We start from the raw sequence: 56,486 nt of genomic DNA, 5'->3' as shown, positions 1-56,486 counted from the left end.
CACCTGAAGACGAATGACTCGGACGTTTATTGAAAGGAAGAAGCATCATGGTTCAAACCCAGCAACTTGACTTTACAGAAGGCAGCATCATGAAAAAAATGCTTCTTTTCTCTTGGCCCATTTTTTTGGGAAATTTGCTGCAAAGCTCTTATCAGATTATAGACAGTTTGTGGGTTGGAAATTTGCTTGGTGCAAATGCTCTTGGAGCAGTCTCCCTCTCAGCAACAATCGTTTTTACGGTTCTTAGTTTTATTATTGGTATTAATGGAGCTACTTTAACAGTACTTTCCCAGCATAAAGGAGCAAATGATGAGGAAGGGTTAAAAAAGGCTCTGAATGCCTTCGTATTTGTACTAGGCACGCTTGCTATCGGGCTAGGGGTAATTGGCTATTTTTTGGCGCCGTATATTCTCAGATGGATGGGAGCGCCGGAGTCGATTATGCCGCTTGCAGAAACATACTTACAAATTAATCTGCTTGGTATTATTCTTTTATTTGGGTATAACTTTGTCGGTACGGTTCTGCGCGCAATGGGGGATAGCAAGACCCCACTTCGCTTTATTATGTTAGCTGTAGTTTTAAATGCAATATTGACTCCATTATTTATACACGTATTCGGATTCGGCATTCAAGGAGCAGCGATTGCCACGGTGATGTCGCAGGGAATTGCCTTTATAGTAGGCCTCTACATCTCTATTAAGAAACGAGGCATTCCTTACTCTATTCCGTCTCTTCCTCCTTTTCAGGAGTTTAAGCGCTTATTTCGGCTTGGCTTGCCTTCAGGTTTGTCAATGGTGGCCATTTCAGGCGGGGTACTTGCGATAATGATTGTGGTCACCTCGTTTGGGGAAACCGTAGTAGCCGGTTACGGGGCGGCTCAGCGGATAGATAGCTTAATTATGCTTCCAGGTCTTACATTAGGTTCAGCTTTACAAAGTATGGCAGGACAAAATATTGGAGCCAGACATTGGGACCGCGTCGGAGAAATTGCGAAAAGCGGCATACTACTCATCTTAATTGTATCTACGACGATCAGCTTGCTCGTCTTTCTGATGTCAGATTGGATTATGGCAGCCTTCGTTGATGATGTGGAGACGATTGCATTTGGCAGTTCCTATTTGCAATGGGTCGCCTTCTTTTATCCATTCTTAGGAATTAATTTTGTCTTAAATGGGATTGTTCGGGCAGCCGGAGCAATGGTTCAAGTGTTGGTATTAAACATCCTCTCCTTTTGGGTGCTGCGTTTTCCGCTCACCTGGTTGTTCTCTGAGGTTTATGGTGAACTTGGGATCGCTCTCGGAATTGGGATTAGTTTTATCATCAGTGCCGGCTTTGCTGCTCTTTATTACCGTTATGGTAAATGGCGGGAAATTGAACTTTTTCATCAGGAAGAAAAAGATGAAGCAGCTGCTACCACAACAAATAAGGATTAACCTTCTCCAGATATGTATCTGGAGTTTTTTTATGAGATTTTCTGCAAAGGGGCTCGGTAGTTAATGTGCCAGCCATTTATTCTTAACCTCAAGATGGGTTAGTAACGTTGAAACAACAAGCAACTGGAATTGTCTTGGCGATTTACGAAAGAGGATGAGTAGAAAATGGAAGTCTAACACAAACTAGAAAAAAATCCAGAGGAGGCTTTTACCCCATGAAGTACACCTTTCGTTGCAAACTACTGGCATTATTATTTTTGGGGCTAATTGTTTGCATGCTTGATGGGACCATGAACGTAAGCTTGGCTGAAGAAGCCGAAGAAACGATAGAAGTCCCAGATTATGTGTATGATGTGTCAAATGAGAATACGGTCCGCAATGGAGGAGAAAACCCATCTTATGAAGAACCGTCAGAATTCACTCGCGAGCTTCTTGAAGACAGTGAGCAAGTTATCCAAAATCCAGAATTGGTGCGTGTGTTGAACCGTTCTAGTGTATCGCCATGGCCGGTTTCCTTTGGACAACGAGCTTCGATTTATTTAGGCTCCTGGCCGGTTGCTTATGAATCGAATCAACGCTCGGTCAATTGGGAATATGAACAAATAAATCAAAATCCGCTTGATAACCGGGGCGGACAGGCAGCCAAAGAATTAACATATAAACAACAAGAAACAAAAACGGTAAACGGAGGATTAACAACAGCACATGAAAACAAACATGTTGTTGAATATATGATGAGAAAGCAAGCCAAAAAAGATACGAAACTCCCTCTTGTCAGTGAAGCATCAATTGGGGAAGGGACTGCAAAAAATCACCCCTATGCTGTTGGAGCTAAGCAACTAGGCAATTTAACCGGCTACATGCCAGCACTGCACGAGTCGGGCGAATTAATCCATGGTGATGTATACATGAATATTTCCGGAAAAGAAGCCAATTTAGAGATTCGTAATATTACAAAACAAGAAACTGAAGCATGGTTTTTATTAAAAGACCAGGTTGCTTTAAAATTTAATACCCACGAATAAAAACACTTTGCTGTTTTTTTGCCATACTAAAAGGCTGCCCGAAAGCAGCCTTTTTTCAGTAGACAAAGCAATGGTTTTCTCTTCTAAATCTCTTCATCGCTGTTAAACGTTACCGTGGTTCATAGCAGGATAAACCAATACTTGGTTTTGTTCTTTTAGCGGAGTCGTCCACTACTTTCAGAACTGAAATCACGCTACCCACTAGATGTTTGTTCGTTACGACAAGTGATCGCCGTTCGCGCATTTTTACTCGGAGCATGCGTCCACGCTGTTTTTATGAATGGTGAAAGGTTAGTTTGCTTTCTCTTTTGCTGAAATCAGCCTCATTGTAATAAGCATTCTTGACTAGCAGGTTGGGGCCCAAACATTGCACGTTCGGGCAGTGGCAGCTAAGAGACTTGCCAAGGCTAGAAGATTGCCAGGTTGAAAAAGCATCGGTAAGTTTAGTGTCTTTAATATTTCCTAAAGTCGGTTCATCCCCAAAATCCGTAACAATAATATCACCATCAAAAATGTTTATATTAAGCCGGCACCGGCCATCAGGGTCATTTCTCACCGTAACATTTGGCGTTTCATTTAATCGTTCAAGTAAAGCAAGATCTCGTGCGTCCGAATTGCAAGCATAAAAAGGTAAGGTGCCAAATAGCATCCAGACGTCTTCGTTTCGATGGTCAAGCAGACGATGAATACCGGCACGCATGTCATCAAGCGAAAGAGTTGTAAGTGAACTGGCAAAATCGCTCGGATACATAGGGTGGACTTCATGGCGTTGACATCCCATTTCAACGATTTGCTCATGAATGGCTTCTAGGTTAGGAAGCGTTCTTTTATTTAACATTGTTTCTGCTGAAACGAGCACACCTGCTCCGGTTAACTCTTTTGCATTGGCAACCATCCGCTGAAAGTAAGCTTCGCGTTGGGCGCGAGTCGGTTTTTTCTCCATCCGTTCGAAACCAATCGTGGTGAAATCATCAACGCTGCCGTAGTTGTGTGAAATGTGGAGCACATCTAAGTAAGGCGTGATGAGATCATATCGTTTGGAATCCAAAGTTAAATTGGAGTTAATCTGGGTGCGAGCACCGCGTTCATGTGCGTATTTTAAAAGTGGAACGACATATTCCCGTACCGACTTCATCGAAAGCATAGGCTCGCCGCCTGTAATGCTAAACGCTCTTAAGTAGGGTACTTCTTCGAGACGCTGAATGATCAAATCTAGTGGGAGAGCTTCCGGGTCTTTAGTATCGAGCATATAGCCGACAGCGCAATGTTCACAGCGCATATTGCATAAGTTTGTAGTGGTAACCTCTACATTGGTTAGCTTTGATTCTCCAAAAGCTTCTATGTCTTGATACGCTTCCCATGGGTCATGAGAAGGGTTGATCGGTTGTAGTTGGGTTTTCACATTACGTGCTCCTTTTTCAAAAGTGATGCCTATAGTTTGGAAACCAGTCAGTCACTAGTTTATCTTAACTTAAACAAAGCAAAAGAAAAAGTGGGTGAATCTGAACGGAAGGAGAAGATATTCGCAAATAGGTGGTTCTATGAGACAATACTATTAATATCTAACACAATCATTATCATAGTACATATGGAGGGAATATGCATGGGGGCTCCGGTTAGAGATAAAGAACGCCAGCTCGATTACTTGCGGAAACGAGCAGCGATGCTGAAAGGTATGTTGGATCATATGGATGCTGAAGCCGCTTCAGCGAAAGAATTAGAATATGTCCAAAAGCAAGTTGGGCAAATCGAAACAAAGATTGGGCAATTCATAAAAGATTGGAAGCGAGAGGAGACACAATGAACCTATACTTAATTAGACACGGCGAATCTGAGGGAAATCGACAAGAAAGACTTCAAGGTTGTAAAGAATATGAACTAACAGAAAAAGGGTATCATCAGGCCGCTAAACTTGCGAGTTATTTAAAAGAAGTTTCTTTTGACCACATTTATTCAAGTGATTTAAGTCGGGCGTTTGAAACAGCAAATGCAGTGGCGGAACAGCAAAAAACAGAGCCAATTCCTCTTGAATGGTGTCGTGAAATTAACTTAGGACCGCTTGAAGGGAAAAATCGGACAGAGATTAGCGAAGCTTTCCCTGAGCTGCAGAGTAAAGATTTACTACTTTCGGGATTGGATGGAGCAGAGACCATTGAAGAGATTACGAAACGCTGCCAGCTGCTCCTCGATATGCTGACAAGTAAACATGAAGGTGAAATAGTGGCAGTTGTAGCCCATGGCGGTTTTCTTTCGATGTTGCTTATGTACATGCTGCACGGCGAAGAGTGGCACGCCTACCCACGCCCTTTCCGTTTCACGAATACTGGGGTCACGCATGTAGAACTTCGAAATGAAAGCTACATTTTTAATTATGTCAACCGTGATACTCATTTAAATGTTTAGTGACACAAAAAAGGTTCTCCCTCTTATTTAGAAGGAGAACCTTTCTCTTATTATGCTGATTGTTCATGCATGGGTTAGGGAATTATCCCTCATAATAAATAGGGGAACCAGGCCCAAGGTCAATGCCAAGAAGCATCCAAACGATAAGCATAATTGTCCAAATGATGGTAAAGGCAATCGAGTACGGGAACATAACTGAAATCATCGTTCCAATACCCATTTTCTTATCATACTTTTGTGCGAAGGCGATAATAATCGCAAAGTACGTCATCAATGGTGTAATAATATTGGTCGTTGAATCAGCAATCCGGTACGCCATTTGCGTCAATTCTGGTGAAAAGCCAAAATACATCATGATTGGAACAAATACAGGCGCCATCATAGCCCATTTAGCCGAAGCACTTCCAATGAATAGGTTAATAATACCAGCGACAATGATAAATGCAATCACAAGTGGTATACCTTCTAGTTGAATCGCTTCAAGGAATTCAGCACCGTAGACACCAATGATTAAACCGAGGTTTGTTTCATCAAAGTATGCAACAAACTGACCGGCCGTAAAGGCTAGAACGATGAACATACCCATGGAAGCCATTGTGTCTGAGAGCTGGTTTGCAACATCTTTATCATTTTTGATCGTTTTCGTTACAATTCCATAGACAAGACCAGGAATAAAGAAAAGAAGCATAATAACCGGCACAAGTGACTCCATAAATGGAGATTGAATAACCGCCCCGTCTTCTCCGCGCATTGGGGCGTTTGGAGGAGCAATGAGTAAGGCTACAAGTCCTGAAGAAATCAATAGAGAAACAACTGCCCACAAAATGCCTTTCTTCTCCGCATTCTCTAATCCAGTTAGTTCTTCACGGTATTCTCCAGTATATTCACCTAAACGAGGTTCAACGATTCGTTCAGTTACCCAGGCACCAATTAAGGTAAGGATAAATACAGAAACGATAATGAACCAGTAGTTCATCGCAATGTTCATACCAGCTGCATAGTCAGGGTCAACGATAGCTGCAGCATCCCGAGTTAACTCGGCAAGCATCGGATCAGTTGCAGACAAAAATAAGTTTGCACTAAATCCGGCTGAGACACCGGCAAAGGCTGCGGCCAATCCGGCTAATGGATGTCTCCCAAGTGCAGCAAATATCACAGCACCTAATGGGGGGAGCACAACATAGCCAGCATCAGAGGCAACACTAGACATAATACCTGCAAATACAAGACCTGCTGTAATAAGTACTTTCGGAACTGAAAGAACAAATCCTCTAAGGACAGCACTGATTAATCCTGTTCGCTCTGCTATTCCAATTCCAAGCATAGTGGCTAACACAACACCAAGTGGAGCAAAGCCGATGAAATTATCAACCATACTAGTGAATAAATACTGGATTCCTTCAGCATTCATCAAGTTTGTCACTTCAACCATTTCGCCTTCTTCACCAGGATGTTCCACAGTAACCCCTGCCCCGGCAACAATCCCGGAGGCAATGATGACGAGCAAGGCAAGAATGGCAAATAACGTAATTGGATGAGGGAGTTTATTTCCTACAAACTCAATCCCATCTAAAAAACGCTGAAAAAACCCTTTACGTTTCTTAGCCATAATGAGACTCCTTTCAAAAAGTATATGATAGAAAAATTTCTGAAATCTTTCTTAAAACAACCTTGGCTATTATACCCTTTAAAGGTAACTGATTTGAATCCATTTTACTATAGTGAGAATAGTTTAAACCAAAATAATTTTCAACAAATTTCATTAATGCAAAATTTTTACACTTTAAACCGGTAAAGAATTTATAAAAAATGAAGTTGAATTGTCGTCATAACAAGTGTATAAAAGGCCGAATGTTAAGGGATGCTATGGGAAAACGCAAGGAGATGCGGATATGCTCTGGAAAGCCTTTATAATGATTGGAATCTCACTCTTTTTAGTCATGTTTCTTACTTACGATGTTGCAGCAGATCCCGTCTATAACTGGAATTTTAAACCAGCTGAAAATAACGAACCGCCAACGACTGAACCACATTACGAAAAATTGCTTGAAAAATATGGAGGGTTTTATAAAGGGCCTGCCAATGAGAAAAATATATATTTAACATTTGATAATGGATATGAGAACGGGTACACAGAGGACGTATTAGATGTCTTGAAGGAGAAAAATGTGCCGGCAGCTTTTTTTGTGACAGGACACTATATTTCGGAAGAAGGGGAATTAATTCAACGAATGGTGGACGAAGGCCACACTGTCGGAAACCATTCTTGGCACCATCCAAGCTTACCAGAAGTAAGTGATGAGCGTTTGAAACGAGAACTGGGTGAAATCGATGAATACTACCAGGATTTAACCGGAGACAAAGAAGGTGTGAAATATGTGCGGCCGCCTCGTGGGACGTTCAACGAGAGAACACTTAGGATGATCGAAGAGCTCGGCTATACAACTATTTTTTGGTCATTCGCCTATGTAGATTGGAATATCGACCGTCAAAAAGGGGCGGACTATGCTTATCATCAAATTATGCGCAGAGTTCATCCTGGGGCAGTCATGCTGCTTCATTCCGTTTCAAGTGATAATGCAGAAGCACTTGAGCGTGTGATCACAGATTTAGAGAATGATGGCTATACCTTCCGTTCACTAGATGAATTAGCAGCAAAAGAAGATTTGGTTCCTTTTCCCTTTAATTGGAAGTTTGGTATCGGGGGAAATCTATTTGTAGCTGCTCCGACGACGTAGGAGCAGCTACAAATAGTAAGGCGATAAGTACTTAGGCAAGCAACATCTAATGTGTAAAAAACCAGCCGTAAGTAACACGGCTGGTTTTACTTATAATGGACAGTCTCTATCCCTCGGCTCGTTATGTTTCTCTATTTAGACCGGAAGTTTTTGGGCGAGGGTTTGTAGTGTAGTTATGTCCTCTTTTTCAAGGCTATCTGTTTCAGCAGTGTGGATGACGAGTGACCCTTTTTCTACCTCTTCTTCGTTAATAAGCGGGAAAGTGTATGTTGTTTTTGACTCGTCGAAAGCCGGACTTTCTTCATCAGAAGATGCTTGCAAGTTGGCTTCTTGTCCACTTGAAAGGTAAATGCCGGCCCATTCAATAGAGTATGAATCGTTTACAAGTTTTTGGACGGCAAGCTGATAGCCATCTTGTTGCCCCCCGGCTTTTAATGCTTCGCCAAGAACACGTAATGATAATAGATCTGTTGCTACTGACATGAAAAAATCGACCCCTTTGTTATGTAATAAAATTGGTACTTCTTCCATTTTAGCAAAGCTTCTGCCTCCTACGAGGTAGTAAGTTTAGGAAATTATGAAGGCATGTTACAATGTCCAAAAGTTTCTCCTCTTTTTTATCAATGTCTGGAAGGAAGATAGAAGGGGGGCACTATTCGTAAAGGAAGTTGGTTATTTATATGTGGAGAGAAACTGTATGCTCAAAAAGTACATACCATATTGATTATTTGTTGAAGCGCTTAGCCATGGACCCCGTTCATTCAGTAGATATTGCTAATCGGAAAGTGCACGTCCCTATGCAAATTGACGGCAGAAAAGCACCAGTTACACTTTCGTTACATGAAAATAAACACCATACAGAAATTACTATAGAGTCGGATCTGACAAATAAAGATAAGACAATTAGCGAGTTGCGCCGTATTTTTTTATGGGATCGTTCTCTTGAAGAGATCACAGATCACTTTACGGGCACAGAATTAGAAAAATTGTTTGACCGCTATTACGGTACTCCGTTGGTATGTGATTTTGATCTTTATGGCTCTTTGATGAGGACAATCATTCATCAGCAATTAAATATGGCATTTGCGTATACGTTATCCTCTCGATTTTGTAAATTATTCGGGGAAGAAATTAACCAAGTCTGGTTTTATCCTTCACCTGAAAGAATAGCTGCCTGTAATGTCGAAGAATTAAAAGCTCTTCAGTTTAGTCAACGTAAAGCAGAGTATGTGATTGATGTTTCAAGAGCGATTGCTGCAGGTGAATTAAACTTAGAAATGTTAAGAGAAGCGTCTGATGAGGAAGTCTTTCGAACGTTAACGTCATATCGAGGATTAGGACCATGGACGGCGGAGTGTTTCTTGTTATTTGGTCTTGGGCGCATGAATGTGCTGCCTGTAAAAGATATTGGCATACAAAATGGGCTGAAGAAATGGCTTGAGCTGGAACGGAAACCTTCACCAGCAGAACTTTACAATAAAGCAGCCCAGTGGAGTCCTTACAACAGCTATGCTTCACTGTACATTTGGCTATATACGGAAAATGATTAAGGGAGTAATAAGAATTGAGCAGCAGGAAGGATGACGAGTAATATGTCAAAAAAACAACAAGTGTGGCTGCTAGCAAGTTGTTTCATGGTGTTAACTGCTTGTACAAATGATGATACAAAAGAAGATGTTTCTCTTACTGTCTTTGATAGTGATGTGGCTGAACTGTTTGGCGAAGTTCAAATAGAAATGACAATCGGAGATGAAAAAGAGGGATACGAAGAAGGAAGTAAAGAAGAGGCAGAATTTACGATGCCAGCGGGAATGACGCATGCAGATGAGCATGGTGTTTTAATTGCTGACACAGGCAACAATGCAGTTCGCTCGCTTGATGAGGAAGGAGTAGTGACGACTTTTGCAGGGGGAGAGGCAGAGAATGCTGAGGGAACATTTGTAAACCCACATGATGTGACATATGAACCAGAAACCGAGACCGTATATATAGCAGATACAGGAAATGGGGCTATAAAAACAGTCGAAAATGGCGAAGTGAATACAGTGCTTGAAGGTCTTGAACGTCCGTCAGGCATAACTACTGGCCCGAATAGTGAAGTATACATTTCTGAAACTGGCAATCATCGCATTATTAAACTAGAAGATAATAATGAGTTTACCGTTGTAGCTGGTGATTATGAAGAAGAGGACTATTTGCGAAGCGGTGGATTAGAAGATGGAATAGGGGAAGAAGCACGGTTTCGCGAGCCATATGGTTTAACAGTAGACGATGAAGGCACCATTTATGTGGCTGACAGCGGCAATCAACGAATACGAACCATTTCGCCAGCTGGAGAAGTCGATACACTGGCAGGGGCTGGGGAAGAATTGATGGAGGACAGCGATTATATTGAACCGGGCGCAGAAGATGGAGAAGCAGATGAAGCAGCCTTTAATTTTCCCCGTGATGTCCAATTAATGGCTGATGAGCTTCTTTTTGTGGCTGATACTTATAACCATGCCGTAAGGGTTGTTGATTTAAACAACGGTTATGTGGAAGCGTGGTTAGGGTTTGAGGCTCATACTGAAAGTAAAGTAGAAGAAAACGCACAAATTGAAGGGCCTTATGGGCTGGTATTTGATGAAGAAGACTTATTAATCAGTGATTTTTGGAATAATAATATTCGCCGGGTTACGAGCAAAAATGAATAGGGCAAATAGCTCAACATAGTATGCTTTCATTGTTATTGCCTTCCTTATAGATGGCTAGCCAGAGGAAACAGGGTCATCTAGTTAACAAGGTAATAAAGGTGAAAGCATTTTTGTTAGGGGGGGAATTCCTTGAATTTTCTAATAAAATAATGTACATTCAAAAGGTGAATGAGTGTTCATTCTCTATTGGAATTTGATAATACAGTTTATGATCTCTCATATGGTGGCAGGGACTATGTAGTTTGTTTATCTACAATCAAGCAGCCTATACGAAATTTTTAACACACCCCAATCTTAATGACACTCATGATCTTCAGTACCGGAGTTGTTCAATTAACCGACTAAAAAGGAGGCATTTAGTAATGCATCACACTCAGATTCGCCCTAGATTTTGTGATACAGATGCGTTAGGACATTTAAATAATACGAGCTATTTTGCTTACATGGAAGAAGCTCGAATACAGCTGTTCAACGATTTGGAATTAATTAATGCTGACCAGCCGCTTCATGATTGGCCTTATGTGTTAGTCTCAACCAACTGTGAATATAAAAAACAAGGTTATTTTGGCATTGAAATCACCCTTGAATCAAAAGTTAAACATATTGGCACGTCCAGTTTTACTTTGTCTCATACCATAATAAATGGAAATACAGCTATTGCTACAGGGGAAGCGGTAGTTGTCCAATTAGATACTGAAAAGGGAAAGGCAACACCATTGAGCGAAGAGGTGAAGTCTAGATTAGCCCGTTATGTAGTATAGTAGCAGTTCTATTTAAGAAGCTCTGTTAACAGAAAAAGAGACTGTAGTGTAAGATAAAGCGCCCTTACAAGCAGTCTCTTTTATATGTTTAATGATTTGAATTGTTTTGTAGCTCGTTTCATTAAGTACATATTGTCATCAGCTTCTCTAAATACAGTCAGAATATCATCAGCGGTTTGCGAGAATGCTTTACCGATTGCGACGTTACTGCCATGCTGACTAAATTCGGTGTCAGTTGTCGCTTTGATTAACTCCTCTGCAATGTAGTCCACTGTACTTTCATTGGTAGAAGGAAGCCAGATGAGAAATTCATCCCCTCCGATACGACAAACAGTTGCATTTTTAGGTACAGTAGCTTGAATTAGAGCAGATAACTGGATTAAGGCCCGGTCTCCTGATAAATGGCCATAATTATCATTCACTTCTTTCATATTATTCATATCACAAAGGATAAGCCCAATGCTTTCTTCTGGATTTGCTTCAGCTAGTAAATGAGCTTCAAAATAGTTACGGTTGTAAGTGTTCGTTAATTGGTCATGATAACTAAGCCAGGCTAACCTTTCTTCTAACTGTTTCTTTTCTGTGACATTCCGTGATATGCCAGTAATTCCTTTCAATTTGCCAGTCCAAGCATAATAAGGGTAGATGTATTGTTCTGTCCAAATTAAGGAACCAGAAGCTGTATAGAAGCGAAAATAATAAGGGCGTTTAGGATCAACGTGACCTTTAAATAGCTTCATTATTTCCTCTTTGTCTTCAGGATGGACAAAGTATAAAAGGTGATAAGGATTTTTAAATAAAGCATTTCTAGGAATGCCGTATAATAATTCAAATGAATTGCCAACATAGCGCCAGCGAGGAACAGGCACTAAGTCAATACGAAAAATGATGTCTTCAGAGGTGCGTTGAATGGTGTGAAAATAACGATAGGAGTGGGCCAATTTTATAGTTAATATACATAAGAGGACGAGCAAAAAGCCTATAATTCCTAGGAGGTACATGTCCATAAGTTAAAAGCGTCCTTTCCATATAACATTGAAAGAGTGGAAGGCAAAATCAAAAGCTTTGAATAAGAACGTAATACCAAAAAGTGAAAAATTTAATTAATCAAGGTTCTACTTACAAATATAGTATATCATGGATTGTACCTAGTAAAAATAGCCTACTTTTTTTCTTTTAATTGTTACTTATAGGTTGTAATTCCGTTAACATGTGATGAGAGATATAACCATAGAAAAATAGACCGGAGGCCCCTGAGAGTTAGGTTTGGTCAGACCTGATGGTCGGTCTGTGGAAAGGGAGCTGTAGAACAACCGAAACAACAAGCGAAGTTTCAAAGGATCATGCAGTTACTTACTCAACCCAGGGTTTGAGCTACTTATAAGAAGGGAATACAGGAAGTAATTTACATACTGAACAAGGAGTGAAAAAAGTGATAGAAGCTAAAGTCGGCGATCTGACCCAATGCGAAAGCGTTGATTATATTTGTAACGCAGCTAATGCTCAAGGGCCGATGGGCGGTGGAGTTGCAAAAGCAATAAGGGAGGCAGGTGGGAATTCAATTGAAAAAGAGGCGAAGCAACAATGCAATGAACTGAAGCCAATACCCGGCGACATTTACATTACAAAAGCAGGGGCTCTGCCGGTAAAGGGAATTATCCATTTGGTGACTATGGAGCAGCCGGCTGAAGCATCTAACTATGACTCGGTAAGACGCTGTTTGGCTACATTACTGGATTTTTGTGAAGAAGAAGGGGTTAACAGTGTGGCGCTCCCTGCATTAGGAACTGGAGTTGGGGGCTTGGACGTAGAAGAAGTGGCCGGGATAGTTCAGGAAGAACTGGCCGGAAGTTCGGTCACTTTTCAAGTGATTGACGTTGATGAATCGTTTATTAAACAATTCAATCGTGAAGTTTAACATAATTAGAGGTGCTTAGTACTGTTATAAATAGACGCTACCCCATAAGTCCGTTCTCGGAATAAGCAACTGGAATATACGTCCTTTCATCACAGACAGAAGCGCGACAGTGCCTTGCGCCGTTCTTCTTTGCCGTGGAGAGCGTTTTAGCCTTCGTTAGAGCTGCAATCGCTCGTTGCAGGGTTTTAGCTACTGTTTTCGAGACTGCTGAAAAACTGCTTATCGTTTAAGAACCGATTCACCTTTATACAATAACCTGGAGGAAGAGGTTGATGGTGCTTAAGCAAGTTTACTTTCCATGGGGAAGTCGAGGGCAAGTTGCTTCAAGCGTTGCTCTGCAAGGTGTCGCCCTGACTTCTCTTTCCAGGGACTCACTTGCCCCGGTCTCATCAACTATTTCACCTTAGTGTAAGAAATAGTTGATGATGACTGTAAATAGCAATAAATCGACTTTTTCAGCAGCTCTGCCCGCTTTCCCGCTAAAGGCTCGTAAATCCAAAGTGTATGTTTGTATTCATATTCTAATCGAATTTTTTGAGACAGTCTCTTTTCCTTACAGGTGGCGACTAAGTGTCTCAACAAAGCGAGTGAGGTGCTCTTCTTCCTCCGCGCTGAAGCGATTTTTGACAGGGCTGTCTATATCAAGCACCCCTGCTATTTCTCCATTTATAAAAACAGGGAGAACGATTTCTGAGTTAGAGGCTGCGTCACAGGCAATGTGCCCTGGAAACTTGTGCACATCAGCTACTCTAACTACTTGTTGTTCGTTAAGGGCAGTGCCGCAAACCCCTTTTCCATTCGGAATGCGTACACAGGCGGGTAAGCCTTGAAAAGGGCCGAGGACAAGTTCTCCATTTATATATTCATAGAAACCTACCCAGTTTACATTATCTAAAAATTGATTTAGTAGTGCTGAGGCATTTGCCAGGTTGGCGGTCCGGTTTGTTTCCCCTTCTAGTAATGAATCAAGTTGTTTAATCAGCATGTCATATTGTGAAGCAATTGAGCCGCTGTATGTGATGTGTTCAAACATTTTTTCACTCTCCCCAAAGTCTTTAGATTTGCAGGTTTCTACAATTTATCCTTGGATGTTGGAATAATGAAAGTATATCATAGCTTAAGGTGTAGAATCATCTCTAAGACCGTCGCTAAATCTTCGAAGGGATTTCTTGGGAAAAACAGAAGTTCTATATATTCAAACTGTGAGGGTTATAAGGAAGGGGCTTGCATTATGAGGCGAAACGGGGAAGAAACAAAGCGAAGGATACGAACAACAGCTGCTTCCCTTTTTATGGTTCGTGGCTTTCACGGTACATCTATTCGAATGATTGCTGCTGAAGCAGATGTGAACATTGCCCATGTCTCCTATCATTTTGGTGGTAAACAAGGTCTGTTAGAAAACATCGTAACGGATTTTCTTGAAGGGTATCTTGCAGTGCTTGAATCGAATCCAATAGAGGAAGAGGAGGAATTACGCCTTATTCATGTTGTTCATTCTCTATTGAATTACCAACAAGACCATCATCAAGAAGCACGCTTTGTTTTGCGGGAGATGACGATAGATTCTACTTTAATGAGAGAAGTCATGACCACATATTTACAGAAAGAGCGCTATATCTTACATGAACTTTTAGACGAAAGTTCAGGGCAGAGGGTAAATAACAAAGAGCCAGACGAATGGGATGTTTTGCAGCTCCGCAGCATGTTGACGATGCCGTTTCTTCACCCTGAGTATATTAGAGAAGTGTTTCACCTCGAACCCCGCTCTCAATTATTTTTGAAACAATATACGGCCTATATCAGGCGTTATTTAGAAGAAAGTGGCCTTCTGCAAAAGAGGTCGAGTTATAAGGTTTAACTATTGGCGTTAGGAGAGTTTATACGTACATTTGCTAACCGATCTATGCCCCCGAACAAACCATTGGGATGATGGGCGTCCGAGCCATAGACTAACTCAATCCCAAGTTGCTCAGCTTTCTTTGCCCAGTTTGCAGGAGGATATGTTTCTTTACAGTCAGGTTTTAAGATACCGGCTCCGTTATAATCTAACTGTAATTTTTCCTCAGCCATACGTTTAAAAATGTCTGTTAAAAATGGAGTTTCAATTTCTTCTGGGACGGGTATTTGATGTTGGAATTTACGAATTAAAGTAAGGTGGCCAATTCTTCTAGGTTTGAAGCTGCCCATTTCAGCAGTAATAGATTGAAGAACTGTTCCGTAATATTTTTTTGTCGCCTCTTCCATTGATCCTGTAATTGTGACTAGTTCGTTTAAAGCATCTGGACTGTAGTCTAAACATGTCCACCCTTGTTTATGTTTAATAAAATGAACAGATAGAATACTGTCATCCAACTCTGGACCAACTTGATTTAGAAAATGCTTCGTTTCATGTTCAAACCCTTCTAGATAATCTACTTCTAAACCTAAATAAATTGTAATATCAGTAGCATATTGTTTTTTAACAGTTTGTACTGCCCTCATATAATCCTCGAGCTGCTCTGGTGGCAAGGCACTGTCTTTTGTTGGGACAGGGTCCTGAAAACTTTGGGGAAGAGGAGCATGTTCAGCGAAAGTCATACTCTTCACCCCATGCGTGATGGCTGTTTCTATATATGCATGTAGTGCGCTGTCACTGCCGTGTGGACAATAAGGGGTATGTACATGACCATCGTGTGTTATTTTCATTACGAATTCCTCCAAAAAATCTTATCTCATTACTCTTTTACAGCATAATCCATGTTAGGATAGAAGCATGCATCTTTCTGTGCAATTTACCATGTTTCTTCAGTAAAGCATGGATTTATTTATTCGTAAAGATTGTCGGAAAAACAAGTTTACGCACGGAAATTATAAAATTCCGGAAAATTTAAAGGGTTTATGCTGTAAATCCCGAAATATAATTCTTAAACCTATAGGTAGACTTTGCTTGCTCAAGGAAAGTATTTGACCGTTATGAAATAGGAAGCAACATACATATTTTAGGCTCAGACAAACTGGAGTGAAACTCAATGGAATATATAATCATTTTAGCATTGCTTTTAGGCGCGTTTATCGGTTATGGCGCGTTTGCACGAAGAAAAGTATACCGGTTGGTCGATGAATTAGAAGCGAAAAAGATGGATATAAGCCAGCGAGCGGTGGCGGAGGAAATAGGCAAAGTTAAAGGCCTTAAAGTCTCTGGCGAAACAGAAGAGAAATTCGAACAATGGCGTCGAATGTGGGACCATATTGTGGAAGATGAGTTGCCTGAATTTGAGGAAGACTTATATGACATTGAAGAATGGGCGAATAAATACCGTTTTAAAAAAGCAAGAAAACATGCGGAAGAGACAAAGGTGAAACTAGAACGCATTGAGAACAATATCGATCAGATCTTCACAGAAGTGAATGAACTGGTAAATAGTGAAGAAAAAAACCGCTTGGAAATTGAAGAGATAAGGGCTAAATATGAGCATTTAAATCGAGAAGTGAGTATGAATTGGCGTTCATTAGGTAGAGCAACGAGCCTTATCGAGGAAGAACTAAAGAACGTAAAAGTTTTATTACAAACGTTTGATGATGAAATGTCAGAGGGCAATTACATAAGGGCGCGGGAAATATTAAAAGAGATGGAAGAGCAGCTGGAAAAGCAAGCGAACTATGTATCTTTGATTCCTGCGCAGTTGGTTGAAATCGAAGTTGAGCTGCCGAAACAACTGAAAGAATTACGAGCAGGGATGGCTGAAATGGAAGAGCAGGATTACCCCCTTGAGCATTTAGAATTGCCTACGAGATTCAATAGAGTCGAACATTCGCTTAAAGAAGTGGGGACGATCATTGAAGAACTGAAGGTGGAGGAAGCTGCTGAGTTGATTGAAACGGTCCAAGCGGATGTTGAAAAAACGTATCAAGAATTAGAACAAGAAGTTGAGGCAAGAGAATATGTTGAAAATAAAGCTCAGTATTTAAATGAGCGCCTGGAAACGTTGCAAGAAGCTCTGAAACAATTACAGCAAGAAAGAGCAAAAGTAGAACAGAGTTACCGTTTAGAAGCAACGGAACAATCCCGTCAGGATGAAGTCGGCAAGGAACTGGATGAAGCCACAAAAGAATGGCGAGTGGCTTTGGACAAGTTAGAACACAATAAGCAGGCATATTCCTTTTTAGAAAATCATGTTCAGGATTTAGAGGAACGTCTCGACCAGAGTGAAGAAAAAATAGAAGCATCAAGAGAGCAAATGAAGACCTTGCGAAAAGATGAATTAATTGCCATTGATACGATGAAGTCGTTGCGTCAACAGTTGAGAGAAAGCGAGCAGAAGCTGAAAAAAAGCCGGCTGCCCAAAGTGCCATCTCATTTGATTGAATCATTTCAAGAAGCAGCAGAAAAACTTAATCAATCAAGCAGTCAGTTAAAAGAGGTGCCACTGGAAATGAGCTCTGTAAATGCAACATTGGAACAGGCCAATCAGCAAGTTAAACGAGCAACGCAACATCTTGAAGTTACGTTGACGCAGGCGGAAAGAGCCGAACGTTTAATTCAGTACGGAAATCGCTATCGCTCACGCGACAATGAACTCAATCAAGTCTTGCACGAAGCTGAAGAACAATTTAGAAACGGATCCTATGATGAGGCCATTCAAATCGCACGCTCTCCGTTGGAGAAACGAGTCCCTCACGTTATATCGGAAATAGAGAAAAGCTTAGAAGAGAAGGCTGAATAAGGCCTTCTTTTTTATGTCCAACGATATAACGTCAGATGCTGTATAGTATAGGAAAATAGTTTTGCTTACTGTTCAAAATCTACGTCATTTGTGGTAGTATAGCCTTAACTAAAACAAAGGAAGTGAAGATCCGCCATGAAAGTAGGCTTTCTTAGTGTATCTATAGTAATGTTTATGGTCGTATGGGGCGGAGTCTTCCTGCTTGCTTCTCCTCTAGAGAATTCTCAGCCAAATGAAGAGTTAACTGAAGACGAGCGAAAAGCTTTAGCCGATGAATTGGATGATCATTATAATATAGCAGCTGATGATAGAGAAGATGAGCCGTCTGAAGGCGAGGAAGAACCAAGGGAAACAGCCTTTGCGGATGAAAAAGAAGATGAGGACGAGAAGGAAACATCCGATGAGACCAAGGATCAATCAGAAGATCGAACCATAACTAGTGATGAGGTTGAAGCTATATCTTCCGATGGTTCCCTGACAATTGATGAAGCACTTGAACTGCTTGAAGAATAATAAACGGTGATGTACTTGCCTCCCCTATGAGGGGGAGCGGGAAGGCCGGTTATATTTATTTATCCTTTTTTCTTGCGTAAACACGGAGTGTAGTATCTTCATGTTTACTAGAAGAAAGGATTTTTTATTATACGTATTGAAAAACCTAAGCTTCTCGTTGATAGTCCTCCGTACCGCCATTTCCACGGGAGAGCCTCCGCAGGTTAGCGCTCTGCGGGGTCTGCTAGCTTCCTGTCCCCCGGATATTCGCTGTGTTATCTTTGTCGCTGACGTCGTCAGGAAGCCACTGCACAAACAAATCTGGATTTTTTCTTTTCCTAGTGCTTCTGCTTGTAGGTACATTTGCACCTCTAGTGTTTTTTTACGATTGGTAAAGTAAGGTACAGAGGATCCTGTTAAGCTTCCTGGAGGTGTATGATTCTTTAGAGAGCAATGATAATATGATAAGATAAGTTGTTGCACATGATTAGTTATTTGCAAAATGAGCTCAATTGAGCAGGAAAAAGGAGTACGTTTTAAATGGTCTATTTAGACAATAGTGCTACCACGAAACCGTACCAACAAGTGGTAGAGACTTTTCAAGAGGCCGTAAATCAATATTATGCCAATCCATCCTCTTTACATCATTTAGGCAAAGAAGCAGAAGCATTGTTACACAAAGCTAGAACTGCAATTGGGGACTGGGTTGGGGCAGAAGCGAGTGAAATTATATTCACTTCTGGAGGAACAGAGGGCAATAATTTAGCGATTAAAGGAATTGCCATGCAATATGCCCAACGCGGTAAGCACCTTATCACTACCAAAGTGGAACACCCGTCGGTTAAAGAGCCGTTTGTCTTTCTTGAACAATTAGGGTTTGACGTAACATATTTACCTGTAGATGAAGAAGGGCGAGTTTCTTTGCAGGCAGTAAAGGAAGCTGTTCGTAAAGATACTATTTTAGTTTCCATTATGTCTGTCAATAATGAACTGGGTACACTACAGCCGATTGAGGAAATTGGAAACTATCTGAAATCAAGAACAACCACTCATTTTCATGTCGACCATGTTCAAGGGGTGGGTAAACGTAAAATTCCTACGAAAATAGATGGAGTGGACCTGTGTACAATTTCTGCTCATAAATTTCACGGGTTAAAAGGTACTGGATTATTGTATGTAAGAAAAGGTCTTGATCTAGCTCCCCTTCTACATGGTGGAGCACATGAACAGGGGTGGCGTTCGGGAACAGAAAACGTGGCAGGGGCAGTAGCGATGGCTAAGGCATTGCGTTTAACGCTCACGCAGGCAAAAGAGGATCCGTTGTATTTAGAACATTTAAAGCAACGATTACTAACTGAATTGCAGCTCATAGACGGTGTAGTTGTAAACACACCTGCAACAAACAGTGCCCCTCACATAGTAAACATCTCTATACCTGGGTTAAAACCCGAAGTACTCGTGCAATCATTAACGGACAATGGCATTCACGTTTCAACGAAGTCTGCTTGTTCTACAAAATTATTTGAGCCGAGTCCAGTACTAATGGCCGCAGGTTTAGGTGAAGAACTAGCCTCAAGTGCTATTCGAATTAGTTTATCATTTTTAAACAGGCCTGAAGAAATAGAGACTTTTATAGATACGTTGAAACAAAGCTTACGTGAATTACGCCAAGTGATGGGAGAGACAACGACATGAAACTAGACCACATTCTCGTACGTTATGGAGAGTTGGCATTAAAAGGAAAAAATCGCTCAGCTTTTGAAAATAAGCTGAAAGAAAATATTATTCATGCACTAAAAGGACATCCAACAGCTCGAACGAAGAAAACGTATGGAAGAATTTTAGTGGAAATTAACGAAGAAGACCCTGATGAACTCATAGCTAAATTGAAACATGTATTCGGTATCTCTTCGTTAAGTTTTGCGCTTAAAGTGCCAAATGATGTGGAAGAAATGAAAGCAGGGGCACTGCAGGCATTTCATGAAGCAGGCGGCAATCCGAAAACATTAAAAATTAAGGCCAGAAGAGCTTATAAACATTTCCCTATCGGTTCGGAGCAATTAGCTCCAGAAATTGGAGCTCACGTCTTACGTAATACTGAAGGGGTAGGCGTTGACCTTAAAAATCCTGATGTTTTAATTCAAGTAGAAGTTCGAGAACAAGGCACTTATATCAGTTATGGCAAAATTGAAGCTGTAGGAGGCCTGCCGTTAGGGACAAGCGGGAAAGTTCTTCTTATGCTTTCAGGAGGCATCGATAGTCCTGTAGCTGGCTATAAATTAATGCGGCGAGGCACAAAAGTGGAAGCGATCCACTTCCACACTCCGCCTTATACAAATGAGAGAGCGAGACAGAAAGTGGAAGACCTGACCCAAATTCTTGCAACCTATGGGGGTACCATCCGCCTTCATGTTGTTCCTTTCACTGAGATGCAAATAGCGATGAAAGAGCATATACCTTCCCAATACATGATGACTGTGATGCGAAGAATGATGATGCGGATCGCTGAACGAATTGCCGAGAGAGAGGACATTTTAGCGATTGGAAATGGAGAGAATCTAGGGCAAGTCGCTTCACAAACGTTAGAAAGCATGAATGCAATCAATGAAGTGACAACCTTGCCAATTTTAAGGCCGCTGCTCTCCGATGATAAACAAGAAGTAATTGATGTAGCGCACTCCATTGGCACGTATGAAACTTCCATCCTACCGCATGAGGATTGTTGTACGGTGTTTGCGCCTACTGATGCCAAAACTAAACCAAAACGTGAAAAAGTAAGCGCAATAGAGTCCTCTTTTCAGTTCTCTGATTTAGTGGAGGATGCTGTTACACGAACAGAGACTTTAGCGATTACAAGAGAGAATAAACGCGATCAAAAAATGGATGAATTACTGTAGTCGTCTTACTTTACAATTTAGCCAAAATCTTGATTGAATGAAGAAAAGAAGAACCGATGACGGGGGGAAGCAAGGATGGGTACTCTCTGGTATAACGGCAGAGTGAGGACGCTTCGGTCTGAGACAGATATGACTGAAGCTGTATTCACTCAGGATGGAGTGGTTCGATATGTTGGCAGTAAAGAAGAAATCTTAGACAAATATTATACTGAAATCAACCAAGAGATTAATTTAGAAAATAACGTGATGTACCCAGGATTTATTGACAGTCATTTACATATGATTGGTGTAGGAGAAGCAATGCTGCGGCTTGATTTATCGATGTTATTCTCTTCAGAACAAATCATAGCAAGCATAAAAAAGCAACATGATGAATTGTTACCAGAAGAATGGTTAATTGGTGAAGGATGGAATGAAAACCAATTGCCGGACCGAAAGATCTTTCATCGAAACGAATTGGATGAATTAGCTCCAGGACGCCCTGTCATGCTTACGCGTATCTGCCGCCATGCTGTTGTAGTTAATTCTCATGCTTTAGAATTAGCAGGGATTGATGAAAACACTCCGGACCCTCCAGGTGGGGTGATCGTAAGAGACGAAAACGGCATCGCCACGGGATATTTATTAGACACAGCCCAAGACTTGGTGAAGAAAGTAGTTCCAGAAGTTAGTGACCAGCTGCTGGATGAGGCGTTGAAAACTGCAGTTGATCATATGTTCGAAAAAGGATTAACGGGCGGCCATACGGAAGATCTGAGTTATTACGGGAGTTTTGAGCGTACATTTCAAACCTTTCAGCGCGTCATTGATGGAGAGTCCAGAAAATTCCGAGCTCATCTGTTGGTCCACCATGAAGTCCAGTCCGACTTCGAGGTTCAAGGCTGGACAAGCGGTGCTGTAGATTCATTTTTATCGTTTGGAGCGCTTAAGATTTTTGCTGACGGAGCGTTAGGGGGAAGAACAGCTCTCCTATCTGCTCCTTATAATGACTCTCCAGAGAATTCAGGCGTGGCGATTCATACTGAAACTCAGTTACAGGCACTTGTACAATCTGCCCGTGAAATGAATATGCCTGTAGCGATTCATGTAATTGGCGATCTTGCGCTTGAATATGCTCTGGATGCAATTGAAGCACACCCTCCCGCATCTGGTTTAAAGGACCGCTTAATTCATGTGGAGGTGCTGCGAGAAGATTTAATCCAAAGGTTACAACAGCTGCCAGTTGTCTGTGATATCCAGCCCCGTTTTTTAGCTTCTGATTTTCCGTGGGTTGAGGAAAGACTAGGGGGAACGCGGCTGCCTTTTGCTTTAGCATGGAAAACCTTGTTGAAAGAAGGGATTAGCTGCGCAGGCGGATCAGATGCCCCAATTGAACCGGTAGATCCCTTGCTCGGTCTTCATGCCGCTATTACTCGAAAAAAACCTGAGGAAGAGCACGAAGGCTATCAGCCGCAAGAGAAATTAACGCCATATGAAGCAGTTAAACTTTTCACGCAGGGTAGCGCTGAGGCAATGGGTGAAGAAAACACATACGGAAAAATAGCTCCAGGTTATGCCGCGGACTTTACCGTGTTAAACGTTGACTTGTTGACAGAGCCAGCTGATAACCTTTTAACAGCAAATGTTACACATACAATCGTAGATGAAACGATTATGTACGAAAAAGCGTAAGTAAATAGGATGCATTTTGTATTAAATTCAGATAATGAAGGAGGAGTTTTTGTGAATCGAAAACGTTGGCTGGCTTTGCTGCTTGCAGGCCTACTAATATTTGTGTCACTTGGTTTTCAAACGTTCGCATCGATCACTGCCGGTGCCCTTGGAGATGGATTTCAAACGGGAGATGACGAGATAAGTGAAAATCAAATTGGAGATGAGTCCGGGCCAGGAAAGATAGCAGTTTTAGAAATAAATGGTATGATCCAAGATACAGGGGAACTAGGTATGTTTTCTGGAGCGGGATACAATCATCGTGAGTTTTTGCGTTCCTTTGATCAAGCAATGGCTGATGACTCAGTTGATGGTATTGTGATCCGTGTTAATTCCCAGGGCGGTGGTGTAGTAGAAAGTGCAGAAATACATGATCGTGTGATTGAGTCACAGGAAGAACATGGAATTCCGGTACATGTATCCATGGGCAGCATGGCAGCATCTGGAGGTTACTACTTGGCAGCAGGGGCTGAGCAGATCACTGCACACGAAGGCACAATTACAGGCTCGATCGGCGTCATTATGCAGCACATTGATGCTTCAGGATTGGCTGAAGATCTGGGGATTGAGTTAGATTCGATTACGTCAGGGCCTTATAAGGACATAACAAATCCCACGGCTGATTTAGAAGATGACGAGCGTGATATTCTTCAATCCATGGTTGATGATTTGTACCAGGACTTTTTAGAGGTGGTTATGGAAGGGCGCGATTTTAGTGAAAATGAAGTTGGCGATGTAGCTGATGGCCGTATTTTTAGTGGAAATCAAGCGTTAGAAAATGGTTTGGTTGATAATCTAGGGACTTTAGAAGACACCTTAGATAATATGAGAGAAGAGCTAGACATTCCAAATGCCCGGGCGGTTGAATACGAACAGCATATTGGTTTTAATACATTGTTTCAGTTAGGGGCCCAGCAGTTAATCGGTGACGATTTGACAGTACTAGCTGTCCAAGAATTATTAGGGGACCATGGTGCTAACAGACCGATGTATTTATATCAGGAAGGTTCTTAAGGAAGGGGGAATAAGGGAATGGATATGACTATAGATGAACGCCACACTTCCTCTGCCGCTTCTAGTGAGGAGCAAACGCCCCCGCCCCGAGATGGAGAAGTAGTATGGCAGCGCAGTGCAGGGTTTTGGATGCGATTTTGGGCTTACTTGTTAGATCTTGCCATTGTAGCCAGTATAAATGGATTGTTAATCTCTCCTATTTTCTTGTTTACTGAGATCAACCTTTCTTTATTTGGTATCTTAAGTTTGCAAGGGATCTTAACGTCATTAACAGCTTATATATATTTTGTTCTCATGACAAAGTTTACTACCCAGACTCTTGGGAAAATGGTATTTGGGCTCCGAGTTGCTACATTAACGGGTGAGCCATTAACATGGTCGGATATTATGTTTCGCGAAGTTGTTGGTCGCTTTATTCACCGCTCACTTATTATTACCAATGTGCTTTACATTGTGGTAGCTTTTCATCCCAAGAAACAAGGAATCCATGATTTGTTTGCGGACACGCAAGTTGTACACGTAGAGTAAATAAATCTGTTTCAAACGCTTCGTCTCTTTTAGTAAAGAGGCGAAGTTTTTTTGTTGTTACTCCCATTAAAAGAATTAATGCTGGTAAATGATGTATAAGTATACGTGAAGGTGGGAAAGTTAGAAAAAAAGCGGAGCGTTGTGAGTTATGATATGGATTTTTATAGGAATAACATTACTATTAATGGTGGTTGCTTTAGGTATATTACTTACCACGGTATACTTTCATGTAAATTATGAACATCAGTCAGATGACGATCAATTAACGATACGTGTTTGGCTATGGAAAGGGCGCATTGAAAAAAAATGGGAAGTGCCTTTAATTGCGATCAATGAAGAGGGCGCTTTAATTTTCAAAAATCGTGAATTATCAAAACAAGGCATGGATGAATCATATGAAGAAGAGACTATTTCGGATCTTATTCAGCAATTAAAAATGGCAAATATCATTGTTCAAGAAGTGCCAAAGCTGCAAAAGAACATAAGAAGAATGTTAAAAACTATCCAGGTTACTTCTTTTAAATGGATCAGTGAAGTAGGCACGCCAGATGCTCCGCTTTCTGCTAAAATAGTTGGTTCTCTCTGGGCGGTTAAGGGATCGAGTATTGGTTTAATGTCGTGGCTTTCGACGTTAACGTGCCATCCTCACCTTCATATTTCTCCCATTTACGACAGGTGGCATACTCAATCGACATTGGCATGTATGGGAAATGTGAAGGTTGGAAAAACTGTATGGGTAGCAATCCCTTTGGTCCGACATTTGCGAGCTGTTGTTAAAGCTCTTCAGCAAATAAGAGAAATGCAAAAAAGGAGGACAAACAATGAGTGATCATCCGATTCAAGGTCTAATGAAAACAGCTATGGAAAATGTGAAAGAAATGGTTGATGTAAACACGATCATTGGCGACCCTGTAGAAACGCCGGATGGAAGTGTAATTATTCCTGTTTCAAAGGTAGGATTTGGATTTGCAGCTGGTGGTAGTGAATTTGTCGTAGCAAGGACTAGAGAAGGGCAAGACCACCCATTTGGCGGAGGAAGCGGTGGAGGAGTTTCCATTACTCCAATTGCATTTTTAATCGTAAACAGCAAAGGCGTAAGAACTGTCCACCTTGATAATACGACTCATCTTTATGAAAAGTTGGTAGAGTTTACTCCCCAAGTTGTTGAAAAAATACAGAACATGATTGAGCGAAAAGGTAAAAGTCACCCAACCCCCCCAAGTCCGCCAGCTTCTAACGGGCCGCAGGGACCACTGGGAGAACCGCCAGTTTGATGTTTGAAACCTGGCTAAACAGGGTACTACACATTAATGTGTATGTATCCTTTTTTGTTTTTTTGCGTAATGGTTGCAATTTGCTTTCATATTCCGCAAGATAGTATATGTACATATACCTTTTAGGAGGGATTAGAGTGGCTAATGTAACATTTAAAGGCAAGCCTATGACTTTAATTGGAGATGAAGTGAAAGCAGGGGATAAAGCTCCTGATTTCAACGTATTAAACACTGGTCTAGAGGAAAAGACCCTACAAGATTATAAAGGCAAGACAGTATTAATCAGTGTTGTCCCATCCATTGACACAGGCGTATGTGATGCCCAGACGAAACGTTTCAATGAAGAAGCTGCAGCGCTTGATAATGTAGAAGTACTGACCATTAGCGCAGATCTGCCATTTGCGCAAAAGCGCTGGTGCGCTGCCGAAGGCATTGACAATGTCACTACACTTTCAGACCATAAAGACCTTTCATTTGGCACAGCTTATGGAGTAGTAATGGAAGAATTGCGCCTTCTTGCTCGTTCAGTCTTTGTGGTTAACAGTAATGGTGAAGTCACTTATACAGAGTATGTGCCTGAAGCAACGGAGCATCCTGATTATGAGGCAGCGATTAAAGCTGCAAAAGAAGCAGAATAACGAAGCTTTTCCGCCCTGTCTTCAACCCCTGAGGGCTCTCCCCGGGGTAAAGGCAGGGCTTTTTGCTTTTGGCTTGTCAGTAGCAATTATCTTTTTATTAAATTTCTAACTATCTGGTGAACGTTTTGTATGGTACGTGCAAATCCAGGAAATGATGCGTATAATAGCCTTTGTAAAAATGTAAGCTTATGCTGGACATATAGAAAATATGCAGGAGGTCTTGTACATGAAAAAAGGAACAATAACATTGGAAAATGGTTCAGAAATACAGATTGAATTCTTTCCAGAGGATGCTCCGGTAACTGTAAAGAATTTTGAGAAGCTAGCGAATGAAGGCTTCTATAATGGCTTAACTTTCCATCGTGTTATTCCTGGTTTTGTCGCACAAGGAGGCTGCCCGCTTGGAAATGGTACAGGTGGAAGTGGAGAAACGATCCCTTGTGAAACAGATCAGAATCCGCACAAACATGAAGCGGGCTCACTTTCCATGGCCCATGCTGGCCGTGATACCGGTTCTAGTCAATTTTTTATAGCTCATGAAGCTCAGCCTCATCTCGATGGCGTCCATACAGTGTTTGGAAAAGTAACTACCGGTCTTGAAGACGTGTTAGCTATCAAGCCGGGCGACAAAATGGAAAAAGTAACTTTGTGGGACGAATAAGGTAGATTAGTCACACCGTTAATGACATGGAGAAAGGTAGGTCATTAACGGTGGCTCAGATAGAAAGGAGATGCCCTGATGGCAGTGCTGGCATTCGCTGCATTTGTCATAGCCGGTGTCTTTGCTGTATTTAGCATATTTTACACACTGGTGACTTGGCCAAGGCGAAAAGAATTAGAAAACCGTCCTGTCAAATTAGCTAGTATTGCCTTTGCTGCTTCCCTTGGTTTTCTATTGCTTTTTCTAATTATGGCAGACCCAATGGAAGGACCTGAACAGCTTGTGTCTGAAGACATGCCAGACCATATTGAAGAGCCAACAGAGGAAATAGAGTGGCTGGTGCAAGAAGAGCTGGGAGTTACTACTTCAGAAGGTCATGAGGTGCTGCAAGACTTAGAGGTAAGAACCGATGACTACGGTGAACAACATGTACATCTTTTGTTAACAGCAAGTGACAATGTTACTACTGATTTGATTAAGTCGAGTACAATGACAACAAGCGCACGCTTATTAGCTCAATTTCAATCACTCAATGAATTTGATGCGTATACGTTGGAGTGGGAGTTTTTTGTAGAACCGGATCAAGGGGAAACCTATTATGACGAACTATTCACTTTAACCATGACAGAGGAAACACTAGCTTCCATTGATTGGGACGTGGTGGAACCAGAACGACTGGCTGATAAAGCTGATGCTTATACTCAACATGAGGAACTAGAAGCAAACAATGAGTGAGGGCGAAAGAGTTCATCTCTTTTCCGCGCTCATTTTTTTTGGCCAATAGTGCGGAAAAGAGGACCTGCATAGTAACAACTACTCTTATTTATTTCGGATTAAGAGGTAAATAATAAGTCCAAGAATGGGAAAGAACAAGGTGCCAAGCAGGATCAGCAATGCATATTCTTTACTGTTTCCTCGCCTAATCGAGTCTTTATATGCCCATATGCTGGTAATAATATTTAAAATAAAAAGAAGCAAGAATATCAAAAGCGGCATTAAAAAAAGAGTGGCCATCCCAAATTCCAACATCGTAACAAATCCTTTCCTTACTTAGGGAGTCAAGTAGCTCGAGTAAGTAAACAATTAAGTTTTTATTCTTTTAGCATATAAAAAGCTTCTCGTAAGTTCAATATAAAATAAAGTGCATTTTTCGTTATAGGTAAAAGATCCGCCAAGTTAACAATCATGCAAAAAGAGACCCTTTTCACCTTTGTGAGAAGGGTCTCTTAATAAGTGACTCCGATTTATTTAGTCGACATCTACAGGATAAACACCGTTTTCATCGTGAACTTCCCGACCGCTGATCGGTGGGTTAAAGACACAAACCATGCGCATGTCTGTTTTAGCGCGCAGTAAATGTTCGTCATGTTGGTCCAGTGAATACAGCATATCTGCTTTAATAGGGTGAACTTTGTTATCAGCGAGTGTTTCAACTTCGCCTTCTCCTTCAATGCAGTATACGGCTTCTAGATGGTTCTGGTACCAAATATGAGTTTCAGTACCTGCTCGAATGATGGTATCGTGTACAGAATAGCCCATGCCGTCTTTTTTAAGAAGTAAGCGACGGCTCACCCAATTGCCATTATCCACTTCTTGATCTGTGCCAACAATATCGTTAAGATCTACGACTTTCATAGTTAAGCCTCCAGTAGTTGTTAGATGGATTTACATTATTTAGACTGAATTAAGAAGTTACAAGGTTGCTGTTATGAACAGTATCTTTAATAGCCTCATGCAATCGGTCTAGGCCGTCTTGCAGGCCAGCATCATCAATAGTAATTGGTGGGAAGAGTTTGAAGACTTCATCTTCTGCACCGGCCGTTTCCATGATGAGCCCATGCTTAAAGGCATTCTCTGCTACGTTCTCAGCCAGTCCTTCAACATCACAGAAAATACCTTGCATGAAACCACGTCCACGTAATGAACCTTTAAGTTCAGGATATTTTTCAATCATTTCCTGTAAAAAGTTCGTGATTTTTGTTGATTTTTCTTGTACACTTTTCTCGAGAGTGTTATCCTTCCAATGCTCTAAAGCAGCTGTTGCTGTTACAAACGCCGGGTTATTTCCCCGGAATGTACCATTATGCTCCCCAGGTGCAAAAATATCATACTTAGGAGCAATAAGAGTAAGAGCAAGCGGCAAGCCATATCCGCCAATAGATTTGGATAAGCAGATAATGTCTGGTTGGATACCGGCCGGCTCAAAACTGAAGAATGTACCTGTGCGGCCTACGCCTGCTTGAACATCGTCAATAATGAGCAGGATATCGCGCTCACGACAAATCTTTTCAATGCCTTGTAACCATTCGTTACTAGCAGCATTTAATCCGCCTTCACCCTGCACGGTTTCTAAAATGACCGCTGCCGGGAGATCAACGCCACTGCCATTGTCATCGAGGAATTGCTCAACATATTCTAGTTGTTGCCCAGTGTCACCGAAGTACTTATCATATGGCATGGTTACAGTGTGATTTAATGGAATGCCGGCCCCTTTTCGCTTGAAGGCATTACCGGTTACTGAAAGAGCACCGATTGTCATCCCGTGGAAGCCATTCGTGAAACTGATGACGTTTTGGCGTCCGGTTGCCTTGCGGGCAAGCTTTAACGCACTTTCTACTGTGTTAGTCCCCGTAGGTCCTGGGAACATGATTTTATAATCCATGTCACGAGGTTCTAAAATGACATCTTGAAAAGTCTCGAGGAATTCTCCTTTTGCTTTGGAAGCCATATCTAAGGAATGAGTAATTCCATCTTGTGTAATGTATTCCACAAGCTTTTCCTGCATTTTTGAATCATTGTGTCCATAATTCAGGGCGCCGGCTCCAGAAAAGAAGTCTACATACTCTTTATTATCCATATCCCAGAGTTTGTGCCCTTTTGCTTTATCAAATACAGTAGGAAAGCCACGGCAATAGCTGCGAACTTCAGATTCACGCGTTTCAAAAATGCTCATGTCATTACGATTCATATCGTTTATTGACTCCTTTAATTATTAGTAATGGTTTTAAACGTTACTTCAACAACTTATCTACGGAGAGGTCCAATCCGGAAGTTTAACTCTTCTTCATGGCCTTCACCAGGGAAAAGCTCTTCCCCAAAGCATTCCGACACCCGGCATTTGGTGCGGTGCTTTTTTGCCACCCCTCTAAACAAATTCTGAGAAGGATCATTTGACGGTGTTACGGTTGCTTCTAAGAATTTCACATCTTCACACGCTTCTCTGTTAAGTAAAACATCCAAGATGCGAGAAGCAAGCCCTTTTCCTCGTTGGGAACTGTCTACACCAATTTGCCAAACAAATACTGTGTCTGGTTTCTCTGGTGGGATAAATGCTGTCACAAATCCGACCACTTTGCCCTCTTCTTTTGCCACCACACAAGTTTCGGCGAAATATTCGCACATCATAATGTACTTGTAGGAAGAATTAAGATCGAGCCCTCCAGATTTTACGAGCTCCCACATTTGAGCTCCATCTTCAACGGTCGGCTTTTCGAACGTCAACGTCTCAACTTTTACCTCAGGAGTTAACGTTGCCGTATTTGCATTCATGTTTTTACCACCTTTGTTTTAATTAATTGCCACTAATTTAGGTACCACGTGCAAAGTAACTCAAAACCCCAAAATTAGCGGGTTAAATGCAATCACATTTTTATCATACGGTTGTCACTAGAAAAGTTCAAATGGCTTTGTTTGCGATTAATTCCGGTTAATTTCTATGAAGTGGCATTGAGTGTGGCTGAGCATACACGCTGTGCTTAATGCTTGCATATCTTACAGATTCCATCAGATTTGAAACATTTGCCGCTCTTTTTCGAATTGTCAGAAATCCTATCATCCCTATTGTGACAGGGGATGATAGGAGGAGATGCATAGAGAAATAAAGAGATTTTAAAAGGGTATTGCAAATGTACTAAATCTAAGCACTGTTTATTTAACTGGTCGTTTCCGCTCTATACACCTTTTACATTTCGTGGCATTATGAAGGTTGCGTCTGCCTTTGACGTCAAAGGGGGTTACTTTATGGAGATATTTTTAGAGGTCATGGTCCCTGTTCTGCTTGTGTTTGTAACAGGATACATATTACAAAAACGCAAAATGCTTGATATTAAACCGGTGTCGACAGTAGCGCTCTATGTAATGACACCTGCGCTTGTATTTGATACGTTTTATGACACTACAATTGATATTCAGTATATGTATATGCTTATTTTTTCTGCCATTTTATTAGCTGTGCTCATTGTGATTAATAAGGTGTACGCAATGATACGCAAATTTTCTCAAGATACAGAAAGCGGACTGATTTTATCAACTGCATTTATGAATGCAGGTAATTTCGGCGCGCCCTTGATTTTATTTGCCTATGGGGAAGAAGGGTTTGCATATGCCGTTTCATTTATGGTTATTCAATCAGTAATAATGAATGTGTTTGGCGTTTATTATGCCGCAAGAGGGGGCAGCGGTATCCGTCAAGCATTAAAAACAGTGCTTATGATGCCTGTTACCTGGGCAGTTGTCGCGGCAATGCTTGTCATTGGTTTTAATATTACCGTGCCTGCACCTCTTTTGCTTACTACTGGCATTATTGGAGAAGCAGCTATTCCAACAGTTATGATTATTTTGGGTATGCAGTTAGCCTTAATCCCATGGCGGAGCTTTGAATGGGAATTAGTTACTTTTAGTACATTGGTACGTCTGTTTATTTCCCCGCTTCTTGCGTTCGGAATTACTTTATTGATGCCTATGGACCCCATGCTGGCAAATGTGTTGATTGTTTCTGCAGCTATGCCGTCGGCAGCGACAATCGTTATGTATTCTGTTCAATTTGAGGCGCGGCCAGAGCTTGTCTCTAGTGTTACTTTGATTACTACGGTAATAAGTGTGGTCACGATAACGATGCTATTATTTTTACTAGGTAGTTAAATTGGATGATTGAAGGAGCCACGAACAGGGTAATTCATCTAGGGGAACGAAAGAAGGATGAAATAAGGAGGTCTTCATATGGATAAAGGGAGGACACAGGAGCTGATCCAGGAAGTAATAGACAGTCTGCTCACTGATAACTCTTTTTTAAACATGAAAGATCAACCAAAACGAGAAGAAATTGTTCAATCGGCCGGAGAAATATTAAAGACTACTGATAAAATTATAAAGAGCTACATACGCGTTTCCAGGGAAAATGGAGGCATTGAAAGAATTCCGGCCTTCAGAGTACAACACAATAACATTAGCGGGTTCTATAAAGGCGGGATCCGCTTTAGCGAGAACGTTTCCGAAGAAGAAGTGGAAAACATGGCGATCTTAATGACCTTGAAGAATGCTTTGCATGGTTTGCCATTCGGAGGGGCTAAAGGCGGAGTTTTTGTCAGCCCCAGAAAGTACTCAGAAAGAGAATTAAATTTAATTAGTAAAAAATATGTGCAGCGATTCACGCCAGAGATTGGTCCTACTTACGATATTCCAGCTCCTGACATGGGCACGGATGAACGAATAATGGATTGGATGGTAGGCGAATATAAAACAATCCATCCAGGTCAGTCTTATAGCGGGGCCTTTACTGGAAAAAGTGAGGAAATGGGTGGAGCCAAAGGCCGAAGGGAATCTACGGGCATTGGCACGTTTTTAAGTTATACGTATTTGTTAACTGAATGGCTTAAAGCTTATACAAATGGTGAACGCGATTTAAATAGCAAACGAAGCAGCCAATTGGAGACAATCCAACGTTTACGAGATAAACATGCTAGTTCTGAAGCGATCAAAGTTAACGTGCAAGGGTTCGGGAATGTAGGAAGCGTAGCTGCGCTTGAAGCGTACTGGGATGAAAATGTTAAACACGAAGTTCTTGCTGTTTCAGATCAATTCGTTACGTTGTATCATCCAGAAGGCTTGAACATTGAAAAGCTTAACCAGTATGCCCGAGAATCGCATGAATTGCCAAAGACCGAAGCAGAATTGGCTGTAGCTGACGTGGAGGCGGAAATATTAGATGCTAAAGCGGTATTAACAATGGAGACTGATGTTCTTGTTTTAGCAGCAATTGAAGATCAGATCACTGAAGAAAACATGAAAGCTGTAAAAGCCGATGTATTAGTGGAAGGAGCTAATGCCCCTATAAATGTTGCAGCTGACCGTTATATGCAAAAAGAGGGCAAGATGATTATTCCGGATATATTGGCTAACGCTGGCGGCGTTCACGTTTCGTACCTAGAGTGGAAGCAGAGCAGGGTGACAGAGGTTTATGATAAGGATAAAGTGTTAGAGGAAATGGCTGCACAGATGCGTTCTGCCTTTCAAAAAGTGTATGATGAATATTTTTATGGGTTAGGAGGTCACACTGTCCGCTTCATTTGTTATAAACAAGCAATTGAACGATTGGTCACCCTCATGTACCGGCACGGAAAGCTGTATTAAAGACAGCTGAAGGAGGAAGTGTATTTATAGATTTTAAATGAAAAAGCTTCTATGAAAAGTATTAAAGAAGCTCATGGATATCTAATCCGTTATTTCCTCTTATACATTTAACACTTCCAAGGAGCATAACAGACACTTATTCCACTAAATAAGCCGTGCATTAGGTTTTTCAGTTTGAGGCTAAATAGCGGACCTTATGGCCGGAACAGGCAACAAAATTCGATTTGTATAGAATGTACATCATGTCCGTTAAGGGAAATTAAACCAGCCCCGTTTCTTGTGGCTGGTTTTTATTGACTGGGTAGATGAGAATTTTAATGATTGCTTAGCTCTGTTTTGGCAACCAGTGACAAGTCCTAAATCAACAAATCTTGAAGCGCTGGGCGAAGTTCAGGGTACTGGAAGGTGAACCCCCAAGCTTCGGCACGAGTAGGAAGAACTTTCTGGCCTTCTAACACGAGCACGCTCATTTCGCCTAATGCGGTTTTTACCACAAAAGCTGGAGCCGGCAAAAAATGAGGACGGTTCATGACCTCTGCCAGAGTTTTTCCAAATTCATTCATACGCGTAGGTTCTGGTGCTGTTACGTTCATGGCACCATCTGCTTTTTCGTGCTGAATGGAATAAATTAGCATTTCCACTGCGTCATCCAAGTGGACCCATGAATACCACTGTCTTCCGTCACCAAGAGGTCCTCCTGCGAAAAAACGATATGGCGTAATCATTTGCGGTAAAGCGCCTCCATCTCTTCCTAGAATAAGACCGAAACGCGCTAATACTACTCGAACATTATCGAGCTCGCGAGCTGCCTCTGCTTCTTCTTCCCATCTTTTACATACATACTGCAAGAAATTTTCATGGACTGGAGGGCTGTCTTCTGTAAAAATAGCAGTTTTGGAAATGCCATAATAGCCCATGGCTGAAGCATTAATGAGAACCTCAGGTGCAGGCTGAAGAACCTTCATTAAACGTACAATCTCACGGGTAGCTTCTATGCGACTTTGTAAAATGGCTTCCTTGTGCTTCGCGGTCCATCGTTCATTAATTGAGGCCCCGGCCAGGTTGATAACTGCATCGACATTATGCAAAGCTTCCTCTGGCTTTGTGTTTGCCCCTAACCATTCAACGTGTTGTACATGGGTAGTGTCTGTCTTCGTTGAGGTGTCTCTTGTGAGTATTGAAATAAAATGGCCGTGAGCGGCTAAGGTTTCTACAAGCCTTGAGCCCAAAAAACCAGTGCCCCCAGATATGACAACATGCATGCCGTTCTCTCCTTTCAAGCTCTATGTGTTTTTGTGCACGTTATAATGATGATAAGTAGGCTATCAACCATACTTATACCTCATCTTCAATTGCTATGTTTCTTTAAAGGCCCGATGTAAAATAAATGTTACTTTTCTTTAACGGAAAAATCTACTTAGCAGTCTCCTCAGCGGTTAAGAGGAGTGCTGCGCAGCTATTAAACGCCTTCACTTTTCTTTTACCCGGTGAGGGCTGGGGTTAATCTGAAAGCGTATGAGTGATTTGGTTTTTTGTTGCATGAAAGGCATTCTAGCCTTAAAGTGACACTATATAAGGTGAGTATAAAACGGAGGCCCGGGATTTTATGATAATTACTCGTATTACTACCCAAAAAAATAATGCTGATAGGTATAATATTTATATTAATGACGGAAACGGTGAGCGCTTTGGCTTTGGATTAGATGAGGATGTTTTAGTCAAACACCAGATCCGAAAAGGCATGGAGATTACTGCCTTTGAGGTAGAGAATCTGCAGCAAGACGATTATAAAAGACGAGCTCTAAATGATGCCTTGCAAACAATAAGTTATAAAATGCGTTCAGCCTATGAAGTGAAGCAAAAATTAGCAGCGAAAGAATATCCTGAAGAAGTGATAGAGGAAGCTGTCAACAAAGTAAAAGAATATGGCTATATTAACGATGTAGAGTTTGCCAAAGCCTACGTGCGGACAAAAAAAAGAACGACTGATCACGGCCCGGTAAGAATTCAAGATGATTTACTCCAAAAAGGAGTTTCACAAGCAATAATCGATGAGGCTTTGGTTCAATTTTCGATTGAAGAGCAGTATGAAACAATCAATAAGATCGTGCAAAAACGAAACGGCAAACGTCAAAAAGATTCGTTTAAAGTGTGGAAAAAAAAGACCATTGATGCGTTAACCCGTAAAGGTTTTCCACTTTCATTATCAAATGAAGTACTGCATGAAATTGAGGAAGTAGAAGCGGATCACGTAAAAGAACAAGAACTTGAGGCTCTAAAGCTAGAAGCTGAGAAACGGTTACCCAAGTTAGAACGAAAATACACCACAAATGAAGTCGAGCTTAAATTGAAAGAGCAATTATACCGGAAAGGTTACCCTCTTGGTGCGATTGAGCAAATCTTACGACGTTTAAAGGAATAAGCTCATGTTCAAGTTTTTCTGCTAGCAAGAAGAGAGACGAGAGCCCTCTTGTCCCCTCTTATTTACAGGCAGCAGCTTGGGCTTCACTTCGTTTGACCTTACCGTGTCTTCTTGATCGGCCAACACTTGTACCCTCTAGGGAAACCCACCCTGCTGGATCTTTAGCTGCTGGCGTCGTAGCACTTGCTTTTGTTAGGTTTTGTTTTACCAACCCCGGTTGCTAAAACAGCCTTTTTTTTAACGATAGTATAGGGATAAGTTATAATAAAGAAAATAATACATTTTGGGGGAAGTACTGTGGAAAAAAGATACAGCCAAATGAACGAGCAAGAATTACAAACTGAGATTGCAGAGCTCAATGAAAAAGCAAAAAAAGCGGAAGCGATGGGAATGATTAATGAATTCTCCGTATATGAACGTAAAAAAACGATGGCACAAGCTTACCTATTAAATCCAGCAGACTTTAAACCGGGAACGACTTACAATGTGATAGGGGAAGGCTCCACTTTTCTCATTTCTTATTTGAATGGCACATTTGCTTGGGGCTACCGTGATTCCGCTGAAGAGTTGGAAGCTCTCCCTATCTCATTGCTCGCAGAAAAGTGATAGGATTCTAGCAAGGCTTTACTAAGAAAGATGGTTTTAACGCTTTACGGTGATGTTGGTAGAAGATTCACCATCTCTGTCCACATGAAAAAAGTATGTATTAAGCATCCAGGAGGTGTTTTCATGCAAGAACGAATAGCTACTTTAACAGAAGTGCTGTTAAGTAGAAATGATCAGCTTTCAGCTAGTCAGGCAAGGACTTGGGTAGAGTGTATGTGGGAAGATGTAGAAAGTGTGCGAGCCCGGGCAGGAAGGTCTTATCAAGGACCGGAAATGGCAGAGCGCTATGTCCGTCTATGGGTAGAACAATATGGGCCTTATCTTCATAAATACGAAGCGACAAACCAAAAGTTTTCACTCTTACATCAAGGTTCGTCGCTTCGTGATTAATATTAGCTATGCTTTTTTTTAGATTGTACTAAACGTTTCTCGAGAGTTTCATCGCTGTAAATCCAACCCGTATAGGAAGACTGAATTTCCAACTCGTCAGATAATCGTACCACTGCTATAAATGGATAGTATCCTTTGCTTCGATATCTTAAGTCGGTAAACCGTACTTCCACTCCTGAGTCTAACTCTCGTTTGCTCCAGCGATAGGTTGGAGAGAAAGATAAAAAAGCGGCTAGATTGTCGTCTTCTTTAGCCTTTTTGACGGCAGGATCATCAGGGATAGGCTCAAAAGGATAACTTTCAAAATATTTGATTGCTCCGTTCCTTGATTCGGCAACGTGCAGTCTTTCTCGTGTACGAATCACAAGATGCCAAAGTGACCATCTAAATGTAGGAGAAATAAAAACATGCGTTGCATTGGGATGGAGCCTTTTGGCGTGACGTACTACGCGGTTTCGGGCCCGGTATCTAAAGATATAATAAATGATCAGGAGCAAATATAGAATTAAAAAGGTCCAACCGGGGTCCGCCCCATAACGCCAAAAGATAAAACCAGCGATATGACTTAAAAAAATAAGCGGGTCAAAGATATTAATAACCCCAAGAGCAACCCAGCGCTTGTTAAACGGTGAGATGGCTTGAGTGCCGTAAGCGTTAAAAATGTCTACAAATACATGAAGGAAGACAGCTAGAAATGTCCACATCCATAAATGCAGCAAATTAGCTTCTGGTACAATTGTATAGAGAGCGAGGCTGAGTATAATCGGCCAAGCAAGCACTGCAGGTATGGAGTGGGTAGGGCCCCGATGGTAGCGAATATAAATCGCATTGTTTTTTAATTTAAGTATGGTATCAAAATCTGGAGCTTGGGAGCCTATGATGGTTGCTATCATAACAGTTTGCAACATAACAGGATCCTGGCCGACTACGGGATCGAGGGTTGCAAGCCCGCCAAGGCCTACGCCCATTACAGCGTGAGTTGCTGAATCCATCGATAGCTCCCTCCTTTTTAGAATTGATTGTAGATATGAGAGCGAATTGGGGACGCATTCAATTAGCTGCTGCGTGCTAGGAAATCAGCAAATAGTCATAGATAAGTGGAGTTTCTCTTTCTTTGGATTGTCACTTACATGCCATTAGCTTCTCCCTAGAGGCCGTACTCCATTAATTAAATTCATTTCTGAATTGTGGGGGCAACCAAAGCTTATTGTTGGATGTACGGGGAATAGAATTGATCCAGCCTTTCACTTAAAACAAGAAATATGTATGGAGCTTGAGCGTGGACTTAATTTAATTTATACCCGATAATCATTATTTTCAAAAGGGGATCGAGAAAGAATGCCACAAAGAGTACATATTTTTATGGAGTATAAAATTAAAAAAAACAAAAAGCAAGTATATGAAGCAATCATGTCAGAGGCTCTGCAGGAATTAAATACTTATAGCATTGAAGATTATCAATGGTTTGAAGCTATGGACCAAGAAGGCTTATATGTAGAGATGTTCAGCGTAGAAACCATGGCAATGTATGAGGAAATTAAAAACGCACGAACCACGTTGGACCATCCTTTTTTTTCACAGTGGGAGGACCTGGTGGAAGGTGGGCTTAGAAAGGTCCATTGCTGGGCTTTTCTAAAGAAAGATAGTAAGGATTCAGGAGGATGAGAATGACAGCGGAGAATGAACTGGAGCATTTAAACATTGAAGCCTTTCAACACGACCTCGTTGACTGGTATCAAAACAATCAACGCGAATTGCCTTGGCGTAAGACAAAAAATCCTTATTACATTTGGGTCTCAGAAATTATGTTGCAGCAAACGCGCGTAGATACTGTGATTCCTTATTTTAACTATTTTATTGAGCAATTTCCTACACCAGAGGATTTAGCGTTAGCAGATGAGGAAGAGGTGTTGAAAGCATGGGAGGGACTTGGCTATTATTCACGCGTTCGCAATTTGCAGACCGCGGTTAAAGAGGTGGTCGAATCTTATGGGGGCGAGGTGCCAAAAGACCGTGCTGAGTTTAGGGCTTTAAAAGGAGTAGGCCCTTATACGTCAGGAGCAGTAATGAGTATTGCTTTTGATCAACCTGAACCAGCAGTTGATGGCAATGTAATGAGAGTATTTTCCCGTCTCTTACATATTGAAGATGATATTATGCAGGCAAAAACAAAGACAAAGTTTGAAAAGGTCATTGCACAAGTGATTGAGGGAGCTCCACCTTCAGACTTTAATCAAGCCATCATGGAACTAGGTGCTTTAATATGCACACCTAAATCACCAGGTTGTTTGCTTTGTCCTGTTCAAGCTTATTGCCAGGCCCGCGAACTCGGAGTGCAGGAAGAATTGCCTGTAAAGAAAAAGAAAAAGGAGCCGACCCGTAAACGGATTGCAGTTCTGGCTGTGCAGGACAAAGAGCAGCGTTGGTTTGTGAGAAAAAGGCCAGCTTCTGGTTTGTTGGCGGGGTTGTGGGAGTTTCCGCAAGTAGAGCTTGAACGAGAAGAAGAAGCTGATAAAGCCTTAGCTAAGATGCTAAATGACCAACACGCCATCCAGGCTGAAGTGGAAGCTTATCTGGGTGAAGTGGAACACGTCTTTAGCCATTTAATTTGGGAAATGGAGGTGTATACGGGAAGGGTTGATGAGAAGCTTTCTTCTACTGAAATGGGAAAATGGGTGACAGACCAAGAGGCAAAAGAACTGGCTTATCCAGTTTCTCACCAAAAAATACTAAAGAGATTGGAGGAATAATAGTGGATTTGGGTCTTGATGGGAAGTACATCTTAGTTACTGGAGGATCTAAAGGTATTGGAGCAGGGATCGCTCAAGCTTTCATAAACGAAGGGGCACACGTAGGAATTGTAGCTCGCTCAGCGGAAGGATTGGAAGAAGCGAAAAAACATATGCCTGAGGTAGAACGTTTTATGGGAGATTTAACTGATCAAAAAGAACGTGAGCGTATATTTCAAAGTTTTATTGAGACGTTTGGCCAAATTGATGTGTTAGTTAACAATGTTGGCGGCAGCCAGGGGGGCACTATTGGTGAGACAGATGTCTCTAGCTTTGAAGAAGCAATGCATTTAAATTACTTATCGGCTGTTGATTTAAGCAAACGTGCTTATGAAGATATGGCTGGTCGTTCTAGTGGAAGCATTATAAATATTTCATCTATCTTTGGACGAGAATCGGGGGGAAAAGCGACCTACAATAGTGCGAAAGCTGCTTTAATTAGTTTCACTAAAGCATTTGCAGATGAAGCAATAGCGGACGGGGTCCGAGTTAATTCGGTGGCACCAGGGTCGATTTTACATCCGACTGGAAACTGGAAGAAAAAGCTGGACGAAGATCCTGATCGGATAAATGCATTTGTAAAAAGAGAAATTCCGGCCGGGCGGTTTGGGACGGTTGAAGAAGTTGCTAATGTGGTTACATTTTTAGCTTCAGATCGTGCTTCCTGGGTTGTAGGAGCAAGTCTCAATGTAGACGGCGGCCAATCTAGAATGAATATGTAGTACTTACTTATTATTGAGGAGGAATTACATGCTTACTTATCATCCGAACCATTATCCTTACCCGTCTCAACGAACGACGACCTATGCAAAACATGGGGTCGTAGCAACCTCTCAGCCGCTAGCTGCACAAGCCGGAAGAGATATTTTAAAGCAGGGAGGAAACGCTGTTGATGCAGCGATTGCGACAGCGGCCTGCTTAACCGTCGTTGAACCGACTTCAAATGGAATCGGCGGTGATGCGTTCGCGCTCGTATGGGCGGAAGACAAACTTCATGGCCTTAACGCAAGTGGGCCTTCTCCTGACTCCATTTCGATTGAAGCGATGAAAGAACGCGGCTACGAAAAAATGCCGACCTTTGGCCTTGAGCCGGTAACTGTGCCGGGAGCGCCGTCTGCCTGGGCTGCTCTTTCTGAGCGTTTTGGGAAGCTGCCATTAACTGATGTGTTAGCGCCGGCTATTCATTACGCAGAAGAAGGTTATCCTTTGTCTCCAGTATTGGCCCGCTTTTGGAAAGCAGCATACGATCGTTTCAATAAGGAATTGACAAGTGCGGAATTTAAAGCCTGGTTTGATACGTTTGCACCGGAAGGCAAAGCTCCTGAGGCAGGAGATATTTGGAAGTCTCCAGGGCATGCCGAGACACTCCGCCAAATTGCAGAAACAAAAGCAAGAGCATTTTATAAAGGTGAATTGGCTGATAAAATCGATGCATTTTCTAAGGAGCACAATGGTTTTATCCGCAAGGAAGATTTGGAAAAATTTGAACCGGAGTGGGTCGATCCAGTTAGTGTTAATTACCGGGGCTATGAAATATGGGAGATTCCGCCGAATGGCCAAGGTACCATTGCCTTGGAAGCATTGAACATGCTGAAACAGTTTGATTTTTCAAACCGCGACGATGAGCTAACCCTTCATCGTCAAATTGAAGCAATTAAACTTGCATTTGCAGACGGCCTGGAATATATTACAGAGGCAAGTGCTATGAGTGTGCCTGTGGAAGGGCTGCTTTCGGAATCATATGCCAAAGAACGCAGCCAGTTGATCGGAGAAGAAGCTCTTACTCCTGCGCCTGGAGAACCCCCTCAGGGCGGCACAGTGTACCTGGCTGCTGCAGATAACGAAGGAATGATGGTATCGTTTATCCAAAGTAACTATATGGGATTTGGCTCAGGGGTTGTGGTGCCAGGCACCGGTATTGGCCTGCAGAATAGAGGAAATAATTTTTCATTGGATAAAGACCATGATAATGCATTAGCCCCGGGCAAACGTACGTTTCATACCATTATTCCAGGTTTTATGACAAAAGGGTCGGAGCCTGTAGGTCCATTTGGTGTCATGGGGGGCTTTATGCAGCCTCAGGGCCATGTCCAAGTAGTTATGAACACGATTGACTTTAAATTAAATCCGCAGGCAGCGCTTGACGCCCCGCGTTGGCAGTGGCTGAAAGATAAAAAAGTACAGCTTGAGCATACCAACCCTTCACATACAGCTGCGCGTTTACTGGAACGAGGGCACCAAATTGAAATCGCCCCTCATTCCGGCAGCTTTGGACGCGGTCAGATTATTTGGCGCAACCCTGAGACTGGCGTATATGCTGCTGGCACAGAAGGGCGAACAGATGGAAGTATAGCGGCCTGGTAAGAGCAAGGTTATTCATCAGGAAACCAGTGCATGCTTTTGACCGCCTCTTTTGTTTCCGGAGTGCCCAGATCGTAAATGGCGTGTAAGACGTGCTCAAAGGAGTCTTTGTATTCATAGCGGTCGTTTTCTTCTATTCGTTCATCAAAGTGGCGGAAGGTCATTAAATTGGTTAATTCCAAGTCGTGCCGTTGTGTTTTCTCCAGTAGTTCACGCAATTTATCAGCTTCTTCTGGAGTGGCATCTACGGCATATTGAATAATGTCTGGGTCATTAACTTCGGTTTCGGTCAAGTCTTCCATTGTTGTCGGATTGAGATGAACATAATATCGCTTTTTGTGCATGCTATCCCTCCTCCTGGATTGTCTTTGTAGTATGGCTTAAAGCCATGAATTTCATCCGAAGGTAAAGCCGCATGTAAAAGAAAAAAACCATATAATTAAGCCCTGCTCCGCGAAATTTTATGGAGCAGGGCTTAATTTGCCATTCAACAACCTTATCAAAAGTGTTGGTACAGTAATACGTAGTGATTTTATGAGGTTTTGTGTAATGAAGTTGTTAAAAGGGGGTGACTCTTCTCTGAACCACGCACCTGAAAAAGACTTCGGTTCATCCGAGGAAAGGGAAATCTCTAACAGGAATATCAATATTACCTTTTCCAGAACATTTAACTAAAGAATTATTCCGTGCGGAGATTTCCTCCCATTTCTTTAAGTGTATGCTTTGTTTCATCAGTTCCTAGATCATATATTCGCTGATAAAGCTTTTCCACTCTAAATTGAGCGTCTGATTTCTCTTCATCTGAAGCAGGCTCATCAAAGGGGTGCCCAAAGATTTGTTGAAATTCGATATCCTGTTCTTGTAAGGCATCTAATAAATCTTTGATTTCTTCTTTTTCTTCATGAGTTGCTTCAATCTCATATTGAATGCTGTTGTCTTCTGTTTTAACGTCGGAAATGCCTAGTAAGGGCATATCTACCGTTACAAAATATTTCTCGCGTCTCATGTAGAACCTCCTTTTGAATAACTCGACTATTTCTCAATACCCGCTTTCAAGAAGGCTTACACTTTATGCTTACTTAAGTAAATTTTAATACGAGACTGCCAGCATATTTTTTGTTTTCGAGGTCCTTGTGTGCTTGCTTTGCCTGCCCTGGTTCATACACACCGCCCACATGAGCTTTAAAGGTACCGTTTTGGATGGCTTGGGTTATTTCCATGCCTGCTTTATGAAGAGCCGTTTCAGGAGCTGTGAAGACAAGCACACCTAACAAGGAGCCGTGCTTTTGATTTAAAAGCCCCCAGGGAATTTGAGGTTGATTATTTTTAGGCGAGCCAATTGTCACAATGCGGACACCTAAGGCCCCGATCGTTAAGTTTTGTTCAACATTTTCGCTAAAAGACATATCAAGAATGACATCTACGCCTTCTTGATTCGTACTTGATAATACGGCCTGTTCAGGATTGCTTTCCTGGTCGAGACGAATGACATGCTCAGCGCCTGCTTGCAAGCAAATCTCTTCTTTTTCAGCCGAACTTGCTGTTGCGATAACGGTGGCTCCGTGTTGAGACGCCAATTGAATGGCAGCATGACCAACGGCCCCAGCTCCACCATAGATTAAAACAGTTTCCCCAGGTTCTAATTTTGCCCGATTAAATAACGAAAGGTGAGCTGTTATAGCAGGGATCCCCAACGTAGCGCCTTCTTCAAAGCTGAACGTATTAGGTAGCGGGAACAAACTTCCAGAAGAAGCGTTAACGAATTCTCGTGCTGTACCCGCAATATTTGTTCCCCATACTCGGTCCCCTACTTGAAATTCATGCACGTTCTGGCCAGTTTCTCTAATAATACCAGCCACATCAAAATGAGGGATGGCAGGGAATTCTTTAACTGGCCGTTTTCCTGAACGGAAATAAGTATCAACGGGATTAATGCCACTCGCTTTTACTTCAACAAGAACTTCATCATCTTTAATGGCAGGGCGGTCTGTGTCACCGAGAGTTAAAACTTCAGGTCCTCCGTGCTCATAATATAAAACTGTTTTCATTTTAATTCCTCCTTTGTTCAGATAAGCGCTTTTAACCTGGTGGCGGCCTTTATTAGTTGTTCTTCTTCCTGGACAAGAGCAATACGAACGTAAGCTTCACCTTCTTTTCCGAAGGCTTCGCCTGGTGTGACGACTACTCCTTCATCTAAAGCTGCCAAAGCAAATGACATTGAGTCGTAACGTTCAGGTACTTTCGCCCACACGAACATTGCTCCATCGGGATAACGGACATTCCATCCGAACTTGTGTAAGGTTTGTACAAAAGTATTTCTCCTGTTTTCATAAGTTTTACAATGGCTTTCCAAAAAGTCACCTCCATGTAGTAGGGCATGTGTTGCAGCATGTTGGATGGGTTGAAATACCCCGTAGTCGATGTGAGATTTTATCGATGCTAGTGGTTTGAGAAAGGAAGGGAAGCCTACACAATATCCAATCCGTGCTCCTGCAAGGTTAAAACTTTTAGAAAGGGAATTAAATTCAATCGCAGTCTTTTTAGCGTCAGGGACGGAAAAAATGCTCAGAGGTTCATGGCCGTCGAATACTAATTCCGAATAAGCAAAATCATGGAGCAGTAACAGATTATGCTTCAAGGCAAATTGAACAGCTTCTTCCAAGTAAGCTTTGCTGGCAAGAGCCGCAGTCGGGTTGCCGGGGTAATTTAAGATAAGTAATTTAGCCCGAGATAACACTTCACGAGGAATCGTATATAGATCAGGCATAAAATCTTGCTCTTCTGTAACCGGAACGGTATACAACGAAGCTCCTGATAATTCTGCTAACGCTCCATAGATCGGATAGCCAGGGTCGGGAACGATAATGTAATCGCCAGGATCTAAGTAGGCCAAAGCAACATGAGCTAAACCATCTTGAGAACCCATGAGCTGAAGTACTTCCTCTTCTTTAATGTCTGTATGATATCGTGAATGGTAAAAATGACTGACCGCTTGATGAAATTCTCTCGTGCCGCTTAGGGTATAACGATAAGCATCAGGGTGCAATACTTGTTCAGCCATTTTTTCTCGTACCCACTTAGGTGGAGGTAGGTCAGGGCTGCCAATACTCAGGTCAATCATTTCATGACCTGCTTCCATTTTTTCTCTTTTCTTCAACGCCATGTCGCTAAAAACACTTGATGATAATGTATGAAGGCGATTTGAAGGCTGAATCATTAATTAAACACCTCTTTATTTAACATTAGGAATGTTGAGTTAATTATAGTAGGATGCTTCCCCTTTCCTTTTCAGGCAAAAACTCCAGACGCTGAAGATATGCTGTTGTGAATAGACATATTTTTAACGGTGACCAAAGCCAAACATTAAAGTTTTGCTCGCAACTGGGTTCCTTATTAAATATACGTTATAATGAAGCGTAAATAAAGGAAGACGGAGGAATGAAAAAATGACAGACCAACAAGCACCAGTGGCATTAGTCACAGGAAGCAGCAGAGGAATCGGCAAAACCATTGCTACAAAATTGGCGGCACAAGGCTATAATGTAGTGATTAATTATGCCCGCAGTAAACGAGCAGCCGAAGAAACAAAGCAAGAGATTGAATCACTGGGCCAAGAAGCGTTGACTGTTAAAGCAAATATCGGCAAAAAAGAAAAAGTGGATCATCTTTTCGATGCAATTGAAGAGCATTTTGGCCGCTTGGATGTATTTGTGAACAACGCCGCTTCCGGGGTGTTGCGGCATTCTTTGGAACTTGAAGAGAGTCACTGGGATTGGACCATGGATATTAACAGTAAAGCGTTACTCTTTTGTGCTCAGCGTGCCGCTGGTTTAATGGAAAAGCATCAGGGAGGCCAGATTGTAAGTCTTAGCTCCCTTGGCGCTACCCGTTATTTAGAAAATTATACGGCTGTAGGGGTGTCAAAAGCTGCATTAGAAGCTTTAACTCGTTATCTAGCTGTAGAATTAGCTGATAAAAATATTCGGGTGAATGCTGTTTCAGGGGGTGCAGTAGACACAGAAGCGCTGAGTCATTTTCCAAATCGAGATGAATTGCTTGAAGATGTGAAGCGTCGTACTCCGGCTGGAAAGATGGTTGAAATGGAAGATTTGGCTAATACAGCCTTATTTTTAGTATCACCTGAAGCGGAAATGATAAGAGGGCAAACTATTATTGTCGATGGTGGGATTTCCCTGCTTACATAAAAATTTTAAATGACATGGATAAATCGAGTTGGCACCGGACACCTTAACGGGTGTGGAGGTGATAAACATGGCAAACCAAAAAAACCAACAGCAACAACAAAAGCAACAACAAAAGCAACAACAGCAAGCTCAACAAAACCAACAGCATCAAACTGAGTTTGCTAGCGAAACTGACGCTCAGCACGTACGTCAGCAAAACCAGCAATCTCGCCAGCACCAGCAAAACCAACAACAACAGAACCAACAACAAAATAAGCAGCAGTAATCACACCGATTTACACAAAAGAAGCGGTCCCACTACGGGCACCGCTTCTTTTTCACGCTAGTTAGGCTCCTCCGCCGAACATAGGGAATACATAATTCACTAAAAACCATAAGAAGCCGAAGAAAATAACAATATAGGTGAAATATTTTATAAAGGTGGAAGCTACCTTTGAACCGTCCTCTTTCTTTTCGATATGCCGCTCTTCAACTTCACGATCCATATTGCGGTTAGCCACTTTATTTCCTCCTTTCAGAACCATATTTATAGGCCAATTTCCCACTTTTAATTGGTTTAAACATAAAAGCTTACGGGGGGTTGGTGTGGTTTGTTTTTCAAAATGCCAAAGCCGATGTATAATGTGAAGTGGATGAAACAATACATTGCTGAGATAGTTCGGTTTATTTAATAGGCGGTTAGGAGAGGCGGTGGAAAACTATTTTTTTCCGTAAGAAGGAAAAGCAAAAAGACGAGTATCCAATGAAAGACCTCGACATTAACGAAATGCGTCAGGCGATTCACAAATTGGCAAGTACGTTACCGATCGGGATTAGTATTAGGTCGTTTATTAATGAAGACCGTTCGATTGATTATGAACTTCTTAAGCCGATGCTAAAAGGTGTCCCTGTGAAAACGTACTATATGTCACGGGAAACGTATGAAGTATTTGAGGATCGTGAGACAGCTGAATGTATGGATCAAGTACAGCTGGCAGTGGACCTGTATGTAAAAGAACAAGGGAAATGGCCGGTTGCCGAAGGTGATAGCAGAGGAAAAATATCTTACTTCTTGATTCAAAATTACCTTCGCACCATACCAGAAGAGACCATGTATGTCGACAAAGAGCAGGGACTCGTCTCGTTTTCGCCGCCTACATCGGATTAGGAAGGGGGAAACTATGTCATTTCCTGCAACAGGGTCACGTATACAAGTTCAAAGCTATAAACACAATGGCAGATTACATCGTGTTTGGGAAGAGACACTCATTTTAAATGGAACATCGCACGAAATCATAGGAGGAAATGACCGCATATTAGTTGAGGAAGCTGACGGAAGAAAGTGGAGAACGCGTGAACCAGCAATTTGTTATTTTAATGCAGAAAAATGGTTTAATGTCATTGCTATGATCCGAGCGGATGGAATTTATTACTACTGTAATTTAGGTTCTCCATTTGCCTGGGATGAGGAAGCATTAAAGTATATTGATTATGATCTTGATATCAAAGTGTTTCCGGACATGACCTACAAGATATTAGATGAAGATGAATATGCTGTCCATAAACGTTCAATGGGCTATCCAGTCGATGTTGATTTATGTGTACGAGCTGGTATGAAAGAATTACAAAGCTGGATTTGCCAAGGAAAAGGTCCGTTTGCCCCTCAATTTGTGGAATCCTGGTATGAACGCTTTTTATCTTACAGATAATGAGAAAAGTATTAGAAGTCTTGAGCAAGAGTACCTTTGAGTAACGGTTTTGTTCCGTTCTCTAGCAGGAATCTTGCTTTTGTTTTTTGCTTATAACAGGAAGGGATCAACACTATGGGAAGTATTCGTCGGTACTTGCAGTTCGTATTACCTTACAAATGGATGATAACTCTTACTGTCATCATCGGTATTCTTAAATTTGGCATCCCGTTATTAACTCCACTCATCCTGGCTTATGTTATTGATGATATTATCCTGAATGAGGCCTTGGAGACGAGTGAACAGCTTTCTACACTGTTTTGGCTCTTAGGAGGAGCGATTGTATTATTTTTAGTCCTGCGTCCTCCAATCGAGTATTATCGCCAGTATTTTGCTCAATGGACAGGGAATAAGGTGCTTTATGATATTCGTAATCATCTCTTTACTCATATTCAGAAATTGAGTCTTCGCTTTTATGCGAATCGAAAAGCTGGAGAAATTATCTCAAGAGTTATACACGATGTTGAGCAAACAAAAAACTTTGTCATTACGGGCTTAATGAACATTTGGCTGGATATGTTCACGATCATCATTGCCATTGTTATTATGATGACGATGGATGTATGGTTAACGCTTGTGGCGATTGCATTGCTCCCTGTGTATGCCTTATCTATAAAATATTTTTATAGTCATTTAAGAGATTTAACCCGGCAGAGGTCCCAGGCTTTAGCTGATGTACAAGGTCACCTTCATGAACGCTTGCAGGGTGTTAATGTCATTCGCAGCTTTGCTCTTGAAGATTATGAACAGGATCAATTTGATAAGCGTAATCACCATTTTTTAACGAGGGCTATTAATCATACGAAGTGGAATGCCAAAACGTTTGCGGTTGTTAATACAATTACTGATGTTGCTCCGTTGCTGGTGATTTTAGCGGCGGGTTATTTTGTCCTAACTGCTGGCTTGGGTATTGGTGAAATGGTAGCGTTCGTATCTTATATGGAACGTTTGTACAATCCTTTAAGGCGTCTTGTGAATTCATCAACTACTCTAATTCAGTCGATTGCCTCAATGGATAGGGTATTTGAATTTATTGACGAAAAATATGACATTGAATCAAAGCCAGGGGCAGAGCCGCTAAAACAGGTGGACGGCTCCATTCAATTTGACCACGTGGACTTTCATTACAGTGAGGAACATGTTCCTGTCCTTCATGATATCAACCTGAATGTAAAAGCGGGAGAAACTGTGGCATTGGTAGGGATGAGTGGAGGTGGGAAAAGTACACTGGTCAGCTTGATCCCAAGGTTTTATGATGTTTCAAGCGGCCGCATATTAATCGACGGAAAAGATGTGCAGGACGTTGAAGTGCGGAGCTTGCGTGCTCAGGTCGGTATGGTGCTCCAGGATAATGTTCTTTTCAGCGATTCGGTTAAATTAAACATTTTAATGGGGAACCCAGACGCTACGGACGAGGAAGTGGTTAGAGCAGCTAAAGCAGCGAACGCTCATGAATTCATTCAGGGATTGCCGCAAGGGTATGAGACGGAGGTTGGTGAACGAGGCGTCAAGCTGTCCGGCGGGCAAAAACAGCGTATTGCTATTGCTCGTGTTTTTTTGAAAAACCCACCCCTTCTTATTTTTGATGAAGCAACTTCGGCTCTAGACCTTGAAAGCGAACATTATATACAAGAAGCGATGAATGAATTAGCTAAAGACCGCACGACGTTTATTGTAGCTCATCGTTTATCTACAGTAACCCATGCAGACCGTATTATCGTGGTTGAAGATGGAAAGATTCAGGAGAGCGGTACTCATGCTGAATTAATGAAAACAGGAGGCAGCTATCAAAAGTTGTTTAATGTCCAAACGTTAGAATAGAGGCATCTTCTTACTTCTACATTTTATTACTAGCTAGATTTTGCACATAGGCCAGGAGAAAGATGATTAGGCCGCGCTCATGCGTAGATAGAACGTTTCGTATCCTAGCAGCGTTTGTACGATACAAACCTAATAACGAAGGCCCTCCTCTTTACTTTAGGAGAGGGCCTTCGTTTTATTATACGTAATGAGCTGGTAGGCTGCTTTTCTGTCTATATTAAGGGGAAAACTCATCATCTCTAAGTTCTACCTTGTTTTCATCTCGATGGTAACTAAAGAAGCTCTCAACTAACCGGTCTAAATGGTCTAGCTGCTCATAATATTCGACAATATGTGAGACAAGGGGCAAGACATGAAGCCATTGCTCGCGATCAATTTCATTGTGATCATACAAGTCCATAAACAGGTCCGTTAATGACTCTTCTCCTTCATCTGCTTCTTCCGCCATATCATCCGTTTTTTGAGTAATAACTTTGCCCGCATAGCGAAGAAGAATACGCTCATGATAGTACGTCAGATGATCAAGCTGATGCTGCACGAGACGCTGCATTCGATCGGGCATTTGTATTAACTCATTTTCGTAGCGGTCGATTGTACGTAAAATTGTAAAAGCTTTCTTCATAGCGGCTAACATTTCTTTAAATAAAACAATTTTACGGGCTTTTGCTAATTTGCGGCGTAAAAAGTAGTCCCGTTCTTCTTTATATAATAAATAAATATTGTCCATTTCCAGCATCGTTTCATTAATGCGGGGGATATCTTTCTTTAAGGTGGCTTGATTTGTTTCTTTTCTGGTGACAAGCCGGATCCAACGCAGCACTTCATCTGTGTTATCTACTACTTTTCGATACAGTTTATCCTCATGCCGGGGCGGCAGGAAAAAGAGGTTTACTAAAAATGCGGCAAAGACCCCGATCATGATCAGTCCAAACCGTGAAGCAGCAAATTCAATAAAATCACTTGTCGGATTCCCCATTATAATAATAATTGTCACCAGAGCGAGTGGAATCGTAGAAGTTTCCAATTTCAATTTCAAAATAATACCAATGGCCACCATCACGACAACACCGATAATCACCGGTTCATGCCCAAATGTTAAGGCAAACACGACAGCTAGCACTGCTCCGATGATATTTGCCTGGACTTGGTCAAGAATGGTTTGAAAGGTGCGATAGATTGAAGGTTGAATAGCAAAGGTTGCAGCAATAGCTGCGTACATTGCAGATTCGAACTCGAGCCATTCCGCCACATATAAGGCGAGTACAATTGCCAGCCCAGTTTTAAAAATTCTGGCTCCCAATTTCATGGATTGATCCAAACCTTTCCGTACGTTCGTTTATGATAACCGCCCCTTTCAGCGATAGGGACAGTAAGGTGGATAAAAGGGGCGGGAACCTTACCTCCAACTTACTGTTTCAACAGTGCAGAGGAGTACTTCAGTAGCTATGAAAATGAGGTGCTTTAACGCTTAAGGGATCGAGCCATTTCTGCAAAGGTTTCTTCAACTGCTGTTAATGTTTCTGCGATGTCCTTTTCGGTGTGAGAGATGGTGAGAAACCATGCTTCAAACTTTGATGGAGCTAAGTGTACCCCGCGATCTAATAACCCTTTAAAAAACTGTGAAAATTGTTCAGAGTTGCTGTTTTCTGCTCCTTCATAATCATTTACTTCCTCGGTGGTAAAATACACAGTAAGAGCGCCTTTTAAACGGTTAATTTTAACGGGAATGTTATGGGTTGTTGCTGCAGTAAGAATACCTTCTTCCAGTTGACTTCCCAGTTTCTCTAAGTGGTCATAAATGCCCTCTTGCCCGAGCACTTCAAGGCAGGCAATTCCAGTACGTATGGAAGCAGGGTTCCCAGACATTGTTCCAGCCTGATATGCTGGTCCTAAGGGGGCCACTTCTTCCATGATGCTCGCTTTGCCGCCATAAGCTCCAATAGGAAGTCCGCCTCCAATTATTTTACCTAACGCTGTCATATCAGGTTCTACGCCATATAGTTGTTGGGCGCTGCCGTATGTAAAGCGAAAAGCAGTAATGACTTCATCATAAATAACGAGTCCACCGTGCTGGTGAGTTAGTTCATTTACCTTTTCCAGAAAGTCAGGTTTAGGCTGCACAATTCCAAAGTTGCCTACAATGGGCTCTACGAGAACAGCAGCAATTTCATTACCCCAGGTCTGTAATGCTTCTTCTAACGCTTTAGGGTCATTAAAAGGGATCGTAATCACTTCGCTGGCGATGTTCTTGGTTACACCAGCCGAATCAGGGGAACCAAGCGTGGCAGGGCCCGAGCCTGCAGCTACGAGTACAAGATCAGAATGACCGTGGTAACACCCCGAAAATTTAATAATTTTTTCGCGGCCTGTATACGCGCGAGCAACGCGAATAGTAGTCATCACTGCTTCTGTTCCAGAGTTAACGAAGCGCACTTTTTCCATAGAAGGAATAGCCTCTTTTAACATGGACGCAAATTGATTTTCCAGACGGGTAGGGGTGCCATACAACGTGCCTAATTCGGCGGACAGGCTGATCGCTTCAACAATGTGAGGATGGGCATGGCCTGCAATAATTGGACCATACGCACCAAGGTAATCAATATAGCGGTTGCCGTCTTCGTCCCATAAGTGTGCTCCTTCGGCCCGCTCAATAAACACGGGTGTACCGCCTCCTACGCCTTTAAATGCGCGTGACGGGCTGTTTACTCCTCCAACAATATGTTCACAAGCTTCATTGTATAGTTCTTCAGATTTTGGTCTCATTGTAGTCCTCCTAATCAAACTGTAATGAATACTCTTCATTGTAGCATGCAGGTGTAATTTGCCGTAACATAGTAATTAGTAAAGGGATAAGAAAAAACATATGATTTAAATGAAGAAGGGACGTTCACGTAATGTATATTGTATCTTCTGCCAAAGTAAAAACTGAAATACGAGAGCATCTACAAGCAGCATTTAATGAAGTACAATTCGAATTTTGTGAAGATATGAAAGAAGCTGAAACTTATTTACCGGAAGCGGATGTCTTTATAACATATGGAGAAGATATGCAGGACAAACATATCCATATGGCGAAAAAGCTAAAATGGATCATGGTTATTTCAGCAGGCATGGAACTTATGCCCTTCGAAGCTATAGCTGAAACAAACATTCTGGTTACAAACGCCAAAGGCATTCATAAAAAACCAATGGCTGAATATACGTTTCATATGATATTTCAGCATGCCAGAAGTGCCGACACGGTCAAACAACAAGAGCAAGATCACATATGGAATAGAAGAATCCCGTTAGCAGAAATTAACGAACAAACTTTAGCTATCCTAGGTACAGGAGCTATCGGGCAAGAAATTGCTCGGCTTGGGCAAGCATTTAATATGAAGGTACTGGGTTTAAACCAAGATGGGAGGGAAGTTGAGCATGTTGATGTCTCCTTCTCTATGGATGATATGGATGAAATGTTATCGCAATCTGATTATGTAGTTTCTGTCTTGCCAGCGACAAATAAAACAGAAAACATGATGACTAGCGAGCGATTTAAAGCGATGAAACCAAATGCAGTCTTCATTAATATAGGGCGAGGCCAGACTGTTAACGAACAAGATATAATTGAGGCATTAGATAATCAGGAATTTGCCCATGCCATATTAGATGTATTTAATGAAGAACCATTACCGAGTGAGCATCCATTTTGGGAAATGGGATCAGTAACAGTAACACCGCACATTTCAGGAATTTCGGCTCGTTATCAACCAAGGGCATTTGAGATTTTTGAAAAAAACCTGCATGCTTTTCTTAAAAATCAAAATGAATTCATAAATCTGGTTGACCCTAGTAGGGGATATTAATACAAGGAGTGAGTACGGTGAAGGTTTTAGTGGTAGTGGTTGAACATCCGTATGTTTCCTTTGTAGAAGAGCAAGTTCAACAAAAAGGGTTTCGAATGACAGAACTATCAAGCTCCGGTAACTTTTTTAAGAGAGGAAGCACGACCTTTCTTTTTGGCATTAATGATGAAGAATTATCAACACTTCGCAGTACTTTGCAACAAGCCTGTGAAGATTGTGAGACAAAAAAAGGTCTGTCCAAGCCAAAACGAAATGAGCACAGGTATACTTCGTTTTTAATCAATGCAAGTGAAGGGATGGAAATGATTAGCAAGTTTAACAGCAAGTAAAGGCTATCACGACTGGCATAGAACTGGCTTTTTATTGACAGATTCCTAATTGCTCAGCTACACTATTTTATAAAGGTTATAAAGTAAGAATGGTTTTTTGAAAGTGAGGTGCATGACGATGACTACTGAGCGCTTGCAGGGTGCGATTGATACATTGAAGAATACAAAGGTCCGAATGACCCCGCAACGTCATGCGATATTGGAATATTTATTTGAATCGATGACTCATCCAACGGCTGATGAAATTTATAAGGCGTTAGAAGGGCAATTTCCAAATATGAGTGTCGCCACAGTTTACAACAACCTGCGCGTCTTTAAAGACGTAGGAATTGTAAAAGAGCTAACGTATGGAGATGCATCTAGTCGTTTTGATTGTGTAACGACAGAACACTATCACGTGATCTGTAATGAGTGTGGAAAGATTGTCGATTTTGAATATCCGGGCATTGACGAAGTGGAATCTTTGGCTGCCCATGTTACCGGTTTTGAAGTAGAGACACACCGAATGGAAATTTATGGGAAATGCCAACCGTGTGCAGAACAAACGACAAAGCATTAATTTAAATAGGTATACTTGAAATAAAAAAGCAGGGCTAGTTGTTTGTACTCAACTAGCCCTGCTTTTTTTTGTTGTAGCTTTCGTCAAAAGGCTTGCCTTCTAAGCTAGGATCAAGGGTAAGTGGTTCATCACAGTACATACATGCATCGACTCGTCCTAAAATCTTCGTTACCTTTTCACAGTTGGGGCACTCTACTTGTATAGTTTTGGTGGAAAGCATGCCAATCCAAAAGTAGACGCCAGCACTAGCCATAATAAAAACGAACCCAAGCAGCATGGCAATCGTCATCAAAATAGGTGAAGTTCGGAAAAAGATCCCTATATACATAACAAAAATACCAACAAAAACCAAGGCTAAGGCGAAGGTACGGATTTTGTTGATTTTACTCGTATAATTAACAGCCATATAAGTCCCCTCCTGGAGCTAAGTATAGCATACGTATTTTTTAAAAAGAAATGTAGGAGATGTGAAGCTTTTTTGAGCAATGGATTTAGGAAAAGGAGTTTCTTCTCCGGTGTCGAACAGGTTTATAACTAGAAAAGTGAAGGGGCATACGAATTTTGCCAGACAAAAGTTCAAATTAGACGTAACCTATTACTTGTGATTATTACCAGCGTGATTATTATATATAGCGGAGGAAAGCAAATGAAAGAGCGTTTACGCCATTTGTTTCAAGAACGAGCTAGTCATCCTGAGACTGTCGGAGTACTTTGTGTAGAAAAACAAAGCCCGCAAGAATCTTTTACGGACTTTTTTGATGTGGTACTTATTATTGTTACCTCAAACGAACAATTAGAAATGACAAAACATTATATTTGTGATGACTTGTATGTAGCAATGCACGTCGTTACAGAATTTGAAATTGAAACATGGTTTCTTTATGGAACAAATCGCAAAATGATAGATTGGATTTATCACGGTGTGATTTTGTTTGAACGAAATGAGCAGCTGACAGAAATTAAAGGGCGAATTGATGATTTCTCTTCTGATGATAGGAAATTAAAAGGGATTATGGAATTCGGTAAGCTACTTCGTCGTTTCGAAGATGGAAAAGGTCTACATTATTTAGGTAAACAGTTAGACGCTTTTAATTTTTTACTCCATGCTTTACATCATTTAGCTCGCTTGTCCATCGTAGAACATGGTTTTAATCCAGAGGTCACCGTGTGGAAACAAGTGAAAGAGGTTGAGCCGGAAATCTTTAAGTTATATGAAGAGCTAACGGAAAGTGAAGAGAATATAGAACAAAAGCTTGAGCTTTTAATGATTGGGATTGAGTTCTCTTTGCGTTCAAAAATACAATTTGGCGCTAGTCATTTAATCGAAATCATGAACGAACAACCTGTGAGTTGGAGTTATCAGGAGCTGATGGAAGTAAAAGAGGTCGCACCCTATACAGTGGATCTTGAATTGATGTTGGCGTATTTAAGTAAATTAGAAATAATAAAAAAAGAACATGTCTTATCGAAGACTCCTGGTATTTTTCATATAAAATATAAAGTAGCAAAGTTTTTTTAGTTTGCTGTTGACGATGTAGATGGAGGATGATATATTTATTTGCGTCGCTGTTAAGACATAGTTTGCAGCCAAGGAATTCATTTAAAAAGTTGTTGACTTTGGTTGTGTACAGTGATAAAATATTTATTGTCGCTTTTCAGAGACTTATTTTTTTAAGAAATTAATAGTTCAAAAGGATCTTGTTTTCAAGTTTAATTGTATCGAACAATTGGTTTTGAAAAATAATTTTAGTCCTTGACTCACATGTTGAGCGATGTTATATTGAAATTCGCTGTTTAAGCGAAAACATTTCGCCCTTTGAAAACTGAATGAAAGAAAGCGCCTGTCAATCTTAATTGATAGTTTATATGAGAGCGAGTCAAATCGCTTCGAAATTACGCAGGTAAGTGTTAAGGAAGGCCGACTAACGTCGCGACGTCCTGTCGCAACGTCGGCACTTGCACATCCCTGTGCTTCGGAGAGTTTGATCCTGGCTCAGGACGAACGCTGGCGGCATGCCTAATACATGCAAGTCGAGCGCGTGAAGCAGGTTGATCCCTTCGGGGTGACACCTGTGGATCGAGCGGCGGACGGGTGAGTAACACGTGGGCAACCTGCCCTGTCGATCGGAATAACCC

The 56,486-nt window shown here is 41.6% G+C and carries 60 protein-coding genes and 1 rRNA gene; 41 read left to right on the top strand and 20 right to left on the bottom strand.

Annotated elements, in window-relative coordinates:
* The first annotated feature begins 47 nt into the window (after positions 1-47).
* Both D469_RS0110695 and D469_RS0110690 read left to right on the top strand, forming a co-directional pair.
* Complete coding sequence (locus D469_RS0110695) at positions 48-1,433, top strand: MATE family efflux transporter (protein ID WP_018923387.1); 1,386 nt, start codon at positions 48-50, stop codon at positions 1,431-1,433.
* Between the two features lie 215 nt (positions 1,434-1,648).
* Positions 1,649-2,458, top strand: coding sequence for a YfkD family protein (locus D469_RS0110690; protein WP_018923386.1), 810 nt, complete (start codon positions 1,649-1,651; stop codon positions 2,456-2,458).
* 274 nt (positions 2,459-2,732) lie between these two features.
* On the opposite strand, the gene yfkAB is transcribed toward D469_RS0110690, so the two are convergent.
* Complete coding sequence (gene yfkAB, locus D469_RS0110685; RefSeq protein WP_018923385.1) at positions 2,733-3,860, bottom strand: radical SAM/CxCxxxxC motif protein YfkAB; 1,128 nt, start codon at positions 3,858-3,860, stop codon at positions 2,733-2,735.
* A 201-nt stretch (positions 3,861-4,061) separates the two neighbouring features.
* Here yfkAB and D469_RS0110680 point away from each other — a divergent pair, with 201 nt between their 5' ends.
* Both D469_RS0110680 and D469_RS0110675 read left to right on the top strand, forming a co-directional pair.
* Positions 4,062-4,262 (top strand): SE1561 family protein, encoded by a 201-nt coding sequence (locus tag D469_RS0110680; protein WP_018923384.1) that lies wholly within the window; start codon positions 4,062-4,064, stop codon positions 4,260-4,262.
* Entirely contained in the window at positions 4,259-4,861 is a 603-nt protein-coding gene (locus tag D469_RS0110675) for a histidine phosphatase family protein (protein ID WP_018923383.1), read from the top strand. Before D469_RS0110680 ends, D469_RS0110675 begins: the two co-directional genes overlap by 4 nt.
* A gap of 82 nt (positions 4,862-4,943) precedes the next feature.
* On the opposite strand, the gene D469_RS0110670 is transcribed toward D469_RS0110675, so the two are convergent.
* Complete coding sequence (locus D469_RS0110670; RefSeq protein WP_018923382.1) at positions 4,944-6,470, bottom strand: AbgT family transporter; 1,527 nt, start codon at positions 6,468-6,470, stop codon at positions 4,944-4,946.
* A gap of 283 nt (positions 6,471-6,753) precedes the next feature.
* Between D469_RS0110670 and pdaA the strand changes: the two genes are divergently transcribed.
* On the top strand, positions 6,754-7,599 hold the full coding sequence (pdaA, locus tag D469_RS0110665; RefSeq protein ID WP_018923381.1) for a delta-lactam-biosynthetic de-N-acetylase: 846 nt from the start codon (positions 6,754-6,756) through the stop codon (positions 7,597-7,599).
* 135 nt (positions 7,600-7,734) lie between these two features.
* Here the strand turns inward: pdaA and D469_RS0110660 are convergent, their stop codons facing one another.
* Positions 7,735-8,130, bottom strand: coding sequence for a hypothetical protein (locus D469_RS0110660; protein ID WP_018923380.1), 396 nt, complete (start codon positions 8,128-8,130; stop codon positions 7,735-7,737).
* Positions 8,131-8,279: 149 nt separating this feature from the next.
* Here D469_RS0110660 and D469_RS0110655 point away from each other — a divergent pair, with 149 nt between their 5' ends.
* From D469_RS0110655 to D469_RS0110645, 3 genes are all read left to right on the top strand, one after another.
* Positions 8,280-9,149: a DNA-3-methyladenine glycosylase family protein gene (locus D469_RS0110655; protein WP_018923379.1), complete on the top strand. Its 870-nt coding sequence runs from the start codon at positions 8,280-8,282 to the stop codon at positions 9,147-9,149.
* Positions 9,150-9,191: 42 nt separating this feature from the next.
* Complete coding sequence (locus D469_RS0110650) at positions 9,192-10,292, top strand: NHL domain-containing protein (RefSeq protein ID WP_018923378.1); 1,101 nt, start codon at positions 9,192-9,194, stop codon at positions 10,290-10,292.
* 362 nt (positions 10,293-10,654) lie between these two features.
* Complete coding sequence (locus D469_RS0110645; protein ID WP_018923377.1) at positions 10,655-11,053, top strand: acyl-CoA thioesterase; 399 nt, start codon at positions 10,655-10,657, stop codon at positions 11,051-11,053.
* A gap of 80 nt (positions 11,054-11,133) precedes the next feature.
* Here D469_RS0110645 and D469_RS0110640 read toward each other — a convergent pair whose 3' ends face one another.
* Positions 11,134-12,060, bottom strand: coding sequence for a sensor domain-containing diguanylate cyclase (locus D469_RS0110640; RefSeq protein WP_018923376.1), 927 nt, complete (start codon positions 12,058-12,060; stop codon positions 11,134-11,136).
* Between the two features lie 425 nt (positions 12,061-12,485).
* On the opposite strand from D469_RS0110640, the gene D469_RS0110635 reads away from it, so the two are divergent.
* Positions 12,486-12,971, top strand: coding sequence for a macro domain-containing protein (locus D469_RS0110635; RefSeq protein WP_018923375.1), 486 nt, complete (start codon positions 12,486-12,488; stop codon positions 12,969-12,971).
* A gap of 553 nt (positions 12,972-13,524) precedes the next feature.
* Here the strand turns inward: D469_RS0110635 and D469_RS0110625 are convergent.
* Complete coding sequence (locus D469_RS0110625) at positions 13,525-14,004, bottom strand: GAF domain-containing protein (RefSeq protein ID WP_018923373.1); 480 nt, start codon at positions 14,002-14,004, stop codon at positions 13,525-13,527.
* 198 nt (positions 14,005-14,202) lie between these two features.
* On the opposite strand from D469_RS0110625, the gene refZ reads away from it, so the two are divergent.
* Positions 14,203-14,829 (top strand): forespore capture DNA-binding protein RefZ, encoded by a 627-nt coding sequence (gene refZ / locus D469_RS0110620; protein ID WP_018923372.1) that lies wholly within the window; start codon positions 14,203-14,205, stop codon positions 14,827-14,829.
* Here refZ and hisJ read toward each other — a convergent pair.
* On the bottom strand, positions 14,826-15,656 hold the full coding sequence (gene hisJ, locus D469_RS0110615) for a histidinol-phosphatase HisJ (RefSeq protein ID WP_018923371.1): 831 nt from the start codon (positions 15,654-15,656) through the stop codon (positions 14,826-14,828). The two genes, refZ and hisJ, sit on opposite strands and share 4 nt — an antisense overlap.
* Positions 15,657-15,979: 323 nt before the next feature.
* On the opposite strand from hisJ, the gene D469_RS0110610 reads away from it, so the two are divergent.
* From D469_RS0110610 to D469_RS0110555, 12 genes are all read left to right on the top strand, one after another.
* Entirely contained in the window at positions 15,980-17,674 is a 1,695-nt protein-coding gene (locus tag D469_RS0110610) for a septation ring formation regulator EzrA (protein ID WP_018923370.1), read from the top strand.
* 135 nt (positions 17,675-17,809) lie between these two features.
* Positions 17,810-18,187 (top strand): hypothetical protein, encoded by a 378-nt coding sequence (locus D469_RS0110605; RefSeq protein WP_018923369.1) that lies wholly within the window; start codon positions 17,810-17,812, stop codon positions 18,185-18,187.
* Positions 18,188-18,706: 519 nt separating this feature from the next.
* Positions 18,707-19,861: a cysteine desulfurase family protein gene (locus tag D469_RS0110600; protein ID WP_018923368.1), complete on the top strand. Its 1,155-nt coding sequence runs from the start codon at positions 18,707-18,709 to the stop codon at positions 19,859-19,861.
* On the top strand, positions 19,858-21,063 hold the full coding sequence (gene thiI / locus D469_RS0110595) for a tRNA uracil 4-sulfurtransferase ThiI (RefSeq protein ID WP_018923367.1): 1,206 nt from the start codon (positions 19,858-19,860) through the stop codon (positions 21,061-21,063). The genes D469_RS0110600 and thiI overlap by 4 nt, the downstream gene beginning before the upstream one ends.
* Positions 21,064-21,138: 75 nt before the next feature.
* Positions 21,139-22,734 (top strand): amidohydrolase, encoded by a 1,596-nt coding sequence (locus D469_RS0110590; RefSeq protein ID WP_018923366.1) that lies wholly within the window; start codon positions 21,139-21,141, stop codon positions 22,732-22,734.
* 51 nt (positions 22,735-22,785) lie between these two features.
* Positions 22,786-23,787, top strand: a complete 1,002-nt coding sequence (gene sppA, locus D469_RS0110585) for a signal peptide peptidase SppA (RefSeq protein ID WP_018923365.1) — start codon at positions 22,786-22,788, stop codon at positions 23,785-23,787.
* Positions 23,788-23,805: 18 nt separating this feature from the next.
* Positions 23,806-24,315: an RDD family protein gene (locus D469_RS0110580; protein ID WP_018923364.1), complete on the top strand. Its 510-nt coding sequence runs from the start codon at positions 23,806-23,808 to the stop codon at positions 24,313-24,315.
* A gap of 148 nt (positions 24,316-24,463) precedes the next feature.
* Complete coding sequence (locus D469_RS0110575) at positions 24,464-25,144, top strand: DUF2953 domain-containing protein (RefSeq protein ID WP_018923363.1); 681 nt, start codon at positions 24,464-24,466, stop codon at positions 25,142-25,144.
* On the top strand, positions 25,137-25,589 hold the full coding sequence (ytfJ, locus tag D469_RS0110570) for a GerW family sporulation protein (protein ID WP_018923362.1): 453 nt from the start codon (positions 25,137-25,139) through the stop codon (positions 25,587-25,589). The genes D469_RS0110575 and ytfJ overlap by 8 nt, the downstream gene beginning before the upstream one ends.
* Positions 25,590-25,726: 137 nt before the next feature.
* On the top strand, positions 25,727-26,227 hold the full coding sequence (tpx, locus tag D469_RS0110565) for a thiol peroxidase (protein WP_018923361.1): 501 nt from the start codon (positions 25,727-25,729) through the stop codon (positions 26,225-26,227).
* A 226-nt stretch (positions 26,228-26,453) separates the two neighbouring features.
* A complete protein-coding gene (locus D469_RS0110560; RefSeq protein WP_018923360.1) occupies positions 26,454-26,888 on the top strand; it encodes a peptidylprolyl isomerase in 435 nt (144 codons plus the stop codon).
* Between the two features lie 78 nt (positions 26,889-26,966).
* The gene (locus D469_RS0110555) at positions 26,967-27,623 is read left to right on the top strand and encodes a hypothetical protein (protein ID WP_018923359.1); all 657 of its coding nucleotides are present in this window, start codon (positions 26,967-26,969) and stop codon (positions 27,621-27,623) included.
* An 84-nt stretch (positions 27,624-27,707) separates the two neighbouring features.
* On the opposite strand, the gene D469_RS22775 is transcribed toward D469_RS0110555, so the two are convergent.
* From D469_RS22775 to ectA, 4 genes are all read right to left on the bottom strand, one after another.
* Complete coding sequence (locus D469_RS22775) at positions 27,708-27,917, bottom strand: PLDc N-terminal domain-containing protein (RefSeq protein WP_018923358.1); 210 nt, start codon at positions 27,915-27,917, stop codon at positions 27,708-27,710.
* A 219-nt stretch (positions 27,918-28,136) separates the two neighbouring features.
* The gene (locus tag D469_RS0110545; protein ID WP_018923357.1) at positions 28,137-28,523 is read right to left on the bottom strand and encodes an ectoine synthase; all 387 of its coding nucleotides are present in this window, start codon (positions 28,521-28,523) and stop codon (positions 28,137-28,139) included.
* A gap of 49 nt (positions 28,524-28,572) precedes the next feature.
* Positions 28,573-29,856: a diaminobutyrate--2-oxoglutarate transaminase gene (ectB, locus tag D469_RS0110540; RefSeq protein ID WP_018923356.1), complete on the bottom strand. Its 1,284-nt coding sequence runs from the start codon at positions 29,854-29,856 to the stop codon at positions 28,573-28,575.
* Positions 29,857-29,912: 56 nt separating this feature from the next.
* Positions 29,913-30,437: a diaminobutyrate acetyltransferase gene (ectA, locus tag D469_RS0110535; protein ID WP_018923355.1), complete on the bottom strand. Its 525-nt coding sequence runs from the start codon at positions 30,435-30,437 to the stop codon at positions 29,913-29,915.
* Positions 30,438-30,908: 471 nt separating this feature from the next.
* Here ectA and D469_RS0110530 point away from each other — a divergent pair, with 471 nt between their 5' ends.
* Complete coding sequence (locus D469_RS0110530) at positions 30,909-31,808, top strand: AEC family transporter (RefSeq protein WP_018923354.1); 900 nt, start codon at positions 30,909-30,911, stop codon at positions 31,806-31,808.
* A 78-nt stretch (positions 31,809-31,886) separates the two neighbouring features.
* Positions 31,887-33,296, top strand: a complete 1,410-nt coding sequence (locus D469_RS0110525; protein ID WP_018923353.1) for a Glu/Leu/Phe/Val family dehydrogenase — start codon at positions 31,887-31,889, stop codon at positions 33,294-33,296.
* A gap of 356 nt (positions 33,297-33,652) precedes the next feature.
* Here D469_RS0110525 and D469_RS0110520 read toward each other — a convergent pair whose 3' ends face one another.
* Entirely contained in the window at positions 33,653-34,558 is a 906-nt protein-coding gene (locus D469_RS0110520; protein ID WP_018923352.1) for a TIGR01777 family oxidoreductase, read from the bottom strand.
* Positions 34,559-34,902: 344 nt separating this feature from the next.
* Here D469_RS0110520 and recX point away from each other — a divergent pair, with 344 nt between their 5' ends.
* From recX to D469_RS0110505, 3 genes are all read left to right on the top strand, one after another.
* Positions 34,903-35,718, top strand: coding sequence for a recombination regulator RecX (gene recX, locus D469_RS0110515; RefSeq protein WP_018923351.1), 816 nt, complete (start codon positions 34,903-34,905; stop codon positions 35,716-35,718).
* Between the two features lie 297 nt (positions 35,719-36,015).
* Positions 36,016-36,324 carry a YfhH family protein gene (locus tag D469_RS0110510; RefSeq protein ID WP_018923350.1) on the top strand — a complete coding sequence of 103 codons (309 nt, stop codon included), beginning with the start codon at positions 36,016-36,018 and terminating at the stop codon, positions 36,322-36,324.
* A gap of 123 nt (positions 36,325-36,447) precedes the next feature.
* Positions 36,448-36,714 carry a YfhJ family protein gene (locus tag D469_RS0110505; protein WP_018923349.1) on the top strand — a complete coding sequence of 89 codons (267 nt, stop codon included), beginning with the start codon at positions 36,448-36,450 and terminating at the stop codon, positions 36,712-36,714.
* Positions 36,715-36,716: 2 nt separating this feature from the next.
* Here D469_RS0110505 and D469_RS0110500 read toward each other — a convergent pair whose 3' ends face one another.
* Positions 36,717-37,706 carry a metal-dependent hydrolase gene (locus tag D469_RS0110500; RefSeq protein ID WP_018923348.1) on the bottom strand — a complete coding sequence of 330 codons (990 nt, stop codon included), beginning with the start codon at positions 37,704-37,706 and terminating at the stop codon, positions 36,717-36,719.
* A gap of 346 nt (positions 37,707-38,052) precedes the next feature.
* Between D469_RS0110500 and D469_RS0110495 the strand changes: the two genes are divergently transcribed.
* The 4 genes from D469_RS0110495 to D469_RS0110480 are packed head-to-tail and all read left to right on the top strand — an operon-like array spanning position 38,053 to position 41,867.
* Positions 38,053-38,379 (top strand): hypothetical protein, encoded by a 327-nt coding sequence (locus D469_RS0110495; RefSeq protein ID WP_018923347.1) that lies wholly within the window; start codon positions 38,053-38,055, stop codon positions 38,377-38,379.
* Positions 38,380-38,381: 2 nt separating this feature from the next.
* Positions 38,382-39,464 carry an A/G-specific adenine glycosylase gene (gene mutY / locus D469_RS0110490; RefSeq protein ID WP_018923346.1) on the top strand — a complete coding sequence of 361 codons (1,083 nt, stop codon included), beginning with the start codon at positions 38,382-38,384 and terminating at the stop codon, positions 39,462-39,464.
* A gap of 2 nt (positions 39,465-39,466) precedes the next feature.
* Positions 39,467-40,225, top strand: a complete 759-nt coding sequence (locus D469_RS0110485) for an SDR family NAD(P)-dependent oxidoreductase (protein WP_018923345.1) — start codon at positions 39,467-39,469, stop codon at positions 40,223-40,225.
* A gap of 28 nt (positions 40,226-40,253) precedes the next feature.
* Positions 40,254-41,867, top strand: a complete 1,614-nt coding sequence (locus D469_RS0110480; RefSeq protein WP_018923344.1) for a gamma-glutamyltransferase family protein — start codon at positions 40,254-40,256, stop codon at positions 41,865-41,867.
* A gap of 8 nt (positions 41,868-41,875) precedes the next feature.
* On the opposite strand, the gene D469_RS0110475 is transcribed toward D469_RS0110480, so the two are convergent.
* The 4 genes from D469_RS0110475 to D469_RS0110460 all read right to left on the bottom strand — a co-directional run bounded on the left by D469_RS0110475 (position 41,876) and on the right by D469_RS0110460 (position 45,081).
* On the bottom strand, positions 41,876-42,208 hold the full coding sequence (locus D469_RS0110475; protein WP_018923343.1) for a hypothetical protein: 333 nt from the start codon (positions 42,206-42,208) through the stop codon (positions 41,876-41,878).
* Between the two features lie 335 nt (positions 42,209-42,543).
* A complete protein-coding gene (locus D469_RS0110470) occupies positions 42,544-42,870 on the bottom strand; it encodes a hypothetical protein (RefSeq protein WP_018923342.1) in 327 nt (108 codons plus the stop codon).
* Positions 42,871-42,943: 73 nt separating this feature from the next.
* Entirely contained in the window at positions 42,944-43,912 is a 969-nt protein-coding gene (locus D469_RS0110465; RefSeq protein ID WP_018923341.1) for an NADPH:quinone reductase, read from the bottom strand.
* Positions 43,913-43,929: 17 nt separating this feature from the next.
* A complete protein-coding gene (locus D469_RS0110460) occupies positions 43,930-45,081 on the bottom strand; it encodes an LL-diaminopimelate aminotransferase (RefSeq protein WP_018923340.1) in 1,152 nt (383 codons plus the stop codon).
* 229 nt (positions 45,082-45,310) lie between these two features.
* Here D469_RS0110460 and fabL point away from each other — a divergent pair, with 229 nt between their 5' ends.
* Both fabL and D469_RS0110450 read left to right on the top strand, forming a co-directional pair.
* Positions 45,311-46,069: an enoyl-[acyl-carrier-protein] reductase FabL gene (gene fabL, locus D469_RS0110455; RefSeq protein WP_018923339.1), complete on the top strand. Its 759-nt coding sequence runs from the start codon at positions 45,311-45,313 to the stop codon at positions 46,067-46,069.
* A gap of 67 nt (positions 46,070-46,136) precedes the next feature.
* Positions 46,137-46,334 (top strand): hypothetical protein, encoded by a 198-nt coding sequence (locus D469_RS0110450; protein WP_018923338.1) that lies wholly within the window; start codon positions 46,137-46,139, stop codon positions 46,332-46,334.
* 61 nt (positions 46,335-46,395) lie between these two features.
* Here the strand turns inward: D469_RS0110450 and D469_RS21165 are convergent, their stop codons facing one another.
* Positions 46,396-46,569 (bottom strand): hypothetical protein, encoded by a 174-nt coding sequence (locus D469_RS21165; protein ID WP_018923337.1) that lies wholly within the window; start codon positions 46,567-46,569, stop codon positions 46,396-46,398.
* A 242-nt stretch (positions 46,570-46,811) separates the two neighbouring features.
* Here D469_RS21165 and D469_RS0110440 point away from each other — a divergent pair, with 242 nt between their 5' ends.
* The 3 genes from D469_RS0110440 to D469_RS0110430 all read left to right on the top strand — a co-directional run bounded on the left by D469_RS0110440 (position 46,812) and on the right by D469_RS0110430 (position 49,617).
* Positions 46,812-47,216 carry a DUF3939 domain-containing protein gene (locus D469_RS0110440; RefSeq protein ID WP_018923336.1) on the top strand — a complete coding sequence of 135 codons (405 nt, stop codon included), beginning with the start codon at positions 46,812-46,814 and terminating at the stop codon, positions 47,214-47,216.
* 13 nt (positions 47,217-47,229) lie between these two features.
* Complete coding sequence (gene ntdP / locus D469_RS0110435; protein ID WP_018923335.1) at positions 47,230-47,757, top strand: nucleoside tri-diphosphate phosphatase; 528 nt, start codon at positions 47,230-47,232, stop codon at positions 47,755-47,757.
* Between the two features lie 114 nt (positions 47,758-47,871).
* The gene (locus D469_RS0110430) at positions 47,872-49,617 is read left to right on the top strand and encodes an ABC transporter ATP-binding protein (protein WP_018923334.1); all 1,746 of its coding nucleotides are present in this window, start codon (positions 47,872-47,874) and stop codon (positions 49,615-49,617) included.
* 217 nt (positions 49,618-49,834) lie between these two features.
* Here the strand turns inward: D469_RS0110430 and D469_RS0110425 are convergent, their stop codons facing one another.
* Together D469_RS0110425 and D469_RS0110420 are read right to left on the bottom strand one after the other, a co-directional pair.
* Positions 49,835-50,923 (bottom strand): FUSC family protein, encoded by a 1,089-nt coding sequence (locus D469_RS0110425; RefSeq protein WP_018923333.1) that lies wholly within the window; start codon positions 50,921-50,923, stop codon positions 49,835-49,837.
* A 155-nt stretch (positions 50,924-51,078) separates the two neighbouring features.
* Positions 51,079-52,380, bottom strand: coding sequence for a glutamate-1-semialdehyde 2,1-aminomutase (locus D469_RS0110420; protein WP_018923332.1), 1,302 nt, complete (start codon positions 52,378-52,380; stop codon positions 51,079-51,081).
* Between the two features lie 131 nt (positions 52,381-52,511).
* Here D469_RS0110420 and D469_RS0110415 point away from each other — a divergent pair, with 131 nt between their 5' ends.
* From D469_RS0110415 to perR, 3 genes are all read left to right on the top strand, one after another.
* A complete protein-coding gene (locus D469_RS0110415) occupies positions 52,512-53,462 on the top strand; it encodes a D-2-hydroxyacid dehydrogenase (RefSeq protein ID WP_018923331.1) in 951 nt (316 codons plus the stop codon).
* A gap of 17 nt (positions 53,463-53,479) precedes the next feature.
* The gene (locus tag D469_RS0110410; protein WP_018923330.1) at positions 53,480-53,791 is read left to right on the top strand and encodes a cyclic-di-AMP receptor; all 312 of its coding nucleotides are present in this window, start codon (positions 53,480-53,482) and stop codon (positions 53,789-53,791) included.
* Positions 53,792-53,909: 118 nt separating this feature from the next.
* Positions 53,910-54,350 (top strand): peroxide-responsive transcriptional repressor PerR, encoded by a 441-nt coding sequence (perR, locus tag D469_RS0110405; RefSeq protein WP_018923329.1) that lies wholly within the window; start codon positions 53,910-53,912, stop codon positions 54,348-54,350.
* A 52-nt stretch (positions 54,351-54,402) separates the two neighbouring features.
* Here perR and D469_RS0110400 read toward each other — a convergent pair whose 3' ends face one another.
* Positions 54,403-54,756 (bottom strand): YgzB family protein, encoded by a 354-nt coding sequence (locus D469_RS0110400; protein WP_018923328.1) that lies wholly within the window; start codon positions 54,754-54,756, stop codon positions 54,403-54,405.
* A 240-nt stretch (positions 54,757-54,996) separates the two neighbouring features.
* Here D469_RS0110400 and D469_RS0110395 point away from each other — a divergent pair, with 240 nt between their 5' ends.
* Positions 54,997-55,869 (top strand): nucleotidyltransferase-like protein, encoded by an 873-nt coding sequence (locus D469_RS0110395; RefSeq protein WP_018923327.1) that lies wholly within the window; start codon positions 54,997-54,999, stop codon positions 55,867-55,869.
* 451 nt (positions 55,870-56,320) lie between these two features.
* Positions 56,321-56,486: ribosomal RNA gene (locus D469_RS0110390) — 16S ribosomal RNA — on the top strand; the annotation flags it as partial.

It is taken from the genome of Salsuginibacillus kocurii DSM 18087, assembly GCF_000377705.1.
Taxonomy (GTDB): Bacteria; Bacillota; Bacilli; order Bacillales; family Marinococcaceae; genus Salsuginibacillus; species Salsuginibacillus kocurii.
The sequence above is the reverse complement of the archived record's forward strand: the minus strand, read 5'-3'. Positions and strand labels throughout refer to the sequence as shown.

Excerpts from the sequence above, each read along its gene's own strand:
- D469_RS0110695 (WP_018923387.1), top strand. The coding sequence starts at position 48 with ATGGTTCAAACCCAGCAACTTGACTTTACAGAAGGCAGCATCATGAAA.
- D469_RS0110690 (WP_018923386.1), top strand. The coding sequence starts at position 1,649 with ATGAAGTACACCTTTCGTTGCAAACTACTGGCATTATTATTTTTGGGG.
- D469_RS0110680 (WP_018923384.1), top strand. The coding sequence starts at position 4,062 with ATGGGGGCTCCGGTTAGAGATAAAGAACGCCAGCTCGATTACTTGCGG.
- D469_RS0110675 (WP_018923383.1), top strand. The coding sequence starts at position 4,259 with ATGAACCTATACTTAATTAGACACGGCGAATCTGAGGGAAATCGACAA.
- D469_RS0110670 (WP_018923382.1), bottom strand. The coding sequence starts at position 6,470 with ATGGCTAAGAAACGTAAAGGGTTTTTTCAGCGTTTTTTAGATGGGATT.
- pdaA (WP_018923381.1), top strand. The coding sequence starts at position 6,754 with ATGCTCTGGAAAGCCTTTATAATGATTGGAATCTCACTCTTTTTAGTC.
- D469_RS0110660 (WP_018923380.1), bottom strand. The coding sequence starts at position 8,130 with ATGGAAGAAGTACCAATTTTATTACATAACAAAGGGGTCGATTTTTTC.
- D469_RS0110655 (WP_018923379.1), top strand. The coding sequence starts at position 8,280 with ATGTGGAGAGAAACTGTATGCTCAAAAAGTACATACCATATTGATTAT.
- D469_RS0110650 (WP_018923378.1), top strand. The coding sequence starts at position 9,192 with ATGTCAAAAAAACAACAAGTGTGGCTGCTAGCAAGTTGTTTCATGGTG.
- D469_RS0110645 (WP_018923377.1), top strand. The coding sequence starts at position 10,655 with ATGCATCACACTCAGATTCGCCCTAGATTTTGTGATACAGATGCGTTA.
- D469_RS0110640 (WP_018923376.1), bottom strand. The coding sequence starts at position 12,060 with ATGGACATGTACCTCCTAGGAATTATAGGCTTTTTGCTCGTCCTCTTA.
- D469_RS0110625 (WP_018923373.1), bottom strand. The coding sequence starts at position 14,004 with ATGTTTGAACACATCACATACAGCGGCTCAATTGCTTCACAATATGAC.
- refZ (WP_018923372.1), top strand. The coding sequence starts at position 14,203 with ATGAGGCGAAACGGGGAAGAAACAAAGCGAAGGATACGAACAACAGCT.
- hisJ (WP_018923371.1), bottom strand. The coding sequence starts at position 15,656 with ATGAAAATAACACACGATGGTCATGTACATACCCCTTATTGTCCACAC.
- D469_RS0110610 (WP_018923370.1), top strand. The coding sequence starts at position 15,980 with ATGGAATATATAATCATTTTAGCATTGCTTTTAGGCGCGTTTATCGGT.
- D469_RS0110605 (WP_018923369.1), top strand. The coding sequence starts at position 17,810 with ATGAAAGTAGGCTTTCTTAGTGTATCTATAGTAATGTTTATGGTCGTA.
- D469_RS0110600 (WP_018923368.1), top strand. The coding sequence starts at position 18,707 with ATGGTCTATTTAGACAATAGTGCTACCACGAAACCGTACCAACAAGTG.
- thiI (WP_018923367.1), top strand. The coding sequence starts at position 19,858 with ATGAAACTAGACCACATTCTCGTACGTTATGGAGAGTTGGCATTAAAA.
- D469_RS0110590 (WP_018923366.1), top strand. The coding sequence starts at position 21,139 with ATGGGTACTCTCTGGTATAACGGCAGAGTGAGGACGCTTCGGTCTGAG.
- D469_RS0110580 (WP_018923364.1), top strand. The coding sequence starts at position 23,806 with ATGGATATGACTATAGATGAACGCCACACTTCCTCTGCCGCTTCTAGT.
- D469_RS0110575 (WP_018923363.1), top strand. The coding sequence starts at position 24,464 with ATGATATGGATTTTTATAGGAATAACATTACTATTAATGGTGGTTGCT.
- ytfJ (WP_018923362.1), top strand. The coding sequence starts at position 25,137 with ATGAGTGATCATCCGATTCAAGGTCTAATGAAAACAGCTATGGAAAAT.
- D469_RS0110560 (WP_018923360.1), top strand. The coding sequence starts at position 26,454 with ATGAAAAAAGGAACAATAACATTGGAAAATGGTTCAGAAATACAGATT.
- D469_RS0110555 (WP_018923359.1), top strand. The coding sequence starts at position 26,967 with ATGGCAGTGCTGGCATTCGCTGCATTTGTCATAGCCGGTGTCTTTGCT.
- D469_RS22775 (WP_018923358.1), bottom strand. The coding sequence starts at position 27,917 with ATGTTGGAATTTGGGATGGCCACTCTTTTTTTAATGCCGCTTTTGATA.
- D469_RS0110545 (WP_018923357.1), bottom strand. The coding sequence starts at position 28,523 with ATGAAAGTCGTAGATCTTAACGATATTGTTGGCACAGATCAAGAAGTG.
- ectB (WP_018923356.1), bottom strand. The coding sequence starts at position 29,856 with ATGAATCGTAATGACATGAGCATTTTTGAAACGCGTGAATCTGAAGTT.
- ectA (WP_018923355.1), bottom strand. The coding sequence starts at position 30,437 with ATGAATGCAAATACGGCAACGTTAACTCCTGAGGTAAAAGTTGAGACG.
- D469_RS0110530 (WP_018923354.1), top strand. The coding sequence starts at position 30,909 with ATGGAGATATTTTTAGAGGTCATGGTCCCTGTTCTGCTTGTGTTTGTA.
- D469_RS0110525 (WP_018923353.1), top strand. The coding sequence starts at position 31,887 with ATGGATAAAGGGAGGACACAGGAGCTGATCCAGGAAGTAATAGACAGT.
- D469_RS0110520 (WP_018923352.1), bottom strand. The coding sequence starts at position 34,558 with ATGCATGTTGTCATATCTGGGGGCACTGGTTTTTTGGGCTCAAGGCTT.
- recX (WP_018923351.1), top strand. The coding sequence starts at position 34,903 with ATGATAATTACTCGTATTACTACCCAAAAAAATAATGCTGATAGGTAT.
- D469_RS0110505 (WP_018923349.1), top strand. The coding sequence starts at position 36,448 with ATGCAAGAACGAATAGCTACTTTAACAGAAGTGCTGTTAAGTAGAAAT.
- D469_RS0110500 (WP_018923348.1), bottom strand. The coding sequence starts at position 37,706 with ATGGATTCAGCAACTCACGCTGTAATGGGCGTAGGCCTTGGCGGGCTT.
- D469_RS0110495 (WP_018923347.1), top strand. The coding sequence starts at position 38,053 with ATGCCACAAAGAGTACATATTTTTATGGAGTATAAAATTAAAAAAAAC.
- mutY (WP_018923346.1), top strand. The coding sequence starts at position 38,382 with ATGACAGCGGAGAATGAACTGGAGCATTTAAACATTGAAGCCTTTCAA.
- D469_RS0110480 (WP_018923344.1), top strand. The coding sequence starts at position 40,254 with ATGCTTACTTATCATCCGAACCATTATCCTTACCCGTCTCAACGAACG.
- D469_RS0110475 (WP_018923343.1), bottom strand. The coding sequence starts at position 42,208 with ATGCACAAAAAGCGATATTATGTTCATCTCAATCCGACAACAATGGAA.
- D469_RS0110470 (WP_018923342.1), bottom strand. The coding sequence starts at position 42,870 with ATGAGACGCGAGAAATATTTTGTAACGGTAGATATGCCCTTACTAGGC.
- D469_RS0110465 (WP_018923341.1), bottom strand. The coding sequence starts at position 43,912 with ATGAAAACAGTTTTATATTATGAGCACGGAGGACCTGAAGTTTTAACT.
- D469_RS0110460 (WP_018923340.1), bottom strand. The coding sequence starts at position 45,081 with ATGATTCAGCCTTCAAATCGCCTTCATACATTATCATCAAGTGTTTTT.
- fabL (WP_018923339.1), top strand. The coding sequence starts at position 45,311 with ATGACAGACCAACAAGCACCAGTGGCATTAGTCACAGGAAGCAGCAGA.
- D469_RS0110450 (WP_018923338.1), top strand. The coding sequence starts at position 46,137 with ATGGCAAACCAAAAAAACCAACAGCAACAACAAAAGCAACAACAAAAG.
- D469_RS0110440 (WP_018923336.1), top strand. The coding sequence starts at position 46,812 with ATGAAAGACCTCGACATTAACGAAATGCGTCAGGCGATTCACAAATTG.
- ntdP (WP_018923335.1), top strand. The coding sequence starts at position 47,230 with ATGTCATTTCCTGCAACAGGGTCACGTATACAAGTTCAAAGCTATAAA.
- D469_RS0110430 (WP_018923334.1), top strand. The coding sequence starts at position 47,872 with ATGGGAAGTATTCGTCGGTACTTGCAGTTCGTATTACCTTACAAATGG.
- D469_RS0110425 (WP_018923333.1), bottom strand. The coding sequence starts at position 50,923 with ATGAAATTGGGAGCCAGAATTTTTAAAACTGGGCTGGCAATTGTACTC.
- D469_RS0110420 (WP_018923332.1), bottom strand. The coding sequence starts at position 52,380 with ATGAGACCAAAATCTGAAGAACTATACAATGAAGCTTGTGAACATATT.
- D469_RS0110415 (WP_018923331.1), top strand. The coding sequence starts at position 52,512 with ATGTATATTGTATCTTCTGCCAAAGTAAAAACTGAAATACGAGAGCAT.
- perR (WP_018923329.1), top strand. The coding sequence starts at position 53,910 with ATGACTACTGAGCGCTTGCAGGGTGCGATTGATACATTGAAGAATACA.
- D469_RS0110400 (WP_018923328.1), bottom strand. The coding sequence starts at position 54,756 with ATGGCTGTTAATTATACGAGTAAAATCAACAAAATCCGTACCTTCGCC.
- D469_RS0110395 (WP_018923327.1), top strand. The coding sequence starts at position 54,997 with ATGAAAGAGCGTTTACGCCATTTGTTTCAAGAACGAGCTAGTCATCCT.